The sequence below is a fragment of the Pseudomonas sp. NFACC51 genome (assembly GCF_900103575.1).
Taxonomy (GTDB): Bacteria; Pseudomonadota; Gammaproteobacteria; order Pseudomonadales; family Pseudomonadaceae; genus Aquipseudomonas; species Aquipseudomonas fluorescens_Q.
Genome location: NZ_FMXH01000006.1, coordinates 173015 through 230685 on the forward strand (window position 1 = coordinate 173015; position 57671 = coordinate 230685).

The window sequence follows — 57671 nt, forward strand, 5'->3', positions numbered from 1 at the left end:
ATCAGTTGCAGGTTGGCGCTGCGCACCGGGCGGGCGGAGCCCGAGAGGGGTGTCAGCCGAAACGGCAAGGCTTCGCGGTAATGCAGGGCCGTGGCGTAGGGGGCCGGCAGCCAGGTGTCGTTGAAACGCCCGCCAAGCCAGCCTTCCGGGGTTTCCAGCAGGCATTCTTCGGCAATTTCGCTGATGGCGGTAAGCAGTGGCAGGTTCAACTCGTGGGCTGGGACGTAGCCGGAAATCAGCTTGAGCACCACATCGCCGCGATCCTGCCGGCGCTGGCGCACCAGTACCCAATAGTCGCGGTTCTGCCAATGCAGGGTCAGGCGCACAGAAACGCCCAGGTTTGCCAACTCCAAGGAAAAGCGTTCGGTATCGGCCACGGCTACCGGGCGGCGGCGCTGCAAGGTCTGGGCGAAATTCAGCGGCATGCCGACGCTCTGGTAAGTCAGGCCTTCGGGTGTCGCTTCGACGAACAGGGGCAGGGTCTTGAAGTTGCTGGGATTCTTTCTGATGAGCGTACGCGGCATGTCGGCTCCTTCCTTAAGGCCGCGTAGGGCGGCGTCAGTTTTTACGCAGGACCTTGGCTACGGTCGCGACGTTGTGGGCGAGGTGCAGCGGATTGATGGTGCCGACAATAGCACTGGCGACCCCAGGATGCTCAAACAACAGTTCGAAGCTGGCGCGAACCGGGTCTACCCCGGGGCTCAGGCAAACGTGGCCGCTGGCCAGGGCCTTTTTCACCAGGATCGCTTTGCCGTGTTCGCTGGCGTAGTCAATGACAGCCTTTTCGTTTCGTTCGTTCAGATTGTAGGTGACCATCGCACAATCGCCTTGCTCCAAGGCTTTCAAGCCACCGTCGACGGTCTTGCCGGAAAAACCGAAGCCGCCGATCTTGCCCTCGCGCTTGAGCGCCGCCAGGGTCGGGTAGACCTCGCTGTCGTTGAGGATCGCCAGGTCGTTGCCGTCGGAGTGCACGAGCACCAGGTCGATATAATCGGTTTCCAGGCGCTTGAGGCTGCGCTCCACCGAAAATCGGGTATGGGCGGCGCTGAAGTCATGGCGTGACTGGCCGTCGCTGAATTCTTCGCCGACCTTGCTGACGATCACCCAGTCCTGGCGTTGGCCGCGCAGCAGCGGGCCGAGGCGTTCTTCGCTCAGGCCATAGGCCGGCGCGGTGTCGATCAGGTTGATACCCAGGTCGCGCGCCAGTTTGAGCAACCTGCGTGCTTCGTCGTCATCGGGGATCTGAAAGCCGTTGGGGTATTTGACGCCTTGGTCGCGACCAAGCTTGACGGTCCCCAGGCCCAGGGGGGAGACCCGCGGGCCGTCATGGCCCAGGGGGCGATAGAGGTCATGCAGGGTCGGTTGGCTCATGGCAGCAGTTGCTCCCAGGCAGGGACGCCCATCGGCGGCTTCGGCAGGTCCGGCAGTGGGGCCGGGTGGCTTGGCTGGATGCCATCGCGCTGCAAGGCATCGACCACCCGATCGGCGAAGTCCGGGGCCAGGGCCAGTTTGGTCGGCCAGCCCACCAGCAGGCGATCCTGCTCGGCGAGGAAGGCGTTGTCCGGGCGGGTCAGGCCCGACTGCAACGGTTCGGCGCGGTCCACCCGCAGCGTGGCCCATTGCGCAGTGCTCAGGTCAATCCAAGGCAACAACTGGCCGAGTTCTTTCTGGGCGGCGGCGATCTGTGCGGCAGGCTCGCGGGTCACGCCATCGCCTTCGGCCAGATCGCCACCCACGTACCAGACCCATTGGCCATCGGCCGCCGGATGAGTGGTCACGGTGACGCGCGGCTTCGGGCCGCCGCCCAGGCAATGGGCGTAGAGCGGCTTGAGGCTGGGCCCCTTGACCAGGACCATGTGCAACGGTCGGCGCTGCATGGCTGGCTGGTCCAGGCCCAAGGCGTCGAGCAGGTCGGCGGTGCCGCCCCCGGCGCTGAGGACAATGCGTTGCGCGCGAATCTCGCGGCCATCGACCTTGAGTCCGATCAGCTCGCCACCTTCGCGCAGCGGTTCGATGTGTTGCCCGGCCAGCAAGCTGTCGCCGGCCAGTTCCGCCAGGCGTGCGATCACGCTCGGCACGTCCACCACCAGCTCGGCCAGGCGATAGACCTTGCCCTTGAAGCGTTTGTCTTGCAGGGCCGGCGGCAACTGGTCGCCCTTGACCTGGTCGACCCGCCCGCGCACGGCCTTGCTGGCAAAGAAACTGGTGAGGTTGCCGGCCAGGGTGCCGGGGGACCAGAGGTAATGGGCGTCGGACAGCATGCGCACGCCGGACAGGTCCAGCTCACCTTCACCTTTCAGGGCTTCGCGCCAGCGACGCGGCATGTCGGCAATGGCTTCCGAGGCACCGGTCAGGGCGCCATGCAAGGCGTACTTGGCGCCGCCATGGATGATGCCCTGGGATTTGACACTCTGCCCGCCGCCGAGGCTGGCGCTTTCCACCAGCACGGTCGAAAAACCCTGGCGCCGCAGGCGTGCATTCAGCCAGAGGCCGGCGACGCCTGCGCCGACAATCAGAATGTCGGTGGAAATAACGGATGGCATGAGCGACCTCAGTGTTCAAGACGAGGGCGCAGTATACAGACTCGGTGCAGAGGGAATTTGTTGACGATCAACATCGGCAGCGTGCAGGGAAAGCTTTTGTGGCGAGGGAGCTTGCTCCCGCTGGGTTGCGCAGCAACCCCATTTTTATGGGCGCTTCGCACCCAAGCGGGAGCAAGCTCCCTCGCCACAGAGGTGTTCCAGCTCAAATGATCAGTGTGTTTTCAGTGCCCGGCCGTCTTGGAAAACAGCTGGATCACCACCACCCCCAGCACGATCAACGCCATCCCCAGCATCGCCGGCACGTCCAGTTTCTGCCCATAGATGAACAACGCCGCGACACTGACCATGACGATCCCCAGCCCGGCCCAGACCGCATAGGCCACGCCCACCGGTACGGTGCGCACCACCAGCGTCAGCATCCAGAACGCGGTGGCGTAGCCGACGATGACCAGCAGCAAAGGCAGGGGTGTGCTCAGGCCCTTGATCGCTTTCATCGAAACGGTGGCGATCACTTCGGCGCAGATGGCGATGGCCAGGTAGTAGTAGGCGTTCATAGGCGGTTCCTCTTCGACGGTTGCGTCTTTCGATGGGGCCATTCTAGAGATAGGTCAGATGCGGTAAAGTCATTACCTATCTGTAATCAAGATAGGTTGAGCCATGAACGTTCAGTGGAACCTGGAGCAATTGCGGCTGTTCGTCGGGGTCGCCGAGAAGCGTTCGTTTTCCGCCGTGGCCCGGGATCAGCGCAAAGCCCAATCGGCCATCAGCAGTGCGATTGCGTTGCTGGAGACGGATTTGGGCGTGAACCTGTTCGAGCGCAGCAGCGGCCGTCAGCCCAGGCTCACCGACGCTGGCGCAGCCTTGCTCGAAGAGGCCAGGGAAGTGCTGCGTCAGTGCGAGCGTCTCAATGGCCGGGCCCTGGCCCTGATGCGCGGGCAGGAAGCGTCGCTGCGCCTGGCCCAGGACGAAGCCATGCCCTATCAACCGGTCATCGACAGCCTGGCGGCCCTGGCCGAGCAATTTCCTACCCTCGAAGTGCAATTGGCCAGCGCCGCCCAGGGCGACGTGGCGCGCAAACTGGTGGAGCGGCGCGCCGACCTCGGCTTGCTGTTCTATCACGACCAGATCCCCGAGGCCTTGGAGCGCCGGGTGCTGGGCAGCGTCGAGATGGTGACGGTGTGCGGCAGGGGCCACCCACTGGCGAACCATGATTATGTGACCTGTCGGGAAATGGCTCGGCACCGCCAGTTGTTGATGGCCACCCAGTCCAGCGTCTATCCCGGCAGTGAACAGGCCAGCCCGCAGGTCTGGCGAGCCGACAGTTTCTATGTGTTGGCCGAATGGCTGAGGAGTGGCCTGGGCTGGGCCTGGTTGCCTCGGCATGTGGTGCAATACCCTGCCTACCTGGGCGACATGGTCGAGCTCAGCAGCGAATGGACCCCGCCGGCCCTGGTGGTGGAACTGGTCTGGCGACGCGATGAACCCCTGGGCCCGGCCGCGCGTTGGCTGGCGGAACGTTTTGCCGTGCAGTTGCAGGCGATCGGCTGAAAAACCGATAAACTCCGCCGCCATGAACAGAACTCTCTATAGCGCATTGTTTTACCTGGGGCTGCCACTGGTAGCGATTCGGCTGTGGTTGCGGGCCCGCAAGGCGCCGGCTTATGCCCGGCGCATTGGCGAGCGGTTCTCCTGGGGGCTGCCGGTCATGCTGCCGGGGGGCATCTGGGTCCACGCGGTGTCGGTGGGTGAGAGCATCGCCGCCGCGCCCATGATCCGCGCCTTGCTGCAACGTTATCCACAGTTGCCGATCACCGTCACCTGCATGACGCCCACCGGTTCGGAGCGGATCCGGGCGTTGTTCGCCAACGAGCCGCGCATCCAGCATTGCTATTTGCCTTACGACTTGCCCTGCGCCGCCAAGCGTTTTCTCGACCGGGTCCGGCCGTCCCTGGCGGTGATCATGGAAACCGAGCTGTGGCCCAATCATATTCACCAATGCGCCAGGCGCGGCATTCCCGTGGCCCTGGCCAATGCGCGGTTGTCGGAGCGTTCGGCCCGGGGTTATGCACGCTTTCCCAAGCTTACCCGGCCCATGCTCGCCGAGATGAGCCTGTTCGCCGTCCAGACCGACGCCGAAGCCGAGCGTTTCCGTCAGTTGGGCGCCCGGGTAGAAACCGTCGAGGTCACCGGCTCGATCAAGTTCGACCTGACCATCGACCCGCAACTGCTGGAAAACGCCAGCGCCTTGCGCCGCCAGTGGCAAGCCACGGAGCGTCCGGTGTGGATCGCCGCCAGTACCCATGAAGGCGAGGACGAAGTGGTGCTGGCTGCCCACCGTCGGTTGCTCGACAGCTACCCCAATGCGTTGCTGATCCTGGTGCCACGTCATCCCGAGCGATTTGATGCCGTGCACCAGCTGTGCGAAAGCGAAGGCTTCGCCACGGTCCGGCGTTCCAGTGCGCAACCCGTCACTGCCCAGGCCTCGGTGCTGCTGGGCGACACCATGGGTGAGCTGCTGTTTCTCTACGCATTGGCCGACAGTGCGTTTGTGGGTGGCAGCCTGGTGCCCAACGGCGGGCACAATCTGCTCGAACCGGCGGCGCTGGCAAAACCGGTACTCAGCGGGCCGCACCTGTTCAACTTCCTCGAAATCGCCGCGCAACTGCGCGCCGCCGGTGCGCTGGCGGAAGTTGAAGATGCCGAAAGCCTGGCCCTGGCGGTGCAGCGCCTGTTCGAACTGCCCCGCGATGCCCAGCGCATGGCCGAAGCGGGCTTGAAGGTGATGCGCACCAACCAGGGCGCGTTGCAGCGGTTGCTGGCGGGGTTGGGGCGGTTGCTCGACTGAGTTTTTGTGGCGAGGGAGCTTGCTCCCGCTCGGCTGCGAAGCAGCCGTAAAACCGGCACCACGGTTTTGGCTGGCAGTACGCGGTGACTGGTTTTGGGCCTGCTTCGCAGGCCAGCGGGAGCAAGCTCCCTCGCCACAAGGGTGTCGTCGTTACTGCGCTGGCCGCGAGCGCAACTGCTGCGCCGCTGCCTGGGCCAGGTCCGGCGGCAGGAAGTCGCGGTCCGGGTTGTAGTCTGGCTTGAGATAGCGCGACAGGTCTTGCAGGTCCGCCGGGCTCAACGTCCCAGCCGCCTGCTTGAGGCGCAGGTTGTCGAGAATGTAGTCGTAGCGGGCGTTGTTGTAGTTGCGCACCGAGGTGTACAACTGACGCTGGGCGTCGAGCACGTCGACGATGTTGCGGGTGCCCACCTGGTAGCCGATTTCCGTGGCTTCCACCGCGCTCTGGTTGGAGATGATCGACTGGCGCCGGGCCTGGACCTGCTCCACGTCGGTGTTCACTGCACGGTGCAGGTTACGGGTGTTTTCCACCACCTGCCGGCGCAGGGCTTCGCGTTGCTGCTCGGTCTGGGTGAGTTGCGAGTAGGACTCGCGCACCTGGGAGCTGGTCAGCCCGCCGCTGTAGAGCGGGATACTCAGCTGCAAACCGATGGTGCGTTGCTCGGCATCGCCGCCGTAGCGCTGTCCGGTCGGGTTCGGGTTGGTGAAACCGAGGCCGTCGTTGTCACCTTTTCTGTACTGGGCTATCGCATCGAGGGTCGGTGCATGACCGGCCTTGCGCTGGCGCAGCGTATCCTCGGCGGCGGTCACGGCGTAGTTGCTGGCCAGTAAATTCAGGTTCTGCTTGGCTGCCGTATCTACCCAGGCCTTGGCATCGTTTGGTGCCGGCGGCAGGATTGGCAAGGTGTGGACGATACCCTGGAGCGAGTTGTACTGGCGGTTGGTCAACGTGATCAAGGCTTCAAAGGCGTCGTCGACCTGGCGCTGGGCGAGGATCCGATTGGCGCGGGCGGTGTCGTAGCTGGCCTGGGATTGCAGCACGTCGGTCTTGTCCGACAGGCCCACGTCGAAGCGCTCGTTGGACTGGTCGAGTTGACGCTTGAACGCCGCTTCCTCGGCCTTGGTCGAGGCCAGGTTGTCCTGGCTGCGCAGCACGTTGAAATAGCTCTCGGCGCTCTGCAGGATCATGTTCTGTTCAGTGGCCGACAGTTGCAGCGACGCTTGCTCGTCAACTGACTTGGCAGCCTGTAACTGGAACCAGCGATCGGCACGGAAAATCGGCTGGGACAGCGTGGCCTGGTAAACCGTGGAACTGCGGGTGGCGGTCATCGCCGGCTGGTCGAGCTCGGTACGGGTGTTGTTCAGGTCGGCACCGGCCGAAAGGTTCGGCAGCAACCCGGCACGCGCCTGGGGCACCACTTCCTTCTGGGCGCCGTACTGGGCGCGAGCCGCGGCCAGATCGGCGTTGTTGTCCACCGCTTCCTGATACACGCTCACCAGATCGGTTCTGGTGGTCAAGGGTGCTTCGGCAGCCCAGGCCATTCCATTGGACGCACAAGACACGGCAAGGGCCAGTGAGAGTTTGCGCAGCATGAGGCGTTCCCTACTTCTCAGATGATTGCGCACAAGAGGCGCGGCGTAGCGAGTGTAGTTGCGCCTGCGCGCCGCAACAATCCTGTATATGCGCCATTCATCACGCCTTTTGCCCTGGCGATGGCGTTCTCTCGTGGTTGTGTCTAGACTGGCCGGGTTCTTGTCGGGGTGCCTTGCTATGAGGCTGAGATCGAATAATTTCGGATCCCGTTGAACCTGATCAGGTTAGCGCCTGCGTAGGGAACAAGATTTCTCGTCACCCGGCGAGTCCTCTTGTGCTTCGTCCGGGATGTTGTTCGACCATCGACTTTCGATTTTCGAACATGCTCGAGCAGCAAGCACAGCGTCCGCACTTTCGTGCAGGGACGCGTCCATTCGTTACAGGTTCGCTCCGACAAAAATCCACTGCCTGGATGTGTGTCTGGAGAGCCCGTGATGACGACAAAATCAAAAAACGCGACCAACCTCAGCGATTCGGCCAAGGTCGATGAGCAATCGGTTCAGCCCTTTACCCGCTCGCAAAAAATCTATGTCCAGGGCAGCCGCCCGGATATCCGCGTGCCCATGCGCGAAATCAGCCTTGACGTGACCCCCACCGATTTCGGCGGCGAAATCAACGCGCCGGTCGTGGTGTACGACACCTCGGGTCCCTACACCGACCCGAACGTGATCATCGACGTGCGCAAAGGCCTGGCCGACGTGCGCTCTTCGTGGATCGAAGCCCGTGGCGACACCGAGCGTCTTGCCGGCCTGAGCTCCAACTTCGGCCAGGAACGCCTGGCCGACCCCGAGCTGACCAAGCTGCGCTTCGCCCACGTGAACAACCCACGTCGTGCCAAGCCCGGTGCCAACGTCAGCCAGATGCACTACGCGCGCAAAGGCATCATCACCGCCGAGATGGAATACGTCGCCATCCGCGAAAACATGAAGCTGGAAGTCGCCCGCGCCGCCGGCCTGCTGGACCAGCAACACGCCGGCCACAGCTTCGGTGCCAGCGTGCCGAAAGTCATCACCCCGGAATTCGTCCGCGATGAAATCGCCCGTGGCCGCGCGATCATCCCGGCCAACATCAACCACACCGAACTGGAACCGATGATCATCGGCCGTAACTTCCTGGTGAAGATCAACGGCAACATCGGCAACAGTGCGCTGGGTTCGTCCATCGAAGAAGAAGTGGCGAAGCTGACCTGGGGCATCCGCTGGGGTTCGGACACGGTCATGGACCTGTCCACCGGCAAGCACATCCATGAAACCCGCGAGTGGATCATCCGCAACTCGCCCGTGCCGATCGGCACCGTGCCGATCTACCAGGCCCTGGAAAAAGTCGGCGGCGTGGCCGAAGACCTGACCTGGGAGCTGTTCCGCGACACGCTGATCGAACAGGCCGAGCAGGGCGTCGACTACTTCACCATCCACGCCGGCGTGTTGCTGCGCTATGTGCCGATGACCGCCAAGCGCGTCACCGGTATCGTCAGCCGTGGTGGTTCGATCATGGCCAAGTGGTGCCTGGCGCACCACAAAGAGAACTTCCTCTACACCCACTTCGAAGACATCTGCGAAATCATGAAGGCCTACGACGTCAGCTTCTCGCTGGGCGATGGCCTGCGTCCGGGCTCGATTGCCGACGCCAACGACGAAGCGCAGTTCGGCGAGCTGGAAACCCTCGGCGAGCTGACCAAGATCGCCTGGAAGCACGACGTGCAATGCATGATCGAAGGCCCCGGCCACGTGCCGATGCAGTTGATCAAAGAGAACATGGACAAGCAACTCGAGTGCTGCGACGAGGCGCCGTTCTACACCCTCGGCCCACTGACCACCGACATCGCGCCGGGCTACGACCACATCACCTCCGGCATCGGTGCGGCGATGATCGGTTGGTTCGGTTGCGCCATGCTCTGCTACGTCACGCCGAAGGAACACCTGGGCCTGCCGAACAAGGATGACGTGAAGACGGGGATCATCACCTACAAGATCGCCGCCCACGCGGCCGACCTTGCCAAGGGCCACCCAGGCGCGCAGATCCGCGACAACGCCTTGAGCAAGGCGCGTTTCGAGTTCCGTTGGGAAGACCAGTTCAACCTCGGCCTGGACCCGGACACCGCCCGCTCGTACCACGACGAAACCCTGCCGAAGGACTCGGCCAAGGTGGCGCATTTCTGCTCGATGTGCGGGCCGAAATTCTGCTCGATGAAAATCACCCAGGAAGTGCGCGAATACGCGGCCAACCAGCGCATCGAGGCGGTGGACGTGGACGTTGCCCAGGGCTTGGCGGAACAGGCCGAGCGGTTCAAGAAGGAAGGAAGTCAGCTTTACAAGAAAGTTTGATCCGGGCGGTGCTTGCAAAAGCACCGCTCACCCTGTGTGGCGAGGGAGCTTGCTCCCGCTCGGCTGCGAAGCAGCCGCAAAACCTGCACCGCTATTCTGACTGACAGGACGCGGCGTTTGGTATTGGGTCTGCTTCGCAGACCAGCGGGAGCAAGCTCCCTCGCCACAAGGGGTGATCTGCGACCCAAAACAATAATCTCCCTTGAGAATCTCTGTGAACATCCAACCCAGCACCTACTCCCCAGACACCGCGGTCCCCCTGGACAAACGTGTCTTCGGCGCCCGCGATCTGTTTTCCCTGTGGTTCTCCCTGGGCATCGGCCTGATGGTCTTGCAGGTCGGCGCCTTGCTCGCGCCGGGCCTGGGCTTGAGCGGCTCGTTGCTGGCGATTTTCCTCGGCACGTTGGTGGGCGTCCTGCTGCTGGCGGCCGTCGGCGTGATCGGCAGCGACACCGGCCTGTCGGCCATGGCGGCCCTCAAGCTCAGCCTCGGCGGCAAGGGCGCGAGCGTGCCGGCGGTGTTGAACCTGCTGCAGTTGATCGGCTGGGGCTCGTTCGAAATCATCGTCATGCGTGATGCCGCCAGCCTGCTCGGTGCCCGAGCCTTCAGCGAAGGCAGCCTGGGCTCCAACCCACTGCTGTGGACGCTGTTCTTCGGCGCCCTGGCGACCCTGCTTGCGGTCAGCGGGCCGCTGACGTTCGTGCGTAAAGTCCTGCGTAAGTGGGGCATTTGGCTGCTGTTGGCGGCGTGCATCTGGTTGACCTGGAACCTGTTCGCCAAGGCTGACCTGGCGGCGTTGTGGGCCCAGGCAGGCGATGGCTCGATGCCGTTGGCGGTGGGGTTTGATATCGCCATTGCGATGCCGTTGTCCTGGCTGCCGCTGATCGCCGACTACTCGCGCTTCGGCAAACGTGCCAGGAATGTCTTCGGCGGTACTGCCGTGGGATTCTTCATCGGTAACTTCTGGCTGATGAGCCTGGGCGTGGCCTACACCTTGGCGTTCGCGCCGAGCGGTGAAGTCAATGCGTTGCTATTGGCCTTGGCTGGCGCCGGGTTGGGCATTCCGTTGCTGCTGATTCTGCTGGATGAGTCGGAAAACGCCTTCGCCGACATCCACTCGGCGGCGGTCTCCAGTGGCATGTTGTCGGGGCTGAAGGTCGAGCACCTGGCCTTGGCGATTGGCGTGCTCTGTACCTTGATCGCCTGCTTCGCGCCGTTGGCGCAGTACCAGAACTTCCTGTTGCTGATCGGCTCGGTGTTCGCACCGCTGTTTGGCGTGGTGCTGGTGGATCACTTCATCCTGCGCAAGCGCAGCAGCCAAGTGGTATCAGCCGCATTGCGCTGGCCGGCCCTGTTGGCCTGGTTGGGTGGGGTGAGCACTTATCACTTGCTGGCCAACTTCCATCCAGACATCGGCGCAACCCTGCCGTCGCTGATTCTGGCAGGGTTGCTGCAACTGTTGCTGGGCCGGGCTTTCAGCTACGGCCGGGGAACAGCTCGGGCTTGAGGATGCCATTGAGGCGTGGGTAAGCGATCTTCAATTCGATGTGGCCCAGGGCGTACGGGGCGATGGTGCTCACTTCGTACTTGAGGATCACCCCGCCGTAGGTCAGCGCCACGTGTGGGGTTTTCTGGAAGGACCACTGTTTCAGGAACTCGGGTTCCTGATCCAGCTTGGTGCTGATCAGCCAACTGTTGTGGGCGACTTGTGCGGCTTTCCAGAAGGCTTCTTCCTGGCCCGGCAGCAGCATGTCCGACAGCGTCAGAACCTTGTGTTGCTGGCGCGAATAGTTGATGAAGCCGCGGCCCGGCGTGCCGTGGGCGCCGCCGGTGTCCAGGTAGCTGGACAGTTCGATGATCACCAGGCCGTCATGTTGCTCACGTACCTTGGCCTGCAAATAGCTGCTGTTGCGGGGCGCGGCGCTGCGCAGGAACTGCTCGCGATAGGCGGCAAGCGTCGGTGCAACCGGGGCGTCCGGGGTGGTGCGGGTCATTTGCAGCAGGCGTTTTTCGACGATGCCGTCCAGGGCCGGCTCTGTGGGAAAGTGCAGGGTATCGATGTTCACCAACGGGCAGTCGGCACTGGCGCATCCTTGTTGCAGTTGCTCCGACGCATCGCGGGTGGTTTCCAGCGGTGCGCGGTAATTGGGTTGGAACAGGCTTTGGCAAGCGCCCAGGGTCAGGGCAATGGCGGCCACGGAGGCAGTTTTGAAAAGCGACATGGGCGTCCTTCATGGAACAGGGAAAGGCGAAAAGTTACCCGCTTCGACTGCCAGCAGGACAATCAGTTCGCCACTAAGCTCATTAGAGTTCTTTCACCTTCTGCCGTCCATCCCGATGAGTGGAAAGGGGCTGCATCAAACGGTACGGGCGCGTTAGGATGGCGCGAAGCCGAGGTTGGAACCTCGTATTGATCCATTGCACACGAGGATTGTCATGACCGATTTCGCCAACGCCGCACCGAGCACCGTGGACATTGTCAAGCGCGAGAGCTGCTTCCAGGGTTTCTACAAACTCGATCGTGTGCACTTGCGTCACGAATTGTTTGCCGGTGGCATGAGCCGCGAAATCAGCCGTGAATTGTTCGTGCGCCATGATGCGGTGTGCGTGTTGCCCTACGACCCGCAGCGCGATGAAGTGGTGTTGATCGAGCAGTTTCGCGTCGGCGCCATGGACAAGGTCGCCAACCCTTGGCTGGTGGAATTGGTGGCCGGCCTGATCGACAAGGACGAACAACCGGAAGAAGTTGCTCATCGTGAAGCGCAGGAGGAAGCTGGGCTTGCCTTCGCTGCGCTTTGGCCGATGACCAAGTATTTTCCATCCCCGGGCGGCAGCGATGAATTCGTCCATTTGTACCTGGGGCGTTGCGACAGCACGGGGGCGGGCGGGCTGCATGGCCTGGAGGAAGAGGCGGAAGATATCCGCGTCAAGGTCTGGTCTTTCGAAGATGCCCTGCAAGCTGTGCGCGACGGACAAATCTGCAATGCACCGAGCATCATCGCCCTGCAATGGCTGGCCTTGAACCGCGAGGAAGTGAGGGGGTTATGGTCCTGAACAAGCTGCGCGATCGCTATCGCGTCGATCTGGTGGGGTTGCAGGCCGCCTGCGAGGCCAACTACGCCCGCCTGATGCGCTTGTTGCCGGACATGCGCAACGACCCGGCGCCGCGGCGTATCGCCGTGACCCACGGCGACCAGATGCTCGGCGTGCTGGCCCTCGAAGTGCTGCAGACCTGCCCGTACACCACGACCTTGCAGGTGCGCCAGGAGCACAGCCTGCCCTGGCTACCGGTGCCGCAGCTGGAAGTCCAGGTCTATCACGATGCGCGCATGGCCGAAGTCGTCAGTGCCGAACATGCGCGACGCTTTCGCGGCATCTATCCTTATCCCAATGCGTCAATGCACCAGCCGGACGAAAAGGCCCAGTTGAACCTGTTCCTGGGTGAATGGCTGAGTCATTGCCTGGCGCTGGGCCACGAGTTCGAAGCCGTTCGGTAGTTGTCGTTCAAATACTGGACACTGGTTGTGAACCGGTTCCGGTTCGCGGGTTTCCCCTTTCGATCTTCCCCAGCATAATTGCGGCGTCATCCAACGGCGTGAGTGCGCCTGGGAGAGAGCGATTTGCCGAACGTATCCATCCTGACCACCGCTGATGCGGCGTTGCTGGTCCAGCTGTCCGACAGTCACCTGTTTGCCGAGGCCGACGGTTCGTTGCTGGGCATGAATACCCGTGACAGCCTGCGGGCGGTCGTTGACCTGGTGCTCGAGCAGCAGCCGAAGATCGATTTGATGCTGGCCACGGGGGATTTGTCCCAGGATGGAACGCTGGAGTCCTATCAGGCGTTTCGGCAGATGAGCGGGCGAATCGATGCGCCGGCGCGCTGGATTCCGGGTAACCATGATGAGCCGCAGGTCATGCTTGAAGCGGCGGTCAAGAGCACGCTGCTCGAACCGGTGGTGGATATTGGCAACTGGCGCGTCACTCTGTTGGATTCCGCCGTGCCGGGTTCGGTGCCGGGGTTTTTGGCTGAGGAGCAGTTGATTCTGTTGGCCAATGCGTTGAGTGAGGCGCCGGAGCGGCATCATCTGGTGTGTCTGCATCATCATCCGGTGTCGATTGGGTGTGTGTGGATGGAGCCTATCGGGTTGCGTAATCCTGAGGCGTTGTTTGCGGTGTTGGATCGGTTTCCCCAGGTGCGCGCTGTTCTGTGGGGGCATGTGCATCAGGAGGTTGACCGGGTGCGCGAGGGGGTTCGTTTGTTGGCTTCGCCTTCGACTTGTATTCAGTTTGAGCCGGGGAGTGAGGATTTTGCGGTGGGCTCGCAGGCGCCGGGGTATCGGTGGTTGCGGCTTTGGCCGGATGGGCGGTTGGAGACGGGGGTTGAGCGGGTGGTTGGGTTTGCTTTTACTCCGGACTATGAGTCCGACGGGTACTGAGTTCGGCCCAACTGTAGGAGCGAGCTTGCTCGCGATGGCGGCCTGGCAGCCGGCCATGCTCTTGTTGACTGCGTACATATCCATTGCTGCGGTAACGGCCACTTAGGGTTCCGCTCTTACAGCGGCTCACTTTTGAAAAGCGCAAAAGTAAGCAAAACGCTTTATGCCCCACCACTCGGCACCTCGCCTAGGCTCGGTGTGCCCTCACTCCGGCATTGCTCCGTGGGCCCGCCGCGAAGGGCCATCCATGGCCCAGCGCGGCTATCCCGGCATCCATGCCGGGATGCCCACTGCGCAATGCCTGCGTTCGGCCATCGTGGTTAACGGGGCGCCGAAATCAACGTCCACCGCGAGGCGGCCTTATAGCCGGCCTGGCTCTTTTGTCGTACTCCGATCCAATTGTGGGAGCGAGCTTGCTCGCGATGGCGGCCTGACAGCCGACCAGGGTTTGTGGGAATGGTCGGACACACTTTCTGATTCAAGTAGATTTTTCCGACGAGTTCTGGCGGTTGCCGGGTGGGAAGGGCTGTCGCTAACCTTTTTCGGCCGCTGCAAATTCAGCGGCCGGGCCTGGAAACCCGATGAGTAAAAGGCATATCAGCGAGTCCCGTGAGATACTGCGGCGCTTTGAGCGTTCAGTTCTGCGTTATGGCGGCTGTGCGCGGGAGACTTTCGAGTCTACCGGGATTGCCTTTTACCTCGGTTTTCCAGCCCGTGCATAGCTGCCACCCTCTCGCCTGGAAACGGGAGATGGCGGTTCCACTACGTAAAAGGAACTACATCATGTTCAAAGCCACACCCAATCCCCCCGAAACCGATCCCTCATCAGCCCACGCCGGGCTCGATCCCCAAAAACTCGATGAAGCCGCCAAGCGCGTCATCGACCACTATCTCGACCCCAAACCTCAAGCCAAAAAGAAAAAGCCCTCAGGTCAACTGTTCACCGTCGTGGACGGCGTCGACACCGAAAGCCTACTGGCCAACCTCAGCGAAACCCTGGCCTCAGCCGATGCCATGGTCAGCGACCTTGCCTTCGACCTGAAAGGCTCGCGACGCCATGTTGCCCTTGGCATTCAGCAACTGATCGAGCTGGGCGCCTTGTTGGCGAATCGGGTGCTGGACAACGTCAATACACAACCCTGACCCCACCGCGCGCAAAAGCGAGCAGGCCCGCTCCCACTGGAGAAACGCGATCACCCTAAACCAGGCCGGCTATCAGGCCGCCTCGCGTCGGACGTTGATCTCGGCGCCCCGTTAACCACGCTGGCCGAACGTAGGTATTGCGCAGTGGGCACCTCGGCATGGATGCCGAGGTAGCCGCGCTGGGCCATGGATGGCCCTTCGCGGCGGCCCACGGAGCAATGCCTACGTTCGGGCATGCCGAGCCTAGGCGAGGCACCGAGTGGTGGGGCTAAAGCGCTTTGGTTACTTTCGCGCTTTTCGAAAGTGACCCGCCGTCAGGGCGGAACCATAAGCTGCCGTTACCGCAGAAATGGATATGTACCCCGTCCACAGGTTTAGGGGCTACTGCGTAGCCCAGCGGGAGCAAGCTCCCTCGCCACAAAGGCCAATGGGCGACTTGGGGAAGGTGTTAAAACACCCAAACCCCCACAAACTCCCTGTAAACTCCGGCCTTTGCCCAACACCCAGGGAGTCGGCAATGTCGGGTTCTATCCTTTATATCCACGGCTTCAACAGCGCCCCAGCGTCGACCAAAGCCAGTCAGTTGATCAACGTAATGGCGCAATTGGGCCTGAGCGACCGCCTACAAGTCCCAGCCCTGCACCACCACCCCCGCCAAGCCATCGGTCAGCTGGAACAGGCGATTGCACAACTGGGCCGACCGCTGCTGGTCGGCAGCTCGCTCGGCGGCTACTATGCGACTCACTTGGCCGAACGCCACGGCCTCAAGGCGCTGCTGATCAACCCTGCCATCAGCCCGCATCGGATGTTTGACGGTTACCTGGGCACGCAGAAGAATTTGTACACCGACGAAACCTGGGAATTGACCCACGACCACGTCACGGCCCTGGCCGAACTGGACGTGCCGGCGCCCCAGGATCCGCAGCGGTTTCAGGTGTGGTTGCAAACCGGGGACGAAACGCTGGATTATCGCCACGCCCAGCAGTATTACCGCGCCTGTGCCTTGCGCATCCAGGCCGGTGGCGACCACAGTTTCCAAGGGTTTGCCCAGCAGTTGCCGGCGCTGTTGAGTTTTGCCGGCATTGGCGCCGATTTGTACCAGGCGATCGACTTCACGTCGTTGTGAGCCATCGCCCCTTTTTCACTGAACACTGACGACGAGACCCCATGGCCACTCCCAGCGCTAGCTCTTATAACGCAGACGCCATCGAAGTCCTCTCGGGCCTCGACCCGGTGCGCAAGCGCCCCGGCATGTACACCGACACCAGTCGGCCGAACCACCTCGCCCAGGAAGTCATCGACAACAGTGTCGACGAAGCCTTGGCCGGGCACGCCCGTTCGGTGCAGGTCATCCTGCACGCCGATCACTCGCTGGAGGTCAGCGACGACGGCCGCGGCATGCCGGTGGATATTCACCCTGAAGAAGGCGTGTCGGGCGTCGAGCTGATCCTCACCAAGCTCCACGCGGGCGGCAAGTTTTCCAACAAGAACTACCAATTCTCCGGCGGTTTGCACGGGGTGGGTATTTCCGTGGTCAACGCCTTGTCGACCCAGGTACGGGTGCGGGTCAAGCGTGACGGCAACGAATACCAGATGACCTTCGCCGATGGCTACAAGGCCACCGAGCTGGAAGTGGTTGGCACCGTCGGCAAGCGCAACACCGGCACCAGCGTGTATTTCGCGCCGGACCCGAAGTATTTCGATTCACCGAAGTTTTCTGTCAGCCGCCTCAAGCACGTGCTCAAGGCCAAGGCCGTGTTGTGCCCGGGGCTTCTGGTCAGTTTCGAGGACAAGGCCACCGGCGAGAAAGTCGAATGGCATTACGAAGACGGTCTGCGCTCTTACCTGATGGACGCGGTCAGCGGTTTCGAACGCCTGCCCGACGAGCCATTCTGCGGCAGTCTGGCCGGTAACAAGGAAGCGGTGGACTGGGCTTTGTTGTGGCTGCCCGAAGGCGGCGAAAGCGTCCAGGAAAGCTACGTCAACCTGATCCCTACGGCCCAGGGCGGCACCCACGTCAACGGCTTGCGCCAGGGCTTGCTCGATGCCATGCGCGAGTTCTGCGAGTTCCGCAACCTGCTGCCCCGTGGCGTGAAGCTGGCGCCGGAAGACGTCTGGGAACGCATCGCCTTCGTGTTGTCGATGAAGATGCAGGAGCCGCAATTCTCCGGCCAGACCAAGGAACGCCTGTCGTCCCGTGAGGCGGCGGCGTTTGTTTCCGGGGTGGTCAAGGATGCGTTCAGCCTGTGGCTCAACGCCAACCCGGAAACCGGCCTGGCCCTGGCGGAGCTGGCAATCAACAACGCCGGTCGTCGTCTCAAGGCGAGCAAGAAGGTCGAGCGCAAGCGCATCACCCAGGGGCCGGCCTTGCCGGGCAAGCTCGCCGATTGCGCCGGGCAGGACCCGATGCGTTCCGAGCTGTTCCTGGTCGAAGGTGACTCTGCCGGTGGTTCGGCCAAGCAGGCGCGGGACAAGGAGTTCCAGGCGATCCTGCCGCTGCGGGGCAAGATCCTCAACACCTGGGAAGTGGACGGCAGCGAAGTGCTGGCCAGTCAGGAAGTGCATAACATCGCCGTCGCCATCGGCGTCGATCCGGGCGCCGAGGACATGAGCCAGCTGCGCTACGGCAAGATCTGCATCCTCGCCGACGCCGACTCCGACGGCCTGCACATCGCCACGTTGCTCTGCGCCTTGTTCGTCCAGCATTTCCGCCCGCTGGTGGACGCCGGTCACGTCTATGTGGCGATGCCGCCGCTGTACCGCATCGACCTGGGCAAGGAGATCTACTACGCCCTCGACGAGGCCGAGCGTGACGGCATCCTCGACCGTCTGGTGGCCGAGAAGAAGCGCGGCAAGCCACAGGTCACTCGATTCAAAGGCCTGGGCGAGATGAACCCGCCGCAACTGCGCGAAACCACCATGGACCCGAACACCCGTCGTCTGGTGCAACTGACCCTGGATGATTTCGAAGCGACGTCGGAAATGATGGACATGCTGCTGGCGAAGAAACGCGCCGGCGACCGCAAGTCCTGGCTCGAATCCAAAGGGGACCTGGCCGAGGTGTTGGCCTGATGCGCAACGGTTTCGCCCTGGCGTTGTGGCTGTGGGCGGGGGTGGTTGTCGCTGGACCGGCGCCGGAACTGAAGTTGCTGTCTGAGCACGCCGTCGATGGCATGCGCGGCGGCAATCTGTCCGGGCTGGCCTGGTGCGGCAACGAAATGTGGACGGTCTCTGATCGCGACGATGATCGGATCTACCGCCTTACACCTTCCGATGCGCGGGTCTGGCCGGCAGCCGCGGTGCAGATCGACGTGCCTGAGGTGCCCGACAGCGGTTTGCCCTGGGGTTTGCGTTCCCGGACCTGGGCTGCGTCGTTCCTGCGTGGTGGTGAGCTGGATTTCGAAGGCATCAGTTGCGACAGTGCTGGCAATCGTTATGTGGTCAGCGAGTCTCATGCCGCGGTGTTGCAAGTGTCGCCGTCGGGAGACGCCTCCTGGTTGAAAATCGCCCCGACGTTGATCCGTCAGGCCCGGGGCAGTGGCATGTTGCTGCATTTCAACGCCTTGTTCGAAGGCCTGGCGATCAACCCGGCGGGTGATCAGTTGTGGCTGGCGGCGGAGCGCGAACGTCGCGGCCTGTTGCAGATCAGGCGCCAACAGACGGTGTGGGACTGCGATGGTAATTGCGTGCTGCTGAGCGAAGCGGGGCTGGAGATGCAACCGGCGCAATTCCCCAAGGCCAAGGCGGTTTCGCGGGACTTCGCTGATCTGTCATTGTTCAATGGCAAGCTGTTTACCCTGGAACGCAACGCCTTTCAGATCTGTCGGCGTGACCAGCAGACCGCCCAGGTGGAGCGGTGCTGGTCGTTCGCTGCCGAGGCGTTGCAGGACAGTCGGCGTTATTCCCAGGAGCATGGGCTGGCCGAAGCGCTGGTCGTGGACGCCGAGGGCGCCTGGGTCGGCTTGGACAACAATGACGGTGCCCGCGCCGACGGCGAAACGCGGCCGATCATCTGGCGCTTCGCCGCGCCGGACGGTGGCTGGGGCGCCTCGCCATGAGTCAGCCGCCGGGCAAGCGTGCTGGCCGGGTGTTGATGATATTGGCCTGGTGCGCGGCGCTGTTCCTGGCAACGCGATTTTTTGCCCAATGGGAACAGCGCCAGCAAAATCCCAATGCCCAGGTGTATTCGCAAAGAGGCGAAGGGTTTATCGAGGTGAAGTTGGTCGGCAATAGGCAGGGGCATTTCGTCGCCAGCGGCCAGATCAACGGCCAACCGGTGGATTTCATGCTCGACACGGGCGCCACCGACGTGGCGATTCCGGTGGAGTTGGCCGAGCGCCTCAAGCTGGAAAAAGGTTTCGGCGTGACGTTGAGTACCGCCAACGGTTTGAGCGAGGGCTATCGCACCCGCATCGACCGGCTGCAATTGGGTGACATCGTCTTGCGCGATGTCCGTGCCCTGGTGGCGCCAGGCCTGGGTGGCACGCAAGTGCTGCTGGGTATGAGCGCCCTGAACAAACTTGAATTTACCCAGCGCGACGGCACCATGCTGCTGCGCCAGACAACGAACTGATGAGGCCCGCATGAGCGACATTCTTGCAGACAGCTTAGACGGTGTAGAACGCCGATCGCTGGCTGACTTCACCGAAAATGCCTACCTCAATTACTCCATGTACGTGATCATGGACCGTGCCTTGCCGCACATCGGCGATGGTTTGAAGCCGGTTCAGCGGCGGATCATCTATGCCATGAGTGAGCTGGGGCTGGATGCTGATTCCAAGCACAAGAAATCGGCGCGTACCGTCGGTGACGTGCTCGGTAAGTTCCACCCCCACGGCGACTCGGCCTGCTATGAAGCCATGGTGCTGATGGCCCAGCCATTCAGCTATCGCTACACCCTGGTGGATGGGCAGGGCAACTGGGGTGCGCCGGACGATCCCAAGTCTTTCGCGGCCATGCGTTACACCGAGGCGCGGCTGTCGCGCTATTCCGAGGTGCTGCTCAGCGAACTGGGCCAGGGCACCGCGGATTGGGGGCCGAATTTCGACGGCACCCTCGACGAACCCCTGGTTCTGCCAGCACGTTTGCCGAATATTCTCCTCAATGGCACCACCGGCATCGCCGTGGGCATGGCCACCGACGTGCCACCCCACAACCTGCGGGAAGTGGCCACGGCGTGCGTGCGTCTGCTGGACGAGCCGAAAGCCACGGTGGAACAGCTCTGCGAGCACATCCAGGGCCCGGACTACCCGACCGAAGCGGAAATCATCACCCCGCGCGCCGACCTGCTGAAAATCTACGAGACCGGCCGTGGTTCGGTGCGCATGCGCGCCGTGTATCACGTTGAAGACGGCGACATCATTGTCACGGCGCTGCCGCATCAGGTCTCCGGGGCCAAGGTCTTGGAACAGATTGCCGCGATGATGCAGGCAAAACCGTCGAAAGCGCCGCAAGTGGCTGACTTGCGCGACGAATCCGACCACGAAAACCCGTGCCGCATCGTGATCATTCCGGTCAACAGTCGAGTCGATCACGACGCGCTGATGCAGCACTTGTTCGCCAGCACCGACCTGGAGTCCAGCTACCGGGTCAACATCAACATCATCGGCCTGGACGGCAAGCCGCAGTTGAAAAACCTGCGGGCATTGCTGGTGGAGTGGCTGGAATTCCGGGTCAAGACCGTGCGCCGGCGCCTGCAATTCCGCCTGGACAAGGTCGAGCGTCGCCTGCACCTGTTGGACGGTTTGCTGATTGCCTACCTCAACCTGGATGAAGTGATCCACATTATCCGCACCGAGGAGCACCCCAAGGCCAGCCTGATCGAGCGTTTTGCCCTGAGCGAAATCCAGGCCGACTACATCCTCGACACTCGTCTGCGGCAGTTGGCGCGGTTGGAAGAGATGAAGCTGCGCGCCGAGCAGGATGAGTTGCTCAAGGAGCAGGCCAAGCTGCAAGCCCTGCTGGGCAGCGAAGCCAAGCTCAAGAAGCTGGTACGCACCGAACTGCTCAAGGACGCCGAAACCTACGGCGACGACCGTCGCTCACCAATCGTCGAGCGTGCCGAAGCCAAGGCGCTGAGCGAGCACGATCTTCTGCCGAACGAGAAAGTGACCGTCGTGCTGTCAGAAAAAGGTTGGGTGCGCTCCGCCAAAGGTCATGATATTGACGCGACGGGGCTTTCCTACAAGGCCGGGGACGGCTTCAAGGCCTTGGCGGCCGGGCGTTCCAACCAGTTTGCGGTATTCGTCGACTCCACCGGGCGCAGCTATTCGGTGCCAGCCCACACCCTGCCGTCGGCTCGTGGTCAGGGCGAACCGCTGACCGGTCGTTTAACGCCACCGCCGGGTGCAACTTTTGAATGCGTGCTGATGCCTGATGATGAAGGACTGTACGTAATTGCATCGGACGCGGGTTACGGGTTCGTGGTCAAGGGCGAGGATCTGCAAGCCAAGAACAAGGCGGGCAAGGCGTTGTTGAGCCTGCCGAACAACGCCAAGGTGATTGCGCCACGGCCGGTGGCCGATCGGGAGAGCAACTGGCTGGCGTCGGTCACTACCGAAGGCCGGTTGCTGGTGTTCAAGATCAGCGACCTGCCGCAGCTGGGGAAAGGCAAGGGCAACAAGATTATTGGTATTTCCGGCGAACGGGTCGCCAGCCGTGAGGAATATGTCACGGATATTGCAGTGTTGCCGGAAGGCGCCACGCTTGTGCTACAGGCAGGCAAGCGCACGCTTTCGTTGAAGGCTGACGATCTTGAGCATTACAAGGGTGAACGTGGTCGGCGGGGCAACAAGCTTCCAAGGGGATTTCAGCGAGTCGATGCGCTGCTCGTCGAAAACCTCAATTAGGCGTACTAGAGGGCTCGGTCTGCGATTAAATGCCGCAGATCGATACTTTCGCGCTGGAGTCGGCGCGCATATTCACGGATGATAGGCCCTTTCAAGCGCCGGCGTGGCCGAGCGTTCTTCATAATGACCGAGTATTTTTTCATTGTGGTAAGCCTTGTGGCTGCCACCTGGACGGAACGATGACTGCTCTGCGCCTCCCTATTTTGTGGCTCGCCGGCCTGCTTGGCCTGGCGGGCTGCAGCATGAACCAGCCGGTGTCGCTGTACCAACTGGACAGCGGAACCCCGGCCCAGCCTGCGCAAAGCACAGGCATGGCAGTATTGCTGGGGCCGGTCCTGATCGCCGACTACCTGCAACGTGAAACCTTATTGCAACGCCAACCGGACGGCAGCCTGCAGGCCGCCACTGACGGTCGTTGGGCTGGCAGCCTGTCTTCTGACATCGATCAGTTGCTGCTGCGCCAGGTCGCCGGGCATCTGGACAGCCAGCGTGTGGTGCTGGCACCCGCGACCCAAGGTTTCACCCCGGATGTACAGGTGCTGCTGTCGATTACCCGCCTGGACTCGGGTAAAGCCCAGCCGGCTGTGCTCGATGCCCAATGGCGATTGATCGACCGTCGTGGCAAGGTGCGTGAAAACCGCATCGTTCATCTGCAAGAGCAACATGCCGGCAGCACCGCGGCACAGGTCCAGGCCCAGGGCGTGCTCCTGCAACGCCTGGCCGAACAGCTGTCCGTGTCGCTCAAGCCCCTGGCCAACCAGCCACCTATTGCAGAAGTCCCACGCAAGGCCGCTCCTGCCCCGGCCAAGCCGGTAGAAAAGGACAAGGACAAGATCCCCATGGCCTTGCCGATTCGTACGGACATGGAAGTGTTCAGGTTCTGACGGTTGGACCGGATATACGACAAAGCCCGCATTGTTGCGGGCTTTGTCGTTTCTGCCGGTTGGATCCCTGGGGCCTGGGCCGGCCCTATCGCGAGCAAGCTCGCACACACTGGGTCTGAGGCTTGCAGACATCTCCCTGTGGGAGCGAGCCTGCTCGCGATGGCGGCGCTGAAGGCAACAGACAAGCCCGCAGACAGCCACTTTCTTCAGGCTCGCGTTCAGTGGTTTGGAATAGTTTTGGGGCCGCTTCGCGGCCCAGCGGGAGCAAGCTCCCTCGCCACAGGTTTTGCAGAGATCCACTGTGGGAGCTTGCTCGCGATGGCGACGCTGAAGGCAACAAAAAAGCCCGCAGACCATCACTCATCTGCGGGCTTCGTCATTTCACGTCCTGAGCGTCAGGCCTGGCGTTCATGCATCCGCGCCAACTGCCGCTCCAGCATCGATGGATAAGGCTCCATCAAGCGTTCCACGCAGCACGCGCCTTCGGGGCTGGCGATGGGGCGGATACGGGCGCGCTGGCGGATCAGGGCGTCATCGTTGATCTTGCGCTCCACCAGCAGCAGGTTGCGGCTGTGTTGCGACAGTGCCAGGGCGTCCTGGGCGGTTTCGGTCAGCAGCAGGTCGATCTGGCTCAGGCCAAACAAGCCATCGCCCAGGGTCAGGCCCAATTGCAGTTGCAGGGTGATGCCGCTGTCGGCGACTTCGATCTGCAACTGGTGGCCCAAGGCGCGCAGCAACTCACCGCAGCAAATGGCGTTGGTCAGGTAGTCGTCACCGCTGTCTTCGGTGTGAAACAGCATCAGCGTGCTGCCATCGTTCAGGGTGTGCAGTTCGCCCTGATAGAGCGATGCGGCCTGGTCGAGGCAGTCGCGGTAGCGCTCGAGCAATTCCTTCAGGCGTGCCTGGGGCAGGCGGCGCAGTTGGTCCTGGGCGCCCAGTTGCACGGCCAGTACGGCACTGTGTTGGGGCAGGTTCGAAGCCACAGGCTTGACGACCGACCGGGGCGCCCCATCGACCGACTCGTCACGCAGCTCGGCGAAGGCGTCGTCGTCTTCCTCGTCCTCTACCGTGCGTACCACGTGGCGTGGCGCCGGTTTGGAGGTCGGCATCGGCGGGCTTTCGTCGAAACCCGGGTCGCGCAGGTTACGCACTTCGAAGCCCGGCTCGGCCTCGTCGTCCATGTAGTCGATGTCTTCAGGTTCCGGCACGGGCTCAGGCTCCGGCGCGAAGCTGGCGTGCAGTTGCCGGGCCAGGTCGCCGATTTCGTCCTGGCGCTGGGTGGCCGGCGTGTGTTCGTCGATGTCCCGCAGCCAGACGCGCAATTGCAACAGCGGCGTGGAGATGTGCCGGCCCAGGCGCAGGCTCAGGGCCAAAGCCAGCGCCAGCAGGATCGCGCTGAGGATGCCCATGCTTTGCAGGCTGATGGTCATCGGCTGCTGGAACTGGTCCATGTCCAGGCTGATGCGCAGTTGCCCGGCGGTCACGTCCTGGAAGGTGATCTTGCTCTGGTACATGCCGCCGGACTCGCCCAGCAGGCCGGGCTTGGGACGCTGGCCGGCCTCGGCGAGGATGCGGTTGTCCACGCTGTAGATGGCGGCGTGGGCCACCAGCTTGTTCTTGGTCAGGTTGTTGAGCAGCACGTTGAGGCTGAGGATGTCGTTGGACACCAGCAGCTCGGTGGCGGACGTGGCGGTCTGGGTGGTCAGGCTTTCACCCAGGGCGTCGGCCTGCTCGTGCATCGCCTGCTTGAATTGCAAACCCATCACGCAGGCATAGATGACCAGGGCCAGGGCGACCAGGATCACGTTATGGCTGGCAATGCGCAATGCAATCGGCACACGACGGTGGCGCAGTGCACGGAAGATCAGCAGGAAGAAGTTGTCGGTTTTGACTGGCGTGGGCCGGTTCACTGAGCTCGGCTCTTTGTCCGTGAAATTGACGCGCAGTATAGCGACAGCCCCATGACCGGCAAAGCACTGGCGGTGCCCGATGGTCACTGAATGTGGGTAGAATGCGGTTTTTTTCCACCTGCGGGGGTGCGCCTTGCGCGAAATCGTCCTGATAAACATCACTGGCAGCGACCGTCCGGGTCTGACTGCGGCCATTACCGGCGTTCTGGCCCAGGGTGGTGTGAACATTCTCGACATCGGTCAGGCGGTGATCCACGACACACTGTCGTTCGGCATCCTGGTTGAAATCCCGGACGCCGAACAAGGCAAGTCGGTGCTCAAGGACATCCTGTTCACCGCCTACAAGCTCGACCAGCAGGTGCGCTTCACCCCGGTGTCCGAGGACGATTACCGGCATTGGGTGGCCGGCCAGGGCAAGAAACGCCACATCGTCACTTTGTTGACCCGCAAGGTTACCGCCGAGCAATTGCAGCGCGTCAGTTCGATCACCGCCAAATATGACCTGAACATCGATCACATCGACCGACTGTCCGGGCGCATGCCGCTGGATACCCCGGACGACAAAGGCAAGGGCTGCATCGAGTTTTCGGTGCGCGGCGAGCCAGCCGACCCCCAGGCGTTGCGAGCCGAGTTCCTCAGCGTGGCCCAGGAACTGAACGTCGACATCGCCTTCCAGGAAGATTCGCTGTTCCGCCGCAACCGCCGCCTGGCGGTGTTCGACATGGACTCGACGCTGATCGAAGCTGAAGTCATCGACGAACTGGCCAAGGCGGCCGGCGTGGGCGACAAGGTCTCAGCCATTACCGAGCGGGCCATGGCTGGCGAATTGGATTTTCGCGCCAGCTTCAAGGAGCGCCTGGCGCTGCTCAAGGGCCTGGACGTCAGCGTGCTGGATTCCATTGGCGCTTCCTTGCGCCTGACCGAAGGCGCAGAGACGCTGTTCGCCGAACTCAAGCGCCTGGGCTACAAGACCGCCATCCTGTCCGGCGGCTTCACCTACTTCGCCAAGCAGTTGCAGGCCAAGCTCGGCATCGACTACGTGTTCGCCAACGAACTGGAAGTGGTGGATGGCAAAGTGACCGGCGTGGCCGTCGAGCCGATCGTCGATGCCCAGCGCAAGGCGGACCTGCTGCGTGAACTGGCTGAAAAAGAAGGCCTGCGCCTGGAGCAGACCATTGCTGTGGGTGACGGCGCCAACGACTTGCCGATGCTGGCGATAGCGGGCTTGGGCGTGGCGTTCCGCGCCAAGCCGCTGGTCAAGCAGTCGGCCAGGCAGGCGATTTCCACCCTGGGGCTGGATGGGGTGTTGTACCTGTTGGGCTTCAGGGATCGGGATGGGCAGCTCTGAGCCATACCCCTTTGGGGAGTGAATACCCCTGTGGCGAGGGAGCTTGCTCCCGCTGGCCTGCGCAGCAGGCCCGATGCGGTCAACCTGACACACCTGGGTGTCAGGTTTTAGGGCCGCTTCGCGCCCCAGCGGGAGCAAGCTCCCTCGCCTCAGAGGGGGGGTGTTCGGCCTAGAGCGATTTCCACAACGAATCAAAATTCCCTTCCTGGTCGCCGCTATCCCCGGTTTCGGTTGAGTCTTCCGAGTGATAGGAAAACTGGTTGAAACTGTGGGTGCTGGTCACCCGGCGGTCCAAGCCGGCGCGGCGTTCCTGGCCGTTGGTATTGATCAACACCCGCTGGCCTTCCTGGAAGGGCAGGCGTGGGGCGATCATGGTCGGGGGCAGGTCAATGGCACTGATCTCTGGCAGCAACAACCCGCGCAGGTAGTGACCGTGCTCATTTTCTTCCCGGACCAGTTGCAGCCCGCAAGGCTGGGCATGTGGTGCCACCAGTTCGATGCCCATTTGCATGGCGCCGTTGCGCACTTGTCGGATCCAACGCACCACGGCAACGCTCCAGGCTTGGTCGCTGCTGTCCCGAATGCCGATCATTTCTCCCGCTTGCAGCTGTTCCGGTACTTCCTTGGGCCAGCCGAGGCAGTAGCCGCCGGGGCTGTGGTTGATGATCGGCAGGTCGTAGGTGGGGAAGTGATGCTGGTTGTCGGAGTGGCTGCCGTCATCATCGCTCGGGTTGACCGGGTACTCGATTTCTTCATAGGGCAGCAGGTCGCTGTCGCCGGCGGGGGCGGCGTCGAAGGCCTGGCCCCAGGTGTCGTTTGTCTTGCTTGATGAGGCTTCGAAGCGGGCCTTGCGGGTGGTGGGACTATTCAGTATTTCGTTGAAAGAGCGCTCGCCGCCGAGGTAATAGTGCAGCGCACTCATGCCCACGCACAGTGTCAGCGTGCCATTGCCCTCGGTGCGCTGGAAACTGCGTTCCGCTGCTTCGCCCCAGGCGGCTTGCAGGTGATGCAGGGTATCGACGCTCATGCCGCCCGGTACCGGCAGGCTTTGCTCGGCAGGTTCTTCCAGGTGCGTGGCGATTGCGCGCACCAGGGGCTGTGGGTCGAAGCCCTGCAAGGTTGGCTGTTGTTCGGCCCGGAACTTGGAGCGGTAGCGTGGCCCGACATCCAGTTGCGGAGCGACCGCAAACAGACTGGCAGTGCTGCTGGCGGGATCCAGCTTGACCCACTGGCTCCAGGCTTCGAGCACTTCGGTCAGCCGCCCGATCTGGCTCTGGCGCAACTGATTGCTGCGTGACGCTCCCAGCAACAGGGCAACGACATAGGTCTGTTCGGGGGTCAGTTGATGAACCTGACTGGCCAGTTCGTCACTCACGCTCAGGTGCTGCAACCGGTGCAGGCAGGCGATCCGATGCAACTGATGCAAATCGAGCCACAGCCCTTCAGGCACGGGGCTGTATAGCTGACTGGCACGCAGCAGCGGACCATTGAGGGCATGCATCGCCCGTTGTAGCGCGGTGCTCAGCAGGCGGGCTCGGTCCTTGGTGTATTTCGACGCGATACGCGCCACGACCTGTTTGTAGCCCATCGCCAGCTGGGTTTGCAGTGCCTGGCACAGGTTGACGATCTTGCGCGAGCGCTCATCCAGCACGATGGCCTGTTGCAGGAAGTGCCGCTCCAGGTGCTTGCAGACGTAATACACCTCGGGCCGCAGCAGCTCGAGCAGTTGCAGGCGATTGTCGCTGGGCGTGAGCAGTTGGTTGAGTTCGCCAAGGGCTTGGTACAAAAGGCGGGCTGTTTCGCCGATGTTGGCCTTGGGCAGGTTGGCGATCCAGCGCTTGAGGTCCCGTGGCGTAGCATCGCAGAACGACAGACGTGATTGTGTCGGGGTCAGGACGCGCAATAGCTGGAGAGGGCTGGTCTCATTCATGCCGTGTACGGGCTCCGGCGGGAAATAAACGTGATGTTTCCAACTCTAGCAGTTGTAGCCGAAGGAGGTGTGCTATCTATGCTGGATGCCCTGTGGGAGCGAGCTTGCTCGCGATGAGGCCAGGACAGTCGCCATTGAGGTGACTGTTATATCGCTATCGCGAGCAAGCTCGCTCCCACATGTGATCTTTACTCAGCCTTTGGGCAGCGCCAGGCCCTGGCCCATCTGCACTGGCGATCCGGCCACCAGGCCTTCGGCCCATGTCACCTGGTCCGGCCCGAACAGCACGATGGCCGTCGAACCCAGCTTGAAGCGGCCCAGTTCGGCGCCTTTTTCCAGATGAATCGGCGCGCGGGCGGCTTCGTCATAACGGAAGGTTTTCAGCTGGCGCTTGGGCGGCGTCACCAGCCCGGCCCAGACGGTTTCGATGGACGCCACGATCATCGCGCCCACCAGCACCACGGCCATCGGCCCACGTTCGGTGTCGAAAATGCACGCCACGCGTTCGTTGCGGGCGAACAGCTCCGGAACGTTTTCGGCGGTGGTCTGGTTGACCGAGAAAATCCGCCCAGGGATGTAGACCATCTCCCGCAGGGTGCCGGCCAGTGGCATGTGCACGCGGTGATAGTCCTTGGGGGACAGGTAGATAGTGGCGAAATCGCCGCCCATGAACGGCGCCGCGTTGGCCGCATCACCGCCCAGCAGTTCCAGCACGCTGAAGCTGTGGCCCTTGGCCTGGAAGACCCGGCCGTGCTCGATCGGGCCGAGCTGGCTGACGGCACCGTCGGCGGGGCTGAGGATCGCACCTGGGGTGTCGTCCAGCGGGCGTGCACCGTCTTTCAGGGCGCGGGTGAAGAAGGCGTTGAAGTGCTCGTAGGCAGTCAGGTCTTCCACCAGTGCCTGGGACATGTCCACTTGGTAGCGCTTGGCAAACCAAGCGGTGAAGGCGTTCTTGAACCAGCGCACGCGGCATTCGGCAATGCAGCCGGCCAGCCGTGACAACAGGTGGTGGGGCAGCAGGTACTGAGTGAGGATGAACAAACGGTTTTTCATTAATTGTCCTTAAGAACCTTCAAAGCTCGATGGGTGTGTCGGGGTGGTTGCCCCATTCGCCCCAGGAACCGGCATAGCCTTTGACCCGTGGATAACCGAGCGCCTTGGCCACCAGGTAGGTGAAGCCGGAGCGGTGGTGAGTCTGGCAGTGGGTGATGATTTCCTTGTCGGGCGTGATGCCCAATTGTTCGAGAATTTGCGGCATGTCCTTGCGAATGCGCAGGTTGCGCGCTTGGTCCATGCCGGCTGTCCATTCGAAATTGACCGCGCCGGGAATGTGCCCGCCTCGGGCTGCGACTACTTTTTCGCCCGAATACTCCAGCGGGCCGCGAGCGTCCCAGATCGCCAGGTCGGCAGCACCGAGACGGCTTTGCAGGTACTCACGGGTGGCGGTGGGCGCTTCGTGCAGTGTCAGGCTGACCGGGCCTGCGACGGGCGCAGGCACTTCGACGGACACCGGCAGGCCTTCGTCCAGCCACGACAGCAAGCCGCCGTCGAGGTAGTGATAGTTGGAGTGACCGATCACGTCCAGCAACCAGATAAACCGCCCGGCCCAGCCGCCGCCTTCATCGTCATAGACCACGTAGACCGCATCCGGGTGATGCCCGAGTTCGCCGAACAGGGCTTCGAGGTCGGCTTTGGCCGGCAGCAGGCCTGGCGCCGGCGGTTGACCCAGCTGGGTACGCTTGGGGTCGACGAAGCGTGCGCCAGGGATATGGCCGGTGCTGTAGCGGGCGGCGCTGGTCAGGTCCACCAGAATCAGTTCGCGGGCGTCGAGGCGCGGCAGCAGCTCGTTCGGCTCGATCACCAACGGCAAGCCAGAGAAGTCAGGCATGTGAGGTCTCCAGGGGCGCAAAGGGAAAAGATTGTAGCAAGTTCAGCGGCCGCGGTTGGTAAAGGTATGCAGGGCCCTTTCGATGCATTGCACGGTTTTGCCGAAGGCTTGTACGGTCACGTCCGAGAACGGCCCGCCGCCCTGGTCCACCACCACCAGCATGATCACCCGGCCATTGCAGGTCAGCGAGCGCAGCAGCAGGTGCTCCCCGCGGAACAGGCTGCGCAGGCCCGGTGGCAGCAGCGCCGAAAACTGCGCGTTGTTGTCCGGGTTCAGGCGAACCTGGGCCTGCTGAGCCAGCAATCGTTGCACTATTTTGCTCTGGCTGATGGTAAAGCTCATGGCCGCGGCTTCTTTGGGCAGGCCGGCGGTCTGGTGTACGCGCACACTGGTCTGGTTGCGGTCGGCCATCAGGATCATCACCCGGCGCATGCCACAGGCCACCAACACGTCCCGTGCCGAGGTGGTCAGGTGCATGGCATTGCTGAAGGGGCTCGGTTCCACCAGCAGCGCGGAGCATTGCTTGCGCCACTGGCTCAGGTCCTCGGCGCTGGGTGGTGGGGGCGCTAGCAAACCGGGGTGGATGCGACGGCTGCCCCAGGGCCAGAGCAACGCCACGGCCGGATGCCAGAGGTCTGGCATGGCGTCATGACGGGCGCTGGTGACGGCTTGTTGGTGCAGCTGTTGCTGGACCTCATCCATCGGCATCTGCAGGTACAAACTGGTGAGGTATTGCCAGCGGGCACTGTGGGGGCCGTCCCAGGCCTGTTGCGCTGAAAGTGCCAGACCGTTGGCCAGCAACACGGTATTGGCCGGTTGATTGAGCCAGCGCCGCAGGGTTGGGTCGTCGTCCAGGCGATTCTGCTGGCGCAGCGGGTGCTCGCTGTCCCGGGCGATGCGCAGAACCTGCACCAGCTCGCGGCGTTCATTGAGCAGCAGGCGATAACCTTGTATCACCCAGATCGGCAAGCGCCAGGCCTCCACCAGCGCCAGGCAGATTTTCAGCAGGCTGACGCCGAACAATTCACGCTCTACCTTGCGCGCGGGCTCGCGTTTGTGGACGACCCGCAATTCCCACTCCCCCAGCAATCGCGGGTGAGTCAAGGCCAATGGCCAGAGCGGCGAGAGAAACAGCAGGCTGCCCCAGTGAATGTCCTGCCACAGCCGCGCCAGGCGGCTGGCAAAAAAGCCATTGGCCTGTTGCGTGGCGTGTTGGCTGATCAATTGCAGCTGGCGCAAGGCGATGGGGATTTCGTGCCCTGGCAACGACGGCAAGCGAGCGAGCAGTTCTTCGGTACGCTTGAGGCCGAGGCGGTTGATGGCCACTTCGAGATTTTCCGCAGGTTCGGCAAGGCTGCCATGGGTGTGATAGTTGGCCTCGCGGATGACGCTCAGGGCCAGGGCGGGGCTGTCCTGCATCAATTCGGCGATGTCACGTAACGAGCGGCGACTGTCGGCAATGGCCTTGCAGACCAGGTCATGGCTGGCCTGGGGCACCGGCAGGTGCACGCCATCGAGCAGCTTGACCCAGCCTTCGAGGGTGGTCGGTCGTGGAGTTGGAACCTTCGTTTCGTTAGCCATGGTTGGACGTGATCATCGCAAAGGGTATCTACGCCCGGAACGGGGCAAAATTGGCTTTTCGCCGGAACTGACTATAGTCTGGCGCAGTTTTGCCGATAAGTAGAAGAAGAGATTTTTCAGCTTCCGAATATGACCTTGAACCCGACTTAAATAAGTACTTTCTATCTATGGCTAAAATTATCGGCATCATTGTCGTGTTCGCGAGCGTACTCGGCGGATACGTGCTCTCCCATGGCAAGATTGCGGCCCTGGTCCAACCCTTCGAGGTGTTGATCATCGGTGGCGCCGCCCTCGGTGCATTTCTGCAGGCCAACCCTGGCTATATGACGATGCACGTGCTCAAGAAATCCCTGGGCATGTTCAGTTCGCGCTTTAGCCACACCTTCTACCTCGAGGTGCTGGGGCTGATCTACGAGATCCTCAACAAGAGCCGCCGCGAAGGCATGATGGCGATCGAAGGCGACATCGAAGACGCCGCCGCCAGCCCGATTTTCGCCAAGTACCCGGCTGTGCTCAAGGACGCCCGCATGACGGCGTTCATCTGCGATTACCTGCGCATCATGTCGTCCGGCAACATGGCGCCCCATGAGCTCGAAGGCCTGTTCGACATGGAGCTGTACAGCCTCAAGGAAGACCTGGAGCACCCCTCCCACGCGGTCAACGGCATCGCCGACGGTATGCCTGGCTTCGGTATCGTCGCGGCGGTATTAGGGATTGTGGTGACCATGGCGTCCCTGGGCGATGGCGACCAGAAATCCATCGGCCTGCACGTGGGTGCGGCACTGGTGGGTACCTTCTTCGGTATTTTGGCCGCGTACGGTTTCTTCGGTCCGCTGGCCCATTCCCTGGCCCATGATGCCAAGGAAGAGCTCAACGTCTATGAAGCCATCAAGGCGTCCCTGGTGGCTTCGGCCTCGGGCATGCCGCCATCGTTGGCGGTGGAGTTCGGTCGCAAGGTCCTGTACCCGGCGCACCGTCCAAGCTTCGCCGAGCTGGAACAAGCGGTTCGCGGTCGCTAAATCATGGAAAATAACCAGCCGATCATCGTCAAGCGCGTCAAGCGCATCGCCGGCGGGCACCATGGCGGTGCTTGGAAAATTGCCTTCGCCGACTTCGCAACGGCGATGATGGCGTTCTTTCTGGTGCTGTGGTTGCTGTCCACGGCGACCCCGGAACAGAAGATCGCCATCGCCGGTTACTTCAAGGACCCGGTCGGCTTTTCCGAAAGCGGCACGCCCTACATCATCGACCTGGGCGGTTCACCGACCCTGGCCCCGGAAAACACACTCAACCCCGAGGTCAAGTCCCAGCCCCAGCCTGACAAGGTGACGGTGGACTCCGAGCAGGTCGAAGGGATGGCCGAGCAGATCGAGCGCGAACGCCTGGAGTTGTTGCTGCAAGAGTTGCAGAACAAGGTCGAAGAGAACCCGCAACTGCAGAAATTCAAGGACCAGATCCTGTTCGAAATCACGCCGAACGGCTTGCGCATCCAGATCATGGACGCCGAGAACCGGCCGATGTTCGATTCCGGCAGCGCGCGCCTGAAGCCTTATTTCGAAGACATTTTGCTGGCCATGGCCGACACCATCAAAGCGGTGCCGAACAAAATCAGCATCAGCGGTCATACCGATGCCAAGCCCTACGTTGGCAAAGGAGACTTCGGTAACTGGGAGCTTTCCGCCAACCGCGCCAACGCGGCCCGTCGCGCCTTGGTGGCCGGCAGTTATCCGGACGAGCAGGTGGCGCGGGTGGTCGGTTATGCGTCCTCGGCGTTGTTCGATCGCAAGGACCCGTTCAACCCGGTCAACCGACGTATCGATATCGTGGTGTTGACCAAGAAGGCCCAGCAAGCCATCGAAGGTTCGCAAACCGACGATCCGCCGCTGGATCCGGCCCAGGGGCAGGGCGCACCGGGTGAAGCACCGACGACGCCTGGCGCGGCGGCTGATCCGAACGCCTTGCCGGCGGACCAGCAACCCGTGCCGGCCCATGAGCTGCGCGAGCGTCTGAACCTGTTCGACGACGCTGCGCCGAAACCGGCCGAGCCGCCGGCGCAGTGATCCATAAAAAAGCCGACATCATTGTCGGCTTTTTTATGAGGCGCTGTTCACCTGAGGCGTGCTTGCCTTTGTGGCGAGGGAGCAAGCTCCCTCGCCACAATGGTGTCCGGCTCACATTCCGGGTCAGTAACTGCTATCCGGCAAGCTGGCGATGATCGAGCGGTAGCTATTCATCCGTTGCTGATGCACGCGACCTTCTTCCAGCGCCTTGAGCAGCGCGCAACCAGGTTCGCGGTCGTGCTTGCAGTCGCGGAAGCGGCAGGTGCCGATCAGGTCATTGAATTCGATGAACCCGGCCTCGACATCGGCCCGGCTGACGTGGCCCAGGCCGAATTCACGTATGCCCGGCGAGTCGATCAATTCACCGCCGCCGGGGAAGTGGAACAACCGCGCGGTGGTGGTGGTGTGGGTGCCCTGGCCGGACAGCTCGGACAGCGGCCCGACGCGAGTCTCGACGTCTGGCAGCAGGCTGTTGACCAGCGATGACTTGCCCACGCCAGACTGGCCGACGAACACACTGATGCGCCCATCCAGTTGCTGTTGCAATTGCTCCATGCCGTTGCCGTGATGGGCCGAGACTTCCAGCACCGGATAACCCAAATCCCGATAGACCGACAGCAGGGCGTTCAGCGCCGGGGCGTTGTGCTCGTCGATCAGGTCGAATTTGTTGAGCAGCAACAACGGGCGGATGCCGGCGTGTTCGGCGGCCACCAGATAACGGTCGATCAGGTTGGCGTGGGGCTCGGGCAGGGGCGCGAACACAATGACGATCATGTCGACGTTGGCCGCTACCGGCTTGAGCTGACCACGGCTGTCCGGACGGCACAGCTCGGTGTGGCGTGGCAATTGCGCCACGATCACACCGATGCCCTGGTTGCCGGCACGCCAGACGACTTGGTCGCCCGTGACCAGGGCCGGCAGGTTGGCGCGCAAGTGACAACGGAACACTTGGCCGGCCAGCTCGCCTTCCCGGGCCTCGACCTCGACCTGCACACCGAAGTGGGCGATCACCAGGCCGGTCTGTTCCGGGCCCAGGTCGCCACCTTCCAAGGCTTCGACAGCACTGGACTCGCGTTTGGCGGCGCGGGCGGCGCGCTCGCCCTGGATCTTTTCGATGCGCCAGTTCTGACGACGATTGAGTTGGCGTTTGGCCATGGGTGTTCCGTATGAAGAAATGCAGCGAATAGGGTAAAACGGCCGCGAGTTTAGCACGCCCAAGGGCCGGCCTAAGCTAAACTGCGTGGCTACGCCGAGGAGCTTCCCTATGCAAAACCCGCAGAACCTGATCTGGATCGACCTGGAAATGACCGGTCTGAACCCGGACACCGACGTCATCATCGAAATGGCCACCATCGTCACCGACAGCGACCTCAACACCCTGGCCGAAGGCCCGGTGATCGCGATCCACCACAGCGACGAGATCCTGGCCGGCATGGATGAATGGAACACCCGCCAGCACGGCGGCTCGGGCCTGACCCAGCGGGTACGCGAGAGCAAGATCAGCATGGCTGAGGCCGAAGCCCAGACTATCGCCTTCCTGGAGCAGTGGGTGCCCAAGGGCAAGTCGCCGATCTGCGGCAACAGCATCTGCCAGGACCGTCGCTTCCTTTATACCCACATGAAATCCCTGGAAAGCTACTTCCACTACCGCAACCTGGACGTCTCCACCCTCAAGGAACTGGCCGCCCGCTGGGCACCAGAAGTGCGTGACAGCTTCCAGAAGGGCGGCAGCCACCTGGCCCTGGACGACATCCGCGAGTCCATCGCCGAGTTGCAGCATTACCGCAAGCATTTCATCAAGTTCTAACCGGCACCCGGCGACCGGCGAGATTGCTTTTGTGGCGAGGGAGCTTGCTCCCGCTGGCCTGCGCAGCAGGCCCCAACCGTCCTTCAGGTAGACCGCATTGTCCGGTTTGCGACTGCTGCGCAGCCGAGCGGGAGCAAGCTCCCTCGCCACAGGGATCGGTTTGGACCAGAGGCGGCATGTTTAGGTGGAAGTCGTTGCCTTGCCCTCTTTTGGTGCCTGCCCGAAATGGCTAGACTGCGCGCCTTCCTGCAAGGACCGCCACCATGTTGCTGATGCTTTATCTGATCGCCATCACCGCCGAAGCCATGACCGGCGCCTTGTCTGCCGGGCGCCGCGGCATGGACTGGTTCGGCGTGGTGCTGATCGCCTGTGTCACGGCGCTGGGTGGCGGTTCGGTGCGTGACGTGCTGCTCGGTCATTACCCGCTCACCTGGGTCAAACACCCGGAATACCTGGTGCTGACCACCGCGGCGGCGATGCTGACGGTGTTCCTGGCGCGCTGGATGCGCCACCTGCGTTCATTGTTCCTGGTGCTCGACGCCGCGGGGCTGGTGGCGTTCACCCTGATCGGCTGCATGACGGCCCTGGAAATGGGCCATGGCATGCTGGTGGCGTCGGTCAGCGGAGTGATCACTGGGGTGTTCGGCGGTATTTTGCGGGACATTTTCTGCAACGATATTCCGCTGATCTTCCGTCGCGAGCTCTATGCCAGCGTTTCATTTGCCGCGGCGTGGTGCTATCTGCTGTGCGTCTTCCTGCAACTGCCGAGTGAACAGGCGATCCTCATTACCTTGTTCGGTGGTTTCCTGCTGCGGCTCCTGGCGATTCGTTTTCACTGGGAAATGCCGAAGTTCGTCTACAACGACGAGGTTTGACGCTCGGCATGTTGCCGTAACGCCCACTCCACATGCTCGCGCACCAACTCCGACGGGTAGTCGCGCCGCGCCTGCAGCGCTTGCAGCACGGGAATCGTTGACGGCGCATTACCCAGGCCCACTGCCAGGTTGCGCAGCCAGCGCTCGTACCCGGCGCGGCGCAGCGGCGAGCCTTCGGTGCTGCTCAGGAACGTTGCCTCGTCCCACATGAACAACTCGGCCAGCCCGGCATTGTCCAGGTTGTGCCGCGGCTTGAAGTCGCTTTCCCCGGACGGCCGGGCGAAGCGGTTCCAGGGACAGACGATCTGGCAGTCATCGCAGCCGAACACCCGGTTGCCGATCAACGGCCGCAGTTCCTCGGGGATGGCGCTTTTCAGCTCGATGGTCAGGTAGGAAATGCAGCGGCGGGCATCGAGCACGTAGGGCCCGACGAAGGCATTCGTAGGGCAGATGTCCAGGCACGCGGTGCATTTCCCGCAATGTTCGCTGGCATGGGGCGGGTCCACCGGCAGCGGCAGGTCGACAAACAGCTCGCTCAGGAAGAAATAGCTTCCGGCCTTGCGGTTCAACACCAAGGTGTTTTTACCGATCCAGCCCAGGCCGGCCTGTTCGGCGATGGCTTTTTCCAGGACTGGAGCACTGTCGACGAAGGCGCGATAACCGAAGGGGCCGATCACCGCCTGAATTTTTTCTGCCAGTTGCTGCACACGTTTACGGATCAATTTGTGGTAATCGCGGCCCAATGCATAACGCGAGACGTAGGCTTTCTCCGGTTGGCCGAGCATCTGCGCCATGTGCGTGTCGCCCGGCAGGTAGTCCATGCGCAGGGAAACCACCCGTAGCGTACCCGGCACCAGTTCCTCGGGGTGCGAGCGTTTGCTGCCGTGGGCGCCCATGTAGTCCATTTCGCCGTGGTACCCGGCATCGAGCCAGCGTTGCAGGTGTTGCTCATGCTCGGCAAGGTCCAGGCCGCTGATGCCGACCTGCTGGAAGCCCAGCTCGCGGCCCCACTCCTTGATGGATTGGGCGAGGGCGGGGAGGTCTGTGGGAATGGCAGGCATGAGGCGAGAGAAACCAGAGCTGAGATGCGTATAATTCTGCCAGACATCGGAGCCCGAAGACGCATGCCGCACACTAAAGATGATTTTCCCGACGCGCTGTACAGCGCCGCGCAGGTCCGGGCCCTCGACGCACAACTGATCGCGGCCGGCACCGCCGGTTTCGAATTGATGCAACGCGCCGCCCGCGCCACCTGGCGAGCGATTGTCCGGCGCTGGCCTGATGCCCACGAGCTGACGGTGCTGGCCGGGCATGGCAACAACGCCGGCGATGGCTATCTGGTCGCGACCCTGGCCCGGCGCGCTGGCTGGTCGGTGCGGGTGCTGACGGTGGGCGAGCCCCGGCGCTTGCAGGGCGACGCCGCCAATGCCCACGCCGAAGCGGTGGCGGTGGGCGTGCCGATGGAGCCGTGGTCGGATGAGGCAGAGTTGCGCGGCGTGTTGCTGGATGCGCTGCTCGGGACGGGCTTGAGTGGCGAGGTGCGCGAGCCTTATGTGCGGGCTATCGATACGATCAACGTCAGCGGTCTGCCGGTCGCGGCGGTGGATATCCCCTCGGGCTTGTGCGCCGATACCGGCCGGGTGCTGGGCACGGCGGTGGTGGCCGATCTCACCGTGACCTTTATTGGCTTGAAGCTGGGCCTGTTTACCGGCGAAGCGGCGGACCGGGTCGGCGAACTGGTGTTCAACGACCTGCACGCCGATCCAGATATTGTTGACGCGGCACCGGCCAGTGCCCGATTGCTCTCACCCCATAATCTGCCACGTCTGACACCTCGTGCCGCCACGTCCCACAAAGGCAAGTTCGGTCACGTGCTGTTGATCGGTGGCGACCGGGGCTTTGGCGGCGCCATCCAGATGAGCGCCGAAAGCGCCCTGCGCTGCGGTGCGGGGATGGTTTCGATGGCGACCCGCAGCGAGCACGTATCCGCCGCGCTGACGCGTTTGCCGGAAGTGATGGTGCAAGGCACCCATTCGGCGAACCAATTGATGGGCTTGCTCCAGCAGGCCAGCGTGCTGGTGGTCGGGCCGGGCTTGGGCCAGGCCGCATGGGGGCGCAGCCTGTTGTCGGCGGCGGCCAATGCGCCGCTGCCGCAAGTATGGGATGCCGATGCGCTGAACCTGCTCTGCAGCGGCGATGTCCGCCTGCCTGAACAGTGCGTCATCACCCCGCACCCAGGCGAGGCGGCCCGATTGTTGGCGTTATCCACGGCCCAGGTGCAGGCCGACCGTCCAGCGGCAGCCCATGCATTGAGCCAGAAATACACCGCCACGGTTATCCTCAAGGGCGCTGGCAGCCTGATTGCCAGCCCGGACGGTCGCCTGGCGGTTTGCAGCCAGGGCCATCCGGCCATGGCCACAGCAGGCCTGGGGGATGTGCTGGCCGGCGTGGTCGGCGCCTTGCTGGCCCAGGGCATGGAGGGGTTCGAGGCCGCGTGCCTGGCGGTCTGGCTGCATGCCAATGCCGGTGCCCAGGCCGGTCGTTCGGGTCGGGGGGTGGCAGCCACCGATCTGATTCCGGCCATTCGTCAGTTGTTGGAGGAACATTCACCGTGTCTGAAGTAACCCTGTACGTGGCGGACGAACAAGCCATGACACAATTTGGTGCCCGCATCGCGCAGATCACCGCCGGTCACGGCCTGATTTTTCTCGAAGGCGACCTCGGCGCGGGGAAAACCACCCTGTCCCGTGGCATCATTCGCGGTCTTGGGCACGTCGGCTCCGTCAAGAGCCCTACGTTCACCCTGGTCGAGCCCTACGAGATCGGCGACATTCGCGCCTTCCATTTCGACCTGTATCGACTGGTGGATCCGGAGGAGCTGGAATTCCTCGGTATTCGCGATTATTTCGAAGATGACGCCTTGTGCCTGATCGAATGGCCCCAGAAGGGTGCAGGCTTTTTGCCAAAGCCCGACCTGACCATTACCATTGGCGCGCAGAACGGCGGGCGTTCGCTGAAACTGACGCCGCAAGGCTCGCGTGGCGAGTCGTGGTGTGCCGCTTTGGCATTGGAAAACTAATTGATGATGGGGTTTGGTATGCGCTTTCGCGCGGTGGTTGCTGTCGTAGGACTGTTGCTTACGGCACTGGCCGTCGATGCTGTGGCCGAGACAAAGGTCAACAGCGTTCGCCTCTGGCGGGCGCCGGACAACACACGGCTGGTGTTCGACCTGACGGGCCCGGTGCAGCACAGCGTATTCACCCTGACCGCCCCGGATCGCCTGGTGATTGACATCAACGGCGCGTCCCTGGGCGCGCCATTGAACGTGGCGACCGCCAACACGCCGATTACCGCGATGCGTTCGGCCCAGCGTACGCCGACCGACCTGCGGGTGGTCATCGACCTGAAAAAAGCCGTGACCCCGAAAAGCTTCACCCTGGCCCCGAATGCCCAATACGGCAACCGGCTGGTGGTGGACCTGTTCGACAACCCGGCCGATGCGGCGCCACCGCCGCCGCCGACCAATGTTGCCACGGTGCCAGCGGTGCCAGTGACCCCGACCGAACCTGCGCTCAAGCTGCCACCGGCCCCGGCTGGCAAGCGCGACATCATCGTGGTGATCGACGCCGGTCACGGCGGCGAAGACCCAGGCGCCTCAGGCTCGCGCGGGCAGCGGGAAAAAGACGTGGTGCTGTCCATCGCCCGCGAATTGCAACGCCAGGTCAACGGCATGAAAGGCTTCCGCGCCGAACTGACCCGTACCGGCGACTACTTCATTCCCTTGCGTGGGCGTACCGAGATCGCCCGCAAGAAAGGTGCCGACCTGTTCGTCTCCATCCACGCCGACGCCGCGCCTTCGGCGGCAGCGTTCGGGGCCTCGGTGTTTGCCCTGTCCGACCGCGGTGCCACGTCCGAGACTGCCCGTTGGCTGGCCGACAGCGAAAACCGTTCCGACCTGATCGGCGGTGCCGGCAACGTCAGCCTCGACGACAAGGACCGGATGCTCGCCGGTGTGTTGCTCGATTTGTCGATGACCGCCTCGCTGACCTCCAGCCTGAACGTCGGCCAGAAAGTCCTGAGCAACATCGGTCGGGTCACGCCGCTGCACAAGCAGCGCGTCGAGCAGGCTGGATTCATGGTGCTCAAGTCGCCGGACATCCCGTCGATCCTGGTGGAGACCGGGTTTATCTCCAACGCCAACGAAGCCTCCAAGCTGTCGTCCGCCAACCACCAGCAGGCGCTGGCCCGTTCCATCAGCAGCGGCGTGCGGCAGTTCTTCCAGCAAAACCCACCGCCAGGCACCTACATCGCCTGGTTGCGCGACTCGGGCAAGATTGCCCAAGGCCCGCGGGACCATCGGGTCAGCCCCGGCGAAACCCTGGCGATGATCGCCGTGCGCTATCAGGTGTCGCCCGCCACCTTGCGCAGTGCCAACAATCTCAAAAGCGACGAGCTCAAGATTGGTCAGACCCTGACCATTCCCGGCAACGAAGTGGCGGTCCAGCGATGAGTGACGAAGTGATCGGTAACCCTGCCCGCATCGAACTGCTCAGCCCCCGGCTGGCGAACCAGATCGCTGCTGGCGAAGTGGTCGAGCGTCCGGCGTCGGTCATCAAGGAGTTGCTGGAAAACAGCCTCGACTCCGGGGCCAGGCGCATCGATGTGGATGTCGAACAGGGCGGCGTCAAGCTGCTGCGGGTGCGCGATGACGGTGGCGGGATTTCCTCTGACGACCTGCCGCTGGCCCTGGCGCGTCATGCCACCAGCAAGATCCGCGACCTGGAGGATCTTGAGCGGGTCATGAGCCTGGGGTTTCGGGGCGAGGCGCTGGCATCCATCAGTTCGGTGTCGCGCCTGACCCTTACCTCCCGCACCCGCGATGCCGAGCAGGCCTGGCAGGTCGAGACCGAGGGGCGGGACATGGCCTCCCGCGTGCAGCCCGCGGCCCATCCGGTGGGCACTTCGGTGGAAGTGCGCGACTTGTTCTTCAACACCCCGGCCCGGCGCAAGTTCCTCAAGGCCGAGAAGACTGAATTCGATCATCTGCAAGAAGTCATCAAGCGTCTGGCCTTGGCGCGCTTTGATGTGGCGTTCCATTTGCGCCACAACGGCAAGACCATCCTCAGCCTGCACGAGGCCCACGATGATGCGGCACGCGCCCGACGTGTCGGCGCGGTGTGCGGCGCAGGTTTCCTGGAGCAGGCATTGCCCATCGAGGTGGAGCGCAATGGCTTGCGCCTGTGGGGGTGGGTCGGCTTGCCAACCTTTTCCCGCAGTCAGGCGGACTTGCAGTACTTCTACGTGAACGGCCGGGCGGTGCGCGACAAATTGGTGGCCCACGCGGTGCGCCAGGCGTATCGCGATGTGCTGTTCAATGGCCGGCATCCGACCTTCGTGCTGTTTTTCGAAGTCGATCCGGCCGTGGTCGACGTCAACGTACACCCGACCAAGCACGAAGTACGTTTCCGTGACGGGCGCATGGTCCACGATTTCCTCTACGGCACCTTGCACCGTGCGTTGGGCGATGTGCGCCCGGAAGATCAACTGGCGGCTCCGGCGGCGGTGGGCGGCATGGTCCGGCCAACGGGGTTGGAAGCTGGCGAATTCGGGCCTCAGGGCGAAATGCGCCTGGCGGCCAACGCACTGCTGGAGCAGCCCCAGCCTCAGCCGAGCTACAACACGGCCGGGAGCGGTACCGGCAGCGGCTATCAATACCAATACACTCCGCGTCCGCAATCCAGCGTGCCGACAGCCGAGGCCCAGGCGGCCTATCGCGAGTTCTTCAAACCCTTGCCGGAAGCTGGAGCGGCGGCGATGCCCGACGGCCAAGGCGATATCCCGCCGCTGGGCTATGCCCTGGCGCAACTCAAAGGCATTTATATCCTCTCGGAAAATGCCCAGGGCCTGGTCCTGGTGGACATGCACGCCGCCCATGAGCGGATCATGTACGAGCGGCTGAAAATCGCCATGGCCAGCGAAGGCCTGAGCGGCCAGCCACTGTTGGTGCCCGAGTCCCTGGCCGTCAGCCAGCGCGAAGCCGATTGCGCCGAAGAACATGTGGCCTGGTTCCAGCGCCTGGGCTTCGAATTGCAGCGTCTGGGGCCCGAAACCCTGGCGATCCGTCAGATCCCGGCGTTGTTGAAGCAGGCCGAGGCCAATCGCCTGGTTAGCGACGTACTGGCTGACTTGATGGAATATGGCACCAGCGACCGCATCCAGGCGCACCTGAACGAACTGCTCGGTACCATGGCCTGCCACGGCGCGATCCGCGCCAACCGGCGCCTGGCCCTGCCGGAAATGAACGGCCTGCTGCGGGACATGGAAAACACCGAGCGCAGCGGTCAATGCAACCATGGCCGGCCGACCTGGACCCAATTGGGCCTGGACGACCTGGACAAACTGTTCCTGCGCGGTCGTTGATGAGCCAGTTGCCACCCGCGATTTTCCTGATGGGGCCGACCGCCGCCGGCAAGACCGACCTGGCCATCGAGTTGACCAAAGTCCTGCCCTGCGAGTTGATCAGTGTCGATTCGGCCCTGGTCTACCGGGGCATGGACATCGGCACCGCCAAGCCGTCGAAGGAACTGCTGGCCGAGTTTCCCCATCGCCTGATCGACATCCTCGACCCGGCCGAGGCTTATTCGGCGGCTGATTTCCGTCGTGACGCGCTCCAGGCCATGGCCGAGATCACCTCGCGGGGCAAGATTCCGCTGCTGGTGGGTGGCACAATGCTGTATTACAAGGCCTTGGTCGATGGGTTGGCGGACATGCCGGCAGCCGATCCCGAGGTGCGCGCGCAGATTGAAGAAGAGGCCGCGCGCCTTGGCTGGCAAGCCCTGCACGAGCAATTGGCGGTCATCGACCCGGAATCGGCGGCGCGTATTCACCCCAATGACCCGCAGCGCCTCAGTCGGGCCCTGGAGGTTTATCGGGTCAGCGGCCAGAGCATGACGGCCCTGCGCCAGCGACAATCTGCGCAAAGTACTGAAGCAGCCGCTTCGGGACTGCAACAATTGCCCTATACTGTCGCGAATCTGGCCATCGCTCCGGCGAACCGGCAAGTGCTGCATCGGCGAATTGAACAAAGATTCACATTAATGTTGGAACAGGGGTTCATAGACGAGGTCGTAGCCCTGCGTGAGCGAAGTGACCTGCATGCCGGGTTGCCGTCTATACGTGCGGTAGGTTATCGACAAGTCTGGGATTACCTGGACGGCAAGCTGACGTCAGCCGAGATGCAGGAGCGTGGGATCATTGCCACGCGCCAATTGGCGAAACGCCAGTTCACCTGGCTGCGCAGCTGGACTGACTTGCATTGGCTCGACAGTTTCGATTGCGACAATCTGCCACGCGCCTTGAAATACCTCGGGACCATCTCCATATTGAGCTGAGTCCTTGCAATTGCCGTCTATCCTTGGGGGTGTGACGGCCCAAGCCATCTGATTCCGATTTTTATTATTGATCCTTAAAGGAGTGCGGCACATGTCAAAAGGGCATTCGCTACAAGACCCTTACTTGAACACTTTACGTAAAGAGAAAGTTGGGGTGTCCATCTATCTGGTCAACGGGATCAAACTGCAAGGCACGATCGAGTCTTTCGACCAGTTCGTCATCCTTCTGAAAAACACCGTCAGCCAAATGGTCTACAAACACGCGATCTCGACAGTCGTGCCAGTTCGTCCAATTCGTCTGCCTAGCGCAACCGAATCCGAAGGCGGTGACGCTGAACCGGGTAACGCCTGATAGGAGCCTCCTTTGTTCTTTGAGCGCCACGGTGGTGGTGAACGGGCCATTCTCGTTCACTTGGATGGACAGGACCCTGAGGCGCGCGAAGATCCGCAGGAGTTTCAGGAATTGGCACTTTCGGCCGGCGCCGAGACCGTCGCGTTTTTCAACGTGCCGCGTCATCGGCCAACCGCAAAGTTCCTGATCGGCAGTGGCAAGGTCGAGGAGTTGCGCGACCTGGTCAAGGCCGAACAGGTCGATCTGGTGATTTTCAATCACATCCTCACACCCAGTCAGGAACGTAACCTCGAACGTGTCTTCGAGTGTCGCGTGATCGACCGAACGGGGCTGATTCTCGATATTTTCGCCCAGCGCGCCCGCACCCATGAAGGCAAGCTCCAGGTCGAACTGGCCCAGCTTGAGCACATGAGTACGCGGCTGGTTCGCGGCTGGACTCACCTTGAGCGGCAGAAGGGCGGTATCGGCCTGCGCGGCCCGGGTGAAACCCAGTTGGAAACCGACCGGCGACTGCTTCGGGTTCGCTTGCGCCAGATCAAGGGGCGCCTGGAAAAGGTCCGCAGCCAGCGCGAGCAGTCGCGGCGCGGCCGCAAGCGCGCGGACATCCCGACGGTTTCACTGGTGGGTTATACCAACGCCGGCAAATCGACCCTGTTCAATAACGTCACCCAATCCGACGTCTATGCTGCTGACCAGTTGTTCGCCACGCTCGACCCGACCCTGCGTCGGCTCGACCTGGACGACCTCGGGCCGATCGTGCTGGCCGACACCGTGGGCTTCATCCGTCACCTGCCGCATAAACTGGTCGAGGCTTTCCGGGCTACGCTCGAAGAGTCGAGCAACTCCGACCTGCTGCTGCATGTGATCGATGCCGCCGAACCGGACCGGATGCTGCAGATCGAGCAGGTGATGGTGGTGCTGGGCGAGATCGGGGCTCAGGACTTGCCGATCCTGGAGGTATACAACAAACTCGATTTGCTCGAAGGCGTGGAGCCGCAGATCCAGCGCGATGCCGACGGCAAGCCGCAACGGGTCTGGCTGTCGGCCCGTGATGGCACCGGCCTCGACCTGCTCAAACAGGCAGTGGCGGAGCTGTTGGGCAACGATCTGTTTGTTGGCACCCTGAAGTTGCCGCAACGTTTCGCCCGGCTGCGAGCCCAGTTCTTTGAGCTGGGGGCCGTGCAAAAAGAAGAACACGACGACGAAGGCGTCTGCCTGCTGGCTGTTCGCCTGCCTCGGGCGGAGCTCAATCGGCTGGTCAGCCGCGAAGGGCTGCAACCGATGGAATTCATCGAGCAACACACTTTGCAATAAAAGCCTGAGAAAGCTGTGTCAGGCATTCTGTAGCATTGGTCGGCGCGCCGTGGGTGCGTCTTTGCTTTATCAGATGGAGAGCGCTATGGCTTGGAATGAGCCGGGTGGCAACTCGAATAATCAGGATCCTTGGGGTGGCAAGCGTCGTAACAACGGCGACCGCAAGGGGCCGCCGGATCTCGACGAGGCCTTCCGAAAGCTGCAGGAAAGCCTGAACGGTTTGTTCGGTGGTGGTAAAAAACGCGGTGACGATGGCGGCAGTCGTCCGGGCAAGGGCGGCGGTTTCGGCCTGCTCGGCATCGGTCTGGTCGTGCTGGCGGCTGTCTGGCTGTACAGCGCGGTCTATGTCGTGGACGAGCAGGAGCAGGCCGTGGTGCTGCGCTTCGGCAAGTACTACGAGACGGTTGGACCGGGCCTGAATATCTATTTCCCGCCGATCGACCAGAAGTATATGGAGAACGTCACGCGTGAGCGTGCGTACACCAAGCAGGGCCAGATGCTGACCGAAGACGAGAACATCGTCGAAGTGCCGCTGACCGTGCAATACAAGATTACCAACCTGCAGGACTTCGTACTGAACGTCGACCAGCCGGAAATCAGCCTGCAGCATGCGACCGAAAGTGCCTTGCGCCATGTGGTGGGTTCCACCGCCATGGACCAGGTGCTGACCGAAGGTCGTGAGTTGATGGCCAGCGAAATCAAGGAGCGCCTGCAGCGGTTCCTCGATACCTATCGCACCGGTATCACCGTCACCCAGGTCAACGTCCAGAGCGCGGCAGCCCCGCGTGAGGTCCAGGAAGCCTTCGACGACGTGATCCGTGCCCGTGAAGACGAGCAGCGTTCGCGCAACCAGGCCGAAACCTATGCCAACGGCGTCGTGCCGGAAGCTCGTGGTCAGGCCCAGCGCATCATCGAAGATGCCAACGGTTATCGCGATGAAGTGGTCTCCCGCGCCAAGGGTGAGGCTGATCGCTTCACCAAGCTGGTAGCCGAGTATCGCAAGGCTCCAGAAGTCACCCGTGAGCGTCTGTACCTGGACACCATGCAGGAAGTCTTCAGCAACACCAGCAAGGTCCTCGTGACCGGGAACAAGAACGGCCAGAGCAATCTGCTGTACTTGCCGCTGGACAAGATGGTCGAGAGCGGTCGCAACACCAGCGCACCGTCGACCGGCGCGGCAGCCACCAGCAATGAAAGCAACGCCCGTGCGGCGGATCTGCAGCAACAGCAAGCGCGTACCAGGGAGAGTCGCTGATGAGCAATAAATCGCTGATCGCCCTTATTGTCGGTGTCGTCGTGGCGATCGCTGCCTGGAACTGCTTCTACATCGTGGCTCAGACCGAGCGTGCGGTGTTGCTGCAATTCGGTCGCGTGGTCCAGGCTGATGTCCAGCCAGGGCTGCATGTGAAAGTGCCGTACGTCAACAAGGTGCGCAAGTTCGACGCCCGCCTGATGACGCTGGATGCGCCGACGCAACGCTTCCTGACGTTGGAAAAGAAAGCCGTGATGGTGGATGCCTATGCCAAGTGGCGGGTGAAGGATGCCGAGCGCTTCTACACCGCGACCTCGGGCCTGAAGCAGATCGCCGACGAGCGTCTGTCCCGCCGTCTGGAATCGGGCCTGCGTGACCAGTTCGGTAAGCGCACGCTGCATGAAGTGGTGTCCGGTGAGCGTGATGCGCTCATGGCCGATATCACGCGTTCGCTGAACACGATGGCGGAAAAAGAGCTGGGTATCGAAGTGGTCGATGTCCGGGTCAAGGCCATCGACCTGCCGAAGGAAGTGAACCGCAGCGTGTTCGAGCGCATGAGCACCGAGCGTGAGCGTGAGGCTCGCGAGCACCGCGCCAAGGGTAACGAGCTGGCCGAAGGCATCCGTGCCGACGCCGATCGCCAACGCCGCGTACTGCTGGCCGAAGCCTATCGGGAATCGGAAGAGGTCCGTGGTGATGGTGATGCCCAGGCCGCTGCGATCTATTCCAAGGCCTATGGCCAGGATCAGGAGTTCTACGGTTTCTACCGTAGCCTGCGCGCTTACCGTGAAAGTTTTGCAAACAAATCCGACGTCATGGTCCTGGACCCAAGCAGTGACTTCTTCCGTTATCTGGAAAAGGCCAAGCCTTGATGCGACGTTGACCTGAGGCACTCCGCCCGGCGGCTAAAGCGTCGGGCGGGGTGATCCTTTGGGAAAACGTGTGTATGATGCGGCAGCCGGGAAATTCCCGGCTTTTTTGCGTCTGCACGTTTGATTGTGGTTTTGGTTGCAGGCGTCGGGTTGAACGACTCGACAGGTTTTTCGAGGAAAGTGCTGGGCGAGGCTGGAGTGCTGCTCATTTAAGGCGTTGGATAGAAACCGTGGCGAGGGAGCTTGCTCCCGCATGAGTGCGAAGCGCTCACAGCAATGGGGCCGCTTCGCAGCCCAGCGGGGCAAGCTCCCTCGCCACAATGATTCAATCGCTCGTAGGTGAACGGCATGACGCCATTCGTCACGGCGCTCATGCGCGTGTTTTGCGCGTGGGCCAAGTATTTTCTGCTTCACTCAAGGCTTGCCCGAGGGCTGGCCGCCCGGACCATAGGGGAATGGCGTAATGGCAACGGTAGACCGCTGGCTGCTGCCAGATGGCATCGAAGAAGTACTGCCACCGGAAGCTGCGCGAATTGAAGTAGCGCGTCGGCAGGTGTTGGATCTGTTCCAGAGCTGGGGTTACGAGTTCGTCGTTACCCCGCATATCGAGTACCTGGAATCCCTGCTCACCGGTGCGGGCCAGGACCTGGACCTGCGCACCTTCAAGGTGATCGACCCGCAGTCGGGCCGGCAGATGGGCTTTCGTGCCGACATCACGCCGCAAGTGGCGCGCATCGACGCCCACACCTTGCGCCGTGAAGGTCCGAGCCGCCTGTGCTACGCCGGCAGTGTGTTGCATGCCCAGCCGCGTGCCTTGTCGTCTTCGCGCAGCCCGATCCAGCTGGGCGCCGAGTTGTATGGCGACGCCAGCCCGAGCAGCGACGTAGAAGTCATCAGCCTGATGTTGGCCATGCTGCAACTGGCTGACGTGCCAGATGTCCACATGGACCTGGGCCATGTCGGCATCTATCGCGGCCTGGCCCGTGCGGCCGGTTTGTCCGGCGAAGTGGAGCAGCAGCTGTTCGATGCCCTGCAACGCAAGGCCATCGACGAAGTCATCAGCCTGACCGAGGGCCTGCCGGCCGATCTGTCGGACATGCTGCGGGCGCTGGTGGGCCTGTGCGGCGGACGTGAGGTATTGGCCGCTGCCCGTGAACGCCTGGCTCACGCGCCGGCGCCTGTGTTGGCGGCGCTGGACGACTTGCTGGCGATTGCCGAGCGTCTGTCGGTGCGTTTCCCCGAGTTGCCGCTGTATTTCGACCTGGGTGAGTTGCGCGGTTATCACTACCACACGGGTGTCGTCTTTGCCGTGTTCGTCCCGGGCGTGGGCCAGTCCATCGCCCAAGGCGGCCGTTATGACGACATCGGTGCCGACTTTGGTCGTGCTCGTCCGGCGACCGGTTTCTCTACCGATTTGAAAACCCTGGTGACCCTGGGGCGTGCTGAAGTCGAGCTACCGTCTGGCGGTATCTGGATGCCTGACAGTACGGATGCGGCACTCTGGCAAGCGGTCTGCCAGCTGCGCAGTGAGGGTCAGCGTGTCGTCCAGGCTTTGCCTGGGCAGCCTTTGGCCGCCGCCCGTGAAGCGGACTGCGACCGGCAATTGATTCAGCAGAACGGGCTTTGGCAAGTATTGCCGCTGGCTTCTTGAGTTTTCCTGCCGGCTGCGGCCGGCACCAAGTTTGCGCGAATGAGGACAAGTGTTATGGGTAAGAATGTCGTAGTCCTGGGCACCCAGTGGGGTGATGAGGGCAAAGGCAAGATCGTTGATCTGCTGACCGAACATGCTGCCGCCGTAGTGCGCTACCAGGGTGGCCACAACGCAGGTCACACCTTGGTGATCGACGGTGAAAAAACCGTCCTGCACCTGATTCCGTCGGGCGTGCTGCGCGAAGGCGTACAGTGCCTGATCGGCAACGGTGTGGTGGTGGCTCCCGACGCCTTGCTGCGGGAAATCATCAAGCTGGAGGAAAAAGGCGTACCGGTGCGCGAGCGCCTGCGTATCAGCCCGTCCTGCCCGCTGATCCTGTCCTATCACGTCGCGCTGGACCAGGCTCGTGAAAAGGCCCGTGGCGAGCTGAAGATCGGCACCACCGGTCGCGGTATCGGCCCGGCCTACGAAGATAAAGTAGCCCGTCGAGGCCTGCGCATCGGTGACCTGTTCCACCGTGAGCGTTTCGCCGCCAAGCTGGGCGAGTTGCTGGACTACCACAACTTTGTCCTGGTCAATTACTACAAAGAGCCGGCCATCGACTTCCAGAAAACCCTGGACGAGTGCATGGAGTACGCCGAGCTGCTCAAGCCGATGATGCTCGACGTCACTGCCGAGCTGCACGAGCTGCGTCGCGCTGGCAAGGACATCATGTTCGAAGGTGCCCAGGGTTCGCTGCTGGACATCGACCACGGTACCTACCCGTACGTCACCAGCTCCAACACCACCGCCGGCGGCATCGCCACGGGGTCGGGTTTCGGTCCGATGTACCTGGACTACATCCTGGGTATCACCAAGGCCTACACCACACGCGTGGGTTCGGGGCCGTTCCCGACTGAGCTGTTCGACGATGTCGGCGCCTTCCTGGCCAAGCGTGGCCACGAATTCGGCGCTACCACCGGCCGTGCCCGTCGTTGCGGTTGGTTCGATGCCGTCATCCTGCGTCGCGCCATCGACGTCAACAGCATCTCGGGCCTGTGCCTGACCAAGTTGGACGTGCTGGACGGCTTGGAAACCATCAACATCTGCGTGGGCTACAAGAACCAGGACGGCGCCGTCATCGACGCACCGACCGACGCCGACAGCTACATCGGCCTGGAGCCGGTGTACGAGCAGATGCCAGGCTGGACCGAATCGACCGTGGGCGCCAAGACCCTGGAAGAGCTGCCAGTGGCGGCCCGCAACTACATCAAGCGTGTCGAAGAGTTGGTCGGTGCGCCGATCGACATTATTTCGACGGGGCCGGACCGCAACGAAACCATCGTTCTGCGTCACCCATTTGCCTGATAAGTCGTTGATGTAAAAAACAAAGGCCCCTCGTTTGGGGCCTTTGTCGTATCTGCCGGCCGAACGGCACGACCTTTGCTATGCATCGTTAACAATAAGTACTTCTTTGAAGTGCCATCAAATTAATGGCGTTTAGTAGAGGGATTCCCCTGTGTCGGCCGTTCTCTCACTGTTACAAAGCCGTCTGTTGCGGCCCGTCTTCGTTACGCTTGGTATCGCCCTTTTGGTGCAGGTGCTGGTGGCTGTCGCGCTGACACGAAGCACTGTCACCGCCCTGGAGGCCGATCTAGGCGCTCGGCTGGGGGGCGACAGTCAAAAATTGTCTGGCGAACTGGAGCAGGCCGGGCGCGAGGTCACCTCGAGCCTGGACAGTTTGTCTGCCAGCACCCGTCAGCGTCTCACTGCCGGTTTGTCCCCCCGGTTGAAGGACGAACAGGCGCAATTGCGGACGACGCTGGAGAAAACGCTCAAGGATTCCGCCAACGATATGGCGCAACTCCTGGCCTCGGTCGCGCCGCGCGCTATGTGGGACAGCGACATACCGACCCTTTCCGAATTCGCCCGCCGGGCCCAGCGCAACCCTAATGTGTTGTTCGTTATTTATGACGACGCCAGTGGTGAGCACCTGACCCGCTACCTGAACCGGGAAAACCCGATCAACAAGGCGCTGCTGGAAAAAGGCAAGGGCGAGCGGGCGTTGGACAAAGTGCTGGATGCGGCGAAGAGCGACCCCTCGGTGTATTACCTCGAAGCCTCGATCAGCCCCAACGGCGTAGAGATTGGCAAGGTATTGATGGGCGTTTCCACGGCTTCCGTTGACGCTGATCTGAAGGCGTTGGACCAGCGCTTCTCGGCCTTGATCGCCAGCAGCGACCAGTTGGTCGGTGACAGCCTCAAGGGGGCGGCGGCCGACAGCGCCACCGCCATGCGCGGTCGCCTGGAGTCGGCCCAGGCCACCGCCACACAGATGCAGACCAACACTGCCAGCACCGTGCAGGAAGCGGCAGGCACCTTGCGCTGGCGTATCGGCCTGGGCCTGGCATTGGTGGGCTTCGGTGTGTTGGTGTTGCTGGCCGTGGTGCTGGGGCGTCGGGTGGTCAATCGCTTGAAGTTGCTGATCGCGGCCATGAACGACTTGGCGGCAGGCGAGGGTGACCTGACCAAGCGCGTGCAAATCAACAGCAAGGACGAAATCGGCGACATGGCCTCGGCGGTCAATCGCTTTGTGGATAAGTTGCAACCCATCGTGCGCGAGGCAGGCGATGTGGCCCAGCGTACCGGTGTGGAAATCGGTGCGATGACCTTGCGTAACTCCGGTGCCGATGCGGCGGCCGGGATGCAGCGTGATGAGGTGGCCGAGAGCCTGCGTGCACTGTCGCAAATGGCGGATGAGGCTCAATCGGAAAGCCAGGCGATGCAGGCGGCTTTGCAGCAGGTTGTGGAGATCCGCCAGGCCACTGATGAAAATACCCGCACTTCGGCCAAGGTCGGCAGCTTGATCGAGGCGTTGGCCGGGCAGGTAGACACCGGTGCGAAAGTGATTGAGCGGCTGGCGCAGCAGAGCGAACAGATCGAAGTGGTGTTGACGGTGATCCACGGCATCGCCGAGCAGACTAACTTGTTGGCCTTGAATGCCGCCATCGAGGCGGCGCGGGCCGGGGAAACGGGGCGCGGGTTTGCCGTGGTGGCGGATGAGGTGCGGGCCCTGGCGAGCAAGACCCAAAGTTCAACGGGCGATATCCAGGCGCATATCGTGGCCTTGCAGCAGGGCGCTCGCGAGGCGGTGGCTGCTATCGGCCAGGCTGGGCGCCAGGCCAGCGAAGGCTTGGTGGTGCTACGAGACAGCGCGCGATTGCAGCAGTCGGTACAGGCGTCCGTCGAGCAGGTGCATGCGGCTATCGGCCTGGCGACTCAGGCCGCGGCTCATCAGGCCCAGGGCGCGCAAGCGGTGCGCGGGCGCGTGGAAACCATCCATGCCCAGGCCGAGAAGGCGGCCCAGGCCGTGGTCGAGACCACCGCCAGCGGCAAGGTGCTCGACAGCCTGGCTGCGCAATTGAAAGCAAGCCTGGGGCAGTTCCGGGCCTGATCTGGCGGCTGGGCTGGCCTCATCGCGAGCAAGCTCGCTCCCACAGCGGATCTCGTTCACTGCGATCCTTGTGGGAGCGAGCTTGCTCGCGATAGCGATTTCAGCGACTCAGATATTTCCAGGACCCAGAAACGCAAAAACCCGCTTTCGCGGGTTTTTGTGAGGTTCAAGGTCGTAACCTTGAAGCAAGAATTGGTGCCCAGAAGAAGACTCGAACTTCCACGACCTTGCGGTCACCAGCACCTGAAGCTGGCGTGTCTACCAATTTCACCATCTGGGCAGCATCTTCAGCGTTGCCGCTGTTGATGTGGCGCACTATACGGAGCGCATTTTGATCTGTAAACCCCTGTTTTTGTTTTAGTAATTGCCAAACGCAATTGCAGGGGGCAAAAATGCAAAAACCCGCTTTCGCGGGTTTTTGTTGAGCTGCCAGGCCAGTGACCTGTTGCTCGAAATTGGTGCCCAGAAGAAGACTCGAACTTCCACGACCTTGCGGTCACCAGCACCTGAAGCTGGCGTGTCTACCAATTTCACCATCTGGGCAATATCGACATCGTGTGTACGTCGTCGATGGCGCGCACTATACGGAGCGTCTTTTTAACTGTAAACCCCTCCTGAGAAAAAAACCGCTAAATTTCACGAGCGGTGCTTTTCCAGGCTTCCAAGGCGGGTCAAATGGCTTTAGAAAAGCGATCGGATGCTTGAAATTTCCCGTTTCATTAAGCCTATGCCAAACTAACCCGCATATAGACAAGGTGAAAACTCTCTAATGGCCGATTGGCAGTCCCTCGATCCCGAGGCCGCTCGTGAAGCGGAAAAATATGAAAACCCTATTCCTAGCCGCGAACTGATCCTGGCGCATCTCGCCGATCGGGGTTCGCCTGCTAGTCGCGAGCAGTTGGTCGAAGAGTTCGGTCTGACCACCGAGGACCAACTCGAAGCCCTGCGCCGCCGTCTGCGCGCCATGGAGCGCGACGCTCAACTGATCTACACCCGGCGCGGCACCTATGCGCCGGTGGACAAGCTCGACCTGATCCTGGGCCGCATCGCCGGTCACCGTGACGGCTTCGGTTTCCTGATCCCGGACGACGGCAGCGACGACCTGTTCATGAGCCCGGCGCAAATGCGCCTGGTATTCGACGGCGACCGTGCCCTGGCCCGCGTTTCCGGCCTGGACCGTCGTGGTCGCCGTGAAGGCGTGATCGTCGAAGTGGTGTCCCGTGCCCACGAATCCATCGTTGGCCGTTACTTCGAAGAAGGTGGTATCGGTTTTGTTGTGCCGGATAACCCGAAGGTCCAGCAGGAAGTGCTGATTACCCCGGGCCGTAATGGCGCCGCCAAGGTGGGTCAGTTCGTCGAGGTGAAAATCACCCACTGGCCAACGGCGCGCTTCCAGCCGCAGGGCGATATCGTTGAAGTGGTCGGCAACTACATGGCGCCGGGCATGGAGATCGACGTTGCGCTGCGCACCTACGACATTCCTCACGTCTGGCCCGAGGCCGTGCTCAAGGAAGCCGCCAAGCTCAAGCCGGAAGTTGAAGAGAAAGACAAAGAAAAACGCATCGACCTGCGTCATCTGCCGTTCGTCACCATCGATGGTGAAGACGCCCGCGACTTCGACGATGCGGTCTACTGCGAAGCCAAGCCTGGCAAGCTGCGCCTGTTCTCCGGCGGCTGGAAGCTGTTCGTCGCGATTGCCGACGTGTCCAGCTACGTGAAGATCGGTTCGGCCCTGGATAACGAGGCCCAGGTGCGCGGCAACTCCGTGTATTTCCCTGAGCGCGTGATCCCGATGCTGCCTGAGCAGCTGTCCAACGGGCTGTGCTCGCTGAATCCGAAAGTCGACCGTTTGGCCATGGTGTGCGAGATGACCATCTCCAAAACCGGCGAAATGACCGACTACCAGTTCTACGAAGCGGTGATCCACTCCCAGGCGCGCCTGACCTACAACAAGGTCAGCACCATCCTGGAAACGCCGAAGACCAGTGAAGCCAAGGCCTTGCGTGCCGAATACGCTGGCGTGGTGCCGCACCTCAAGCAGCTTTACTCGCTGTACAAGGTGTTGCTGGGTGCCCGTCATGTGCGTGGCGCGATCGATTTCGAGACCCAGGAAACCCGGATTGTCTTCGGTTCCGAGCGCAAGATCGCGGCAATCACCCCGACGACCCGTAACGATGCGCACAAGCTGATCGAAGAGTGCATGCTGGCGGCCAACGTGGCCACCGCCGAATTCCTCAAGAAACACGAGATTCCTGCGTTGTACCGCGTGCACGACGGCCCGCCGCCGGAGCGTCTGGAAAAACTGCGGGCCTTCCTCGGCGAGCTCGGCCTGTCCCTGCACAAAGGCAAGGACGGCCCGACGCCGAAGGACTACCAGGCACTGCTGGCGAGCATCAAGGATCGTCCGGATTACCATGTGATCCAGACCGTGATGCTGCGCTCCCTGAGCCAGGCGGTGTACAGCGCCGACAACCAGGGCCACTTTGGTCTGAATTACGAGGCGTACACCCACTTCACCTCGCCGATTCGCCGTTACCCGGACCTGCTCACGCACCGCGCGATCCGCAGCGTGATCCATTCCAAGCAGAACACCCCGCACGTCAAGCGCGCCGGTGCCATGACCATTCCGAAGGCACGGATCTATCCGTACGACGAAGCGGCCCTGGAACAGTTGGGCGAGCAGTGCTCCATGAGCGAGCGGCGCGCTGACGAAGCCACTCGCGACGTGGTGAACTGGCTCAAGTGCGAGTTCATGAAAGACCGCGTGGGCGAGTCGTTCCCAGGCGTGATCACTGCAGTGACAGGCTTTGGTTTGTTTGTCGAGCTGACCGACATCTACGTCGAGGGCTTGGTGCACGTTACCGCCTTGCCGGGTGATTACTATCACTTCGATCCTGTGCACCACCGCCTGGCGGGCGAGCGCACCGGTCGCAGCTTCCGTCTGGGCGACACCGTGGAAGTGCAGGTCATGCGCGTCGACCTTGATGAGCGCAAGATCGACTTCGGAATGTCTGACAAGCCCGCCGAAGCACCGACTGGTCGTAAAAAACGTGGCAACGAGACCGCCGCGCCTGCGACCAAAGGTAAAGGTGCTCCTGCAAAAACCGCAGAGCCTGAGCCGGCCAAGGCCGGTCGCCGTTCGTCCGTCAAGGACAAGGCTCCCGAAGCCTACCGCCCCAGCGACGCTGCGGCGAAAAATGCCGAGTTGCGCAAGAGCCGCGAGTTGAAGCAGCAGTTGCTCAACGAAGCCAAAAGCGGTGGTAAAGCGGCGTCTGGGGGAAAGTCCCACGGGGCGGAAAAGCCGTCGAGCAAACCAAGTAAACACCGTAAAGGCCCGCCAAAAGCGGGTTCGGCCCCTGCGAAAAGCGGCGGGTCGCGCAAACCTAAGGCCAAGTCATGAGTCTGGAAAAAATCTACGGCGTGCACGCCGTAGAAGCACTGCTGCGTCACCACCCTAAACGTGTCAAGCAAGTGTGGTTGGCGGAAGGTCGCAGCGAGCCGCGTGTGCAAGCGCTGGTCGAACTGGCCACCCAAAACAAAGTTGCCATTGGCCAGGCCGAGCGTCGCGAAATGGACGTGTGGGTCGAAGGCGTTCACCAGGGTGTGGTTGCGGACGTAAGCCCCAGCCAGGTCTGGGGCGAGGCGATGCTCGACGAACTGCTCGATCGCACCGAAGGCGCCCCCCTGCTGCTGGTGCTGGACGGCGTGACCGACCCGCATAACCTCGGCGCTTGCCTGCGTTCGGCAGATGCAGCGGGTGCGTTGGCGGTCATCGTGCCTAAAGACAAGTCGGCAACCTTGACGCCGGCTGTGCGTAAGGTCGCCTGCGGCGCGGCGGAAGTGATTCCGCTGGTGGCGGTGACCAACCTGGCGCGCACCCTGGAAAAACTCCAGCAGCGCGGCCTGTGGGTGGTCGGCACGGCGGGCGAGGCCGAGGTCAGTATCTATGACCAGGACCTGACGGGCCCGACGATCCTGATCATGGGCGCCGAAGGCAAGGGCATGCGCCGCCTGACCCGCGAGCACTGCGATTACCTGGTCAAGCTGCCGATGGCGGGCAGCGTCAGCAGCCTCAACGTTTCGGTTGCGACCGGTGTGTGCCTGTTCGAAGCGCTGCGCCAGCGCAGCGTCAAGGCTGTCGCCAAAAAGCCCTGAGCCAGACGCGTATCAAGTGTGGGAGCGAGCTTGCTCGCGATGACGGTGTATCAGTGCCAGAAATGTTGACTGGCACGTCGCTATCGCGAGCAAGCTCGCTCCCACAGTGTTTTGTGCAGGGGCAAGGATCGGCGGTTGTTCAAATAATCGCCAATTACCTTGCACCGCCCTCGACCCTTCTCTACAATTGCGCCCCTTGCTGTGATGGCAGGCACTTATGTGTCTAGCGTCCACAAGTCCATAAGTGTCATTCACTCCTTGTCTGACCGTTTTTGAGCGGCAGGCTACAACCCGTAAGGAGCATTCATGCGTCATTACGAAATCATCTTTTTGGTCCACCCGGATCAAAGCGAGCAAGTCGGCGGCATGGTTGAGCGTTACACCAAGCTGATCGAAGAAGACGGCGGCAAAATCCACCGTCTGGAAGATTGGGGCCGTCGTCAACTGGCTTACGCAATCAACAATGTTCACAAGGCTCACTACGTGATGCTGAACGTTGAGTGCACCGGCAAGGCCCTGGCCGAGCTGGAAGACAACTTCCGCTACAACGATGCAGTGATCCGTAACCTGGTCATCCGTCGCGAAGAAGCCGTCACCGGCCAATCCGAGATGCTCAAGGCTGAAGAAAACCGCAGTGAGCGCCGTGAGCGTCGCGACCGTCCTGAGCACTCTGACAGCGCCGATGGCGATGACAGCGATAGCGACAGCGACAACAGCGATAACGCTGACGAGTAATCCACGGACCTTTTAAGGAGCCAATCACATGGCACGTTTCTTCCGTCGTCGTAAATTCTGCCGCTTCACCGCTGAAGACGTGAAAGAGATCGATTACAAAGATCTCAACACTCTGAAAGCCTACGTATCCGAGACCGGCAAAATCGTTCCAAGCCGTATCACCGGTACCAAAGCTCGTTATCAGCGTCAGCTGGCCACCGCTATCAAGCGCGCCCGCTTCCTGGCCCTGCTGGCCTACACCGACAGCCACGGCCGCTGAGACCGGGCAGTCGACGAGTAGTAAGGGATTGAATGCATGCGCGCCTTAGCTGACTTCATCATGCGGGGACGTGTGCAGGCCACGTTGGTTGTGGCCGGATCCGCGGCATTGCCGCTGTTGTTCTGGTTGAGTGCCGCCGCTGGGTGCCTTGTGCTCCTGCGGCGCGGTTCGGACGCCTTGAGCGTCCTGGGTATCGGGTTGCTGTCAGCGTTGGTGAGCTGGTACTTCCTGAAGGATCCGACAA

49 protein-coding genes, 2 tRNA genes, 1 pseudogene and 1 riboswitch (2 of these 53 running past the window's edge) are annotated in these 57671 nt (G+C 62.2%); of the genes and pseudogenes, 37 read left to right on the forward strand and 15 right to left on the reverse strand.

Going from position 1 to position 57671, the window contains the following annotated elements; genetic code table 11:
- The 4 genes from BLT00_RS14255 to BLT00_RS14270 form a co-directional block, all read right to left on the reverse strand.
- A protein-coding gene (locus BLT00_RS14255; RefSeq protein WP_092146669.1) for a metal ABC transporter ATPase crosses the window boundary here: on the reverse strand, positions 1–524 show its 5' portion. 442 nt of this gene lie to the left of the window's left edge; only the first 524 of its 966 coding nucleotides appear in the window; it begins with the start codon at positions 522–524; its stop codon lies off the left edge, out of view.
- A gap of 34 nt (positions 525–558) precedes the next feature.
- Positions 559–1371: an aldo/keto reductase gene (locus BLT00_RS14260; protein WP_092146667.1), complete on the reverse strand. Its 813-nt coding sequence runs from the start codon at positions 1369–1371 to the stop codon at positions 559–561.
- Positions 1368–2543, reverse strand: a complete 1176-nt coding sequence (locus BLT00_RS14265) for an NAD(P)/FAD-dependent oxidoreductase (RefSeq protein ID WP_092146665.1) — start codon at positions 2541–2543, stop codon at positions 1368–1370. The genes BLT00_RS14260 and BLT00_RS14265 overlap by 4 nt, the downstream gene beginning before the upstream one ends.
- Before the next feature lie 221 nt (positions 2544–2764).
- Positions 2765–3097, reverse strand: coding sequence for a DMT family transporter (locus tag BLT00_RS14270; RefSeq protein ID WP_046065574.1), 333 nt, complete (start codon positions 3095–3097; stop codon positions 2765–2767).
- A gap of 103 nt (positions 3098–3200) precedes the next feature.
- Here BLT00_RS14270 and BLT00_RS14275 point away from each other — a divergent pair, with 103 nt between their 5' ends.
- Together BLT00_RS14275 and waaA are read left to right on the forward strand one after the other, a co-directional pair.
- A complete protein-coding gene (locus tag BLT00_RS14275; RefSeq protein WP_092146663.1) occupies positions 3201–4091 on the forward strand; it encodes a LysR family transcriptional regulator in 891 nt (296 codons plus the stop codon).
- A 22-nt stretch (positions 4092–4113) separates the two neighbouring features.
- Entirely contained in the window at positions 4114–5388 is a 1275-nt protein-coding gene (gene waaA / locus BLT00_RS14280) for a lipid IV(A) 3-deoxy-D-manno-octulosonic acid transferase (RefSeq protein WP_092146661.1), read from the forward strand.
- 150 nt (positions 5389–5538) lie between these two features.
- Here waaA and BLT00_RS14285 read toward each other — a convergent pair whose 3' ends face one another.
- Positions 5539–6978 (reverse strand): TolC family outer membrane protein, encoded by a 1440-nt coding sequence (locus BLT00_RS14285; RefSeq protein ID WP_092146659.1) that lies wholly within the window; start codon positions 6976–6978, stop codon positions 5539–5541.
- A 154-nt stretch (positions 6979–7132) separates the two neighbouring features.
- Positions 7133–7238, forward strand: a riboswitch (TPP riboswitch).
- A 175-nt stretch (positions 7239–7413) separates the two neighbouring features.
- Here BLT00_RS14285 and thiC point away from each other — a divergent pair.
- The gene (gene thiC / locus BLT00_RS14290; RefSeq protein WP_092146657.1) at positions 7414–9303 is read left to right on the forward strand and encodes a phosphomethylpyrimidine synthase ThiC; all 1890 of its coding nucleotides are present in this window, start codon (positions 7414–7416) and stop codon (positions 9301–9303) included.
- A gap of 214 nt (positions 9304–9517) precedes the next feature.
- Positions 9518–10810 carry a putative hydroxymethylpyrimidine transporter CytX gene (gene cytX, locus BLT00_RS14295; protein ID WP_092146655.1) on the forward strand — a complete coding sequence of 431 codons (1293 nt, stop codon included), beginning with the start codon at positions 9518–9520 and terminating at the stop codon, positions 10808–10810.
- On the opposite strand, the gene BLT00_RS14300 is transcribed toward cytX, so the two are convergent.
- Positions 10779–11525: a DUF3298 domain-containing protein gene (locus tag BLT00_RS14300; RefSeq protein ID WP_072340089.1), complete on the reverse strand. Its 747-nt coding sequence runs from the start codon at positions 11523–11525 to the stop codon at positions 10779–10781. The genes cytX and BLT00_RS14300 overlap by 32 nt on opposite strands.
- Positions 11526–11739: 214 nt before the next feature.
- Between BLT00_RS14300 and BLT00_RS14305 the strand changes: the two genes are divergently transcribed.
- From BLT00_RS14305 to BLT00_RS14350, 10 genes are all read left to right on the forward strand, one after another.
- Positions 11740–12357 (forward strand): NUDIX domain-containing protein, encoded by a 618-nt coding sequence (locus tag BLT00_RS14305; protein WP_092146653.1) that lies wholly within the window; start codon positions 11740–11742, stop codon positions 12355–12357.
- Positions 12348–12800: a DUF1249 domain-containing protein gene (locus BLT00_RS14310; RefSeq protein WP_092146651.1), complete on the forward strand. Its 453-nt coding sequence runs from the start codon at positions 12348–12350 to the stop codon at positions 12798–12800. Before BLT00_RS14305 ends, BLT00_RS14310 begins: the two co-directional genes overlap by 10 nt.
- Before the next feature lie 123 nt (positions 12801–12923).
- Positions 12924–13739 (forward strand): 3',5'-cyclic-AMP phosphodiesterase, encoded by an 816-nt coding sequence (cpdA, locus tag BLT00_RS14315; protein WP_092146649.1) that lies wholly within the window; start codon positions 12924–12926, stop codon positions 13737–13739.
- Between the two features lie 783 nt (positions 13740–14522).
- Positions 14523–14882 carry a DUF6124 family protein gene (locus tag BLT00_RS14320; protein ID WP_092146647.1) on the forward strand — a complete coding sequence of 120 codons (360 nt, stop codon included), beginning with the start codon at positions 14523–14525 and terminating at the stop codon, positions 14880–14882.
- 517 nt (positions 14883–15399) lie between these two features.
- Positions 15400–16008 (forward strand): YqiA/YcfP family alpha/beta fold hydrolase, encoded by a 609-nt coding sequence (locus tag BLT00_RS14325; RefSeq protein WP_092150857.1) that lies wholly within the window; start codon positions 15400–15402, stop codon positions 16006–16008.
- Positions 16009–16049: 41 nt separating this feature from the next.
- Entirely contained in the window at positions 16050–17954 is a 1905-nt protein-coding gene (gene parE / locus BLT00_RS14330; RefSeq protein ID WP_092150860.1) for a DNA topoisomerase IV subunit B, read from the forward strand.
- Positions 17954–18940, forward strand: coding sequence for an esterase-like activity of phytase family protein (locus BLT00_RS14335; RefSeq protein ID WP_092150863.1), 987 nt, complete (start codon positions 17954–17956; stop codon positions 18938–18940). Before parE ends, BLT00_RS14335 begins: the two co-directional genes overlap by 1 nt.
- Complete coding sequence (locus BLT00_RS14340; protein WP_092150866.1) at positions 18937–19455, forward strand: retropepsin-like aspartic protease family protein; 519 nt, start codon at positions 18937–18939, stop codon at positions 19453–19455. Before BLT00_RS14335 ends, BLT00_RS14340 begins: the two co-directional genes overlap by 4 nt.
- Before the next feature lie 10 nt (positions 19456–19465).
- A complete protein-coding gene (gene parC / locus BLT00_RS14345; protein WP_072340109.1) occupies positions 19466–21730 on the forward strand; it encodes a DNA topoisomerase IV subunit A in 2265 nt (754 codons plus the stop codon).
- A 179-nt stretch (positions 21731–21909) separates the two neighbouring features.
- Positions 21910–22614, forward strand: coding sequence for a PqiC family protein (locus BLT00_RS14350; RefSeq protein ID WP_063323197.1), 705 nt, complete (start codon positions 21910–21912; stop codon positions 22612–22614).
- A 395-nt stretch (positions 22615–23009) separates the two neighbouring features.
- On the opposite strand, the gene BLT00_RS14355 is transcribed toward BLT00_RS14350, so the two are convergent.
- Positions 23010–24524, reverse strand: coding sequence for an AhpA/YtjB family protein (locus BLT00_RS14355; RefSeq protein WP_063323196.1), 1515 nt, complete (start codon positions 24522–24524; stop codon positions 23010–23012).
- Positions 24525–24657: 133 nt separating this feature from the next.
- On the opposite strand from BLT00_RS14355, the gene serB reads away from it, so the two are divergent.
- Complete coding sequence (gene serB, locus BLT00_RS14360; protein WP_003197189.1) at positions 24658–25872, forward strand: phosphoserine phosphatase SerB; 1215 nt, start codon at positions 24658–24660, stop codon at positions 25870–25872.
- Between the two features lie 169 nt (positions 25873–26041).
- On the opposite strand, the gene BLT00_RS14365 is transcribed toward serB, so the two are convergent.
- The 4 genes from BLT00_RS14365 to BLT00_RS14380 form a co-directional block, all read right to left on the reverse strand.
- Positions 26042–27802: a molecular chaperone gene (locus tag BLT00_RS14365; protein ID WP_092150869.1), complete on the reverse strand. Its 1761-nt coding sequence runs from the start codon at positions 27800–27802 to the stop codon at positions 26042–26044.
- 192 nt (positions 27803–27994) lie between these two features.
- The gene (asd, locus tag BLT00_RS14370) at positions 27995–28855 is read right to left on the reverse strand and encodes an archaetidylserine decarboxylase (RefSeq protein ID WP_092150871.1); all 861 of its coding nucleotides are present in this window, start codon (positions 28853–28855) and stop codon (positions 27995–27997) included.
- Between the two features lie 19 nt (positions 28856–28874).
- Entirely contained in the window at positions 28875–29690 is an 816-nt protein-coding gene (locus BLT00_RS14375) for a rhodanese-like domain-containing protein (protein WP_092150874.1), read from the reverse strand.
- A gap of 42 nt (positions 29691–29732) precedes the next feature.
- On the reverse strand, positions 29733–31271 hold the full coding sequence (locus BLT00_RS14380; RefSeq protein WP_092150876.1) for an HDOD domain-containing protein: 1539 nt from the start codon (positions 31269–31271) through the stop codon (positions 29733–29735).
- Between the two features lie 167 nt (positions 31272–31438).
- Here BLT00_RS14380 and motA point away from each other — a divergent pair, with 167 nt between their 5' ends.
- Both motA and motB read left to right on the forward strand, forming a co-directional pair.
- A complete protein-coding gene (gene motA, locus BLT00_RS14385) occupies positions 31439–32290 on the forward strand; it encodes a flagellar motor stator protein MotA (protein ID WP_063323191.1) in 852 nt (283 codons plus the stop codon).
- A gap of 3 nt (positions 32291–32293) precedes the next feature.
- Positions 32294–33331, forward strand: coding sequence for a flagellar motor protein MotB (gene motB / locus BLT00_RS14390; RefSeq protein WP_092150879.1), 1038 nt, complete (start codon positions 32294–32296; stop codon positions 33329–33331).
- Between the two features lie 123 nt (positions 33332–33454).
- Here the strand turns inward: motB and rsgA are convergent, their stop codons facing one another.
- On the reverse strand, positions 33455–34486 hold the full coding sequence (gene rsgA / locus BLT00_RS14395; protein ID WP_072340125.1) for a small ribosomal subunit biogenesis GTPase RsgA: 1032 nt from the start codon (positions 34484–34486) through the stop codon (positions 33455–33457).
- A 109-nt stretch (positions 34487–34595) separates the two neighbouring features.
- Here rsgA and orn point away from each other — a divergent pair, with 109 nt between their 5' ends.
- Positions 34596–35138: an oligoribonuclease gene (orn, locus tag BLT00_RS14400; RefSeq protein ID WP_024780809.1), complete on the forward strand. Its 543-nt coding sequence runs from the start codon at positions 34596–34598 to the stop codon at positions 35136–35138.
- A 263-nt stretch (positions 35139–35401) separates the two neighbouring features.
- Entirely contained in the window at positions 35402–36013 is a 612-nt protein-coding gene (locus BLT00_RS14405; protein WP_057448254.1) for a trimeric intracellular cation channel family protein, read from the forward strand.
- On the opposite strand, the gene queG is transcribed toward BLT00_RS14405, so the two are convergent.
- Positions 35995–37074 carry a tRNA epoxyqueuosine(34) reductase QueG gene (gene queG, locus BLT00_RS14410; RefSeq protein ID WP_092150882.1) on the reverse strand — a complete coding sequence of 360 codons (1080 nt, stop codon included), beginning with the start codon at positions 37072–37074 and terminating at the stop codon, positions 35995–35997. The two genes, BLT00_RS14405 and queG, sit on opposite strands and share 19 nt — an antisense overlap.
- Before the next feature lie 63 nt (positions 37075–37137).
- Here queG and BLT00_RS14415 point away from each other — a divergent pair, with 63 nt between their 5' ends.
- From BLT00_RS14415 to BLT00_RS32515, 13 genes and pseudogenes are all read left to right on the forward strand, one after another.
- Positions 37138–38637 (forward strand): NAD(P)H-hydrate dehydratase, encoded by a 1500-nt coding sequence (locus BLT00_RS14415; protein ID WP_092150885.1) that lies wholly within the window; start codon positions 37138–37140, stop codon positions 38635–38637.
- Complete coding sequence (tsaE, locus tag BLT00_RS14420; RefSeq protein WP_003197219.1) at positions 38625–39092, forward strand: tRNA (adenosine(37)-N6)-threonylcarbamoyltransferase complex ATPase subunit type 1 TsaE; 468 nt, start codon at positions 38625–38627, stop codon at positions 39090–39092. Before BLT00_RS14415 ends, tsaE begins: the two co-directional genes overlap by 13 nt.
- 3 nt (positions 39093–39095) lie before the next feature.
- Complete coding sequence (locus BLT00_RS14425) at positions 39096–40523, forward strand: N-acetylmuramoyl-L-alanine amidase (RefSeq protein WP_092150888.1); 1428 nt, start codon at positions 39096–39098, stop codon at positions 40521–40523.
- Positions 40520–42433 (forward strand): DNA mismatch repair endonuclease MutL, encoded by a 1914-nt coding sequence (mutL, locus tag BLT00_RS14430; RefSeq protein WP_092150891.1) that lies wholly within the window; start codon positions 40520–40522, stop codon positions 42431–42433. The genes BLT00_RS14425 and mutL overlap by 4 nt, the downstream gene beginning before the upstream one ends.
- The gene (gene miaA / locus BLT00_RS14435) at positions 42433–43404 is read left to right on the forward strand and encodes a tRNA (adenosine(37)-N6)-dimethylallyltransferase MiaA (RefSeq protein WP_092150894.1); all 972 of its coding nucleotides are present in this window, start codon (positions 42433–42435) and stop codon (positions 43402–43404) included. Before mutL ends, miaA begins: the two co-directional genes overlap by 1 nt.
- Before the next feature lie 91 nt (positions 43405–43495).
- Positions 43496–43756 carry an RNA chaperone Hfq gene (gene hfq / locus BLT00_RS14440; RefSeq protein WP_003186419.1) on the forward strand — a complete coding sequence of 87 codons (261 nt, stop codon included), beginning with the start codon at positions 43496–43498 and terminating at the stop codon, positions 43754–43756.
- Between the two features lie 12 nt (positions 43757–43768).
- Positions 43769–45070: a ribosome rescue GTPase HflX gene (gene hflX / locus BLT00_RS14445; protein ID WP_003197227.1), complete on the forward strand. Its 1302-nt coding sequence runs from the start codon at positions 43769–43771 to the stop codon at positions 45068–45070.
- 85 nt (positions 45071–45155) lie between these two features.
- Positions 45156–46325 carry an FtsH protease activity modulator HflK gene (gene hflK / locus BLT00_RS14450; RefSeq protein ID WP_092150897.1) on the forward strand — a complete coding sequence of 390 codons (1170 nt, stop codon included), beginning with the start codon at positions 45156–45158 and terminating at the stop codon, positions 46323–46325.
- On the forward strand, positions 46325–47194 hold the full coding sequence (gene hflC / locus BLT00_RS14455) for a protease modulator HflC (protein ID WP_063323182.1): 870 nt from the start codon (positions 46325–46327) through the stop codon (positions 47192–47194). Before hflK ends, hflC begins: the two co-directional genes overlap by 1 nt.
- 463 nt (positions 47195–47657) lie before the next feature.
- The gene (locus BLT00_RS14460) at positions 47658–48845 is read left to right on the forward strand and encodes an ATP phosphoribosyltransferase regulatory subunit (RefSeq protein WP_003197238.1); all 1188 of its coding nucleotides are present in this window, start codon (positions 47658–47660) and stop codon (positions 48843–48845) included.
- A gap of 54 nt (positions 48846–48899) precedes the next feature.
- Complete coding sequence (locus BLT00_RS14465) at positions 48900–50192, forward strand: adenylosuccinate synthase (RefSeq protein WP_003186407.1); 1293 nt, start codon at positions 48900–48902, stop codon at positions 50190–50192.
- Positions 50193–51159: 967 nt separating this feature from the next.
- A pseudogene (locus BLT00_RS32510) lies at positions 51160–51420 on the forward strand (HAMP domain-containing protein); the annotation flags it as partial.
- Between the two features lie 108 nt (positions 51421–51528).
- The gene (locus BLT00_RS32515; protein WP_371856983.1) at positions 51529–52278 is read left to right on the forward strand and encodes a methyl-accepting chemotaxis protein; all 750 of its coding nucleotides are present in this window, start codon (positions 51529–51531) and stop codon (positions 52276–52278) included.
- A gap of 193 nt (positions 52279–52471) precedes the next feature.
- Here BLT00_RS32515 and BLT00_RS14475 read toward each other — a convergent pair.
- Positions 52472–52558 (reverse strand) — tRNA-Leu (locus BLT00_RS14475).
- A gap of 176 nt (positions 52559–52734) precedes the next feature.
- Positions 52735–52821 (reverse strand) — tRNA-Leu (locus BLT00_RS14480).
- Positions 52822–53047: 226 nt separating this feature from the next.
- Between BLT00_RS14480 and rnr the strand changes: the two genes are divergently transcribed.
- From rnr to BLT00_RS14505, 5 genes are all read left to right on the forward strand, one after another.
- Positions 53048–55678, forward strand: coding sequence for a ribonuclease R (gene rnr, locus BLT00_RS14485; protein WP_092146971.1), 2631 nt, complete (start codon positions 53048–53050; stop codon positions 55676–55678).
- Positions 55675–56433, forward strand: a complete 759-nt coding sequence (gene rlmB, locus BLT00_RS14490; RefSeq protein WP_063323178.1) for a 23S rRNA (guanosine(2251)-2'-O)-methyltransferase RlmB — start codon at positions 55675–55677, stop codon at positions 56431–56433. The genes rnr and rlmB overlap by 4 nt, the downstream gene beginning before the upstream one ends.
- A gap of 306 nt (positions 56434–56739) precedes the next feature.
- Entirely contained in the window at positions 56740–57168 is a 429-nt protein-coding gene (rpsF, locus tag BLT00_RS14495; protein ID WP_003186395.1) for a 30S ribosomal protein S6, read from the forward strand.
- 28 nt (positions 57169–57196) lie between these two features.
- Positions 57197–57427: a 30S ribosomal protein S18 gene (gene rpsR, locus BLT00_RS14500; RefSeq protein WP_002551829.1), complete on the forward strand. Its 231-nt coding sequence runs from the start codon at positions 57197–57199 to the stop codon at positions 57425–57427.
- 36 nt (positions 57428–57463) lie between these two features.
- Positions 57464–57671 carry the beginning of a YybS family protein gene (locus tag BLT00_RS14505; RefSeq protein ID WP_092146973.1) on the forward strand. 683 nt of this gene lie beyond the right edge of the window, so only the first 208 of its 891 coding nucleotides appear in the window; the start codon lies at positions 57464–57466; the stop codon falls past the right edge of the window.

Coding starts and splice junctions, on each gene's coding strand:
- BLT00_RS14465 (WP_003186407.1), top strand. CDS start 48,900: ATGGGTAAGAATGTCGTAGTCCTGGGCACCCAGTGGGGTGATGAGGGC.
- orn (WP_024780809.1), top strand. CDS start 34,596: ATGCAAAACCCGCAGAACCTGATCTGGATCGACCTGGAAATGACCGGT.
- BLT00_RS14270 (WP_046065574.1), bottom strand. CDS start 3,097: ATGAACGCCTACTACTACCTGGCCATCGCCATCTGCGCCGAAGTGATC.
- BLT00_RS14460 (WP_003197238.1), top strand. CDS start 47,658: ATGGCAACGGTAGACCGCTGGCTGCTGCCAGATGGCATCGAAGAAGTA.
- BLT00_RS14425 (WP_092150888.1), top strand. CDS start 39,096: ATGATGGGGTTTGGTATGCGCTTTCGCGCGGTGGTTGCTGTCGTAGGA.
- BLT00_RS14320 (WP_092146647.1), top strand. CDS start 14,523: ATGTTCAAAGCCACACCCAATCCCCCCGAAACCGATCCCTCATCAGCC.
- queG (WP_092150882.1), bottom strand. CDS start 37,074: ATGCCTGCCATTCCCACAGACCTCCCCGCCCTCGCCCAATCCATCAAG.
- waaA (WP_092146661.1), top strand. CDS start 4,114: ATGAACAGAACTCTCTATAGCGCATTGTTTTACCTGGGGCTGCCACTG.
- thiC (WP_092146657.1), top strand. CDS start 7,414: ATGACGACAAAATCAAAAAACGCGACCAACCTCAGCGATTCGGCCAAG.
- rpsR (WP_002551829.1), top strand. CDS start 57,197: ATGGCACGTTTCTTCCGTCGTCGTAAATTCTGCCGCTTCACCGCTGAA.
- BLT00_RS14405 (WP_057448254.1), top strand. CDS start 35,402: ATGTTGCTGATGCTTTATCTGATCGCCATCACCGCCGAAGCCATGACC.
- BLT00_RS14375 (WP_092150874.1), bottom strand. CDS start 29,690: ATGCCTGACTTCTCTGGCTTGCCGTTGGTGATCGAGCCGAACGAGCTG.
- BLT00_RS14350 (WP_063323197.1), top strand. CDS start 21,910: ATGACTGCTCTGCGCCTCCCTATTTTGTGGCTCGCCGGCCTGCTTGGC.
- BLT00_RS14340 (WP_092150866.1), top strand. CDS start 18,937: ATGAGTCAGCCGCCGGGCAAGCGTGCTGGCCGGGTGTTGATGATATTG.
- parE (WP_092150860.1), top strand. CDS start 16,050: ATGGCCACTCCCAGCGCTAGCTCTTATAACGCAGACGCCATCGAAGTC.
- BLT00_RS14285 (WP_092146659.1), bottom strand. CDS start 6,978: ATGCTGCGCAAACTCTCACTGGCCCTTGCCGTGTCTTGTGCGTCCAAT.
- parC (WP_072340109.1), top strand. CDS start 19,466: ATGAGCGACATTCTTGCAGACAGCTTAGACGGTGTAGAACGCCGATCG.
- BLT00_RS14415 (WP_092150885.1), top strand. CDS start 37,138: ATGCCGCACACTAAAGATGATTTTCCCGACGCGCTGTACAGCGCCGCG.
- rpsF (WP_003186395.1), top strand. CDS start 56,740: ATGCGTCATTACGAAATCATCTTTTTGGTCCACCCGGATCAAAGCGAG.
- BLT00_RS32515 (WP_371856983.1), top strand. CDS start 51,529: ATGCAGCGTGATGAGGTGGCCGAGAGCCTGCGTGCACTGTCGCAAATG.
- BLT00_RS14325 (WP_092150857.1), top strand. CDS start 15,400: ATGTCGGGTTCTATCCTTTATATCCACGGCTTCAACAGCGCCCCAGCG.
- BLT00_RS14365 (WP_092150869.1), bottom strand. CDS start 27,802: ATGAATGAGACCAGCCCTCTCCAGCTATTGCGCGTCCTGACCCCGACA.
- BLT00_RS14275 (WP_092146663.1), top strand. CDS start 3,201: ATGAACGTTCAGTGGAACCTGGAGCAATTGCGGCTGTTCGTCGGGGTC.
- hflK (WP_092150897.1), top strand. CDS start 45,156: ATGGCTTGGAATGAGCCGGGTGGCAACTCGAATAATCAGGATCCTTGG.
- rlmB (WP_063323178.1), top strand. CDS start 55,675: ATGAGTCTGGAAAAAATCTACGGCGTGCACGCCGTAGAAGCACTGCTG.
- rnr (WP_092146971.1), top strand. CDS start 53,048: ATGGCCGATTGGCAGTCCCTCGATCCCGAGGCCGCTCGTGAAGCGGAA.
- BLT00_RS14310 (WP_092146651.1), top strand. CDS start 12,348: ATGGTCCTGAACAAGCTGCGCGATCGCTATCGCGTCGATCTGGTGGGG.
- hflC (WP_063323182.1), top strand. CDS start 46,325: ATGAGCAATAAATCGCTGATCGCCCTTATTGTCGGTGTCGTCGTGGCG.
- BLT00_RS14335 (WP_092150863.1), top strand. CDS start 17,954: ATGCGCAACGGTTTCGCCCTGGCGTTGTGGCTGTGGGCGGGGGTGGTT.
- rsgA (WP_072340125.1), bottom strand. CDS start 34,486: ATGGCCAAACGCCAACTCAATCGTCGTCAGAACTGGCGCATCGAAAAG.
- asd (WP_092150871.1), bottom strand. CDS start 28,855: ATGAAAAACCGTTTGTTCATCCTCACTCAGTACCTGCTGCCCCACCAC.
- motB (WP_092150879.1), top strand. CDS start 32,294: ATGGAAAATAACCAGCCGATCATCGTCAAGCGCGTCAAGCGCATCGCC.
- mutL (WP_092150891.1), top strand. CDS start 40,520: ATGAGTGACGAAGTGATCGGTAACCCTGCCCGCATCGAACTGCTCAGC.
- BLT00_RS14265 (WP_092146665.1), bottom strand. CDS start 2,543: ATGCCATCCGTTATTTCCACCGACATTCTGATTGTCGGCGCAGGCGTC.
- miaA (WP_092150894.1), top strand. CDS start 42,433: ATGAGCCAGTTGCCACCCGCGATTTTCCTGATGGGGCCGACCGCCGCC.
- hfq (WP_003186419.1), top strand. CDS start 43,496: ATGTCAAAAGGGCATTCGCTACAAGACCCTTACTTGAACACTTTACGT.
- BLT00_RS14260 (WP_092146667.1), bottom strand. CDS start 1,371: ATGAGCCAACCGACCCTGCATGACCTCTATCGCCCCCTGGGCCATGAC.
- BLT00_RS14380 (WP_092150876.1), bottom strand. CDS start 31,271: ATGGCTAACGAAACGAAGGTTCCAACTCCACGACCGACCACCCTCGAA.
- motA (WP_063323191.1), top strand. CDS start 31,439: ATGGCTAAAATTATCGGCATCATTGTCGTGTTCGCGAGCGTACTCGGC.
- BLT00_RS14300 (WP_072340089.1), bottom strand. CDS start 11,525: ATGTCGCTTTTCAAAACTGCCTCCGTGGCCGCCATTGCCCTGACCCTG.
- BLT00_RS14305 (WP_092146653.1), top strand. CDS start 11,740: ATGACCGATTTCGCCAACGCCGCACCGAGCACCGTGGACATTGTCAAG.